General features: G+C 63.5%; 46 protein-coding genes and 2 pseudogenes (1 of these 48 only partly in view). 22 read left to right on the top strand and 26 right to left on the bottom strand.

The features are described 5' to 3' along the window. Nucleotides 1-53 precede the first annotated feature (53 nt). Nucleotides 54-1628: a tryptophan halogenase family protein gene (locus tag HH213_RS08435; RefSeq protein ID WP_169111959.1), complete on the bottom strand. Its 1575-nt coding sequence runs from the start codon at nucleotides 1626-1628 to the stop codon at nucleotides 54-56. A 233-nt stretch (nucleotides 1629-1861) separates the two neighbouring features. Here HH213_RS08435 and HH213_RS08430 point away from each other — a divergent pair, with 233 nt between their 5' ends. The 5 genes from HH213_RS08430 to HH213_RS08410 all read left to right on the top strand — a co-directional run bounded on the left by HH213_RS08430 (nucleotide 1862) and on the right by HH213_RS08410 (nucleotide 7754). After that, nucleotides 1862-4339 carry a TonB-dependent receptor gene (locus HH213_RS08430; protein WP_110845469.1) on the top strand — a complete coding sequence of 826 codons (2478 nt, stop codon included), beginning with the start codon at nucleotides 1862-1864 and terminating at the stop codon, nucleotides 4337-4339. Nucleotides 4340-4534: 195 nt separating this feature from the next. Next, nucleotides 4535-5455, top strand: a complete 921-nt coding sequence (locus HH213_RS08425; RefSeq protein ID WP_169111958.1) for an alpha/beta hydrolase — start codon at nucleotides 4535-4537, stop codon at nucleotides 5453-5455. Between the two features lie 22 nt (nucleotides 5456-5477). Continuing rightward, nucleotides 5478-6281, top strand: a complete 804-nt coding sequence (locus tag HH213_RS08420; protein WP_169111957.1) for a substrate-binding periplasmic protein — start codon at nucleotides 5478-5480, stop codon at nucleotides 6279-6281. A gap of 31 nt (nucleotides 6282-6312) precedes the next feature. Beyond that, on the top strand, nucleotides 6313-7452 hold the full coding sequence (torT, locus tag HH213_RS08415; RefSeq protein ID WP_229263356.1) for a TMAO reductase system periplasmic protein TorT: 1140 nt from the start codon (nucleotides 6313-6315) through the stop codon (nucleotides 7450-7452). A gap of 68 nt (nucleotides 7453-7520) precedes the next feature. Next, nucleotides 7521-7754, top strand: coding sequence for a hypothetical protein (locus tag HH213_RS08410; protein WP_110845465.1), 234 nt, complete (start codon nucleotides 7521-7523; stop codon nucleotides 7752-7754). On the opposite strand, the gene HH213_RS08405 is transcribed toward HH213_RS08410, so the two are convergent. Together HH213_RS08405 and HH213_RS08400 are read right to left on the bottom strand one after the other, a co-directional pair. Next, on the bottom strand, nucleotides 7734-8498 hold the full coding sequence (locus HH213_RS08405) for a LytR/AlgR family response regulator transcription factor (RefSeq protein ID WP_229263355.1): 765 nt from the start codon (nucleotides 8496-8498) through the stop codon (nucleotides 7734-7736). The genes HH213_RS08410 and HH213_RS08405 overlap by 21 nt on opposite strands. Then, nucleotides 8495-9652, bottom strand: a complete 1158-nt coding sequence (locus HH213_RS08400; protein ID WP_169111955.1) for a sensor histidine kinase — start codon at nucleotides 9650-9652, stop codon at nucleotides 8495-8497. Before HH213_RS08400 ends, HH213_RS08405 begins: the two co-directional genes overlap by 4 nt. Nucleotides 9653-9784: 132 nt before the next feature. Between HH213_RS08400 and HH213_RS08395 the strand changes: the two genes are divergently transcribed. Continuing rightward, complete coding sequence (locus HH213_RS08395; protein WP_169111954.1) at nucleotides 9785-10840, top strand: acyltransferase family protein; 1056 nt, start codon at nucleotides 9785-9787, stop codon at nucleotides 10838-10840. Here HH213_RS08395 and HH213_RS08390 read toward each other — a convergent pair. Both HH213_RS08390 and HH213_RS08385 read right to left on the bottom strand, forming a co-directional pair. Continuing rightward, nucleotides 10806-12182, bottom strand: a complete 1377-nt coding sequence (locus HH213_RS08390) for an MFS transporter (RefSeq protein ID WP_217363500.1) — start codon at nucleotides 12180-12182, stop codon at nucleotides 10806-10808. The genes HH213_RS08395 and HH213_RS08390 overlap by 35 nt on opposite strands. Nucleotides 12183-12300: 118 nt before the next feature. Further along, nucleotides 12301-13638 carry a GH1 family beta-glucosidase gene (locus tag HH213_RS08385; RefSeq protein WP_169111953.1) on the bottom strand — a complete coding sequence of 446 codons (1338 nt, stop codon included), beginning with the start codon at nucleotides 13636-13638 and terminating at the stop codon, nucleotides 12301-12303. Between the two features lie 222 nt (nucleotides 13639-13860). Between HH213_RS08385 and trmB the strand changes: the two genes are divergently transcribed. Continuing rightward, nucleotides 13861-14541 carry a tRNA (guanosine(46)-N7)-methyltransferase TrmB gene (gene trmB / locus HH213_RS08380; RefSeq protein ID WP_110845695.1) on the top strand — a complete coding sequence of 227 codons (681 nt, stop codon included), beginning with the start codon at nucleotides 13861-13863 and terminating at the stop codon, nucleotides 14539-14541. A gap of 1 nt (nucleotide 14542) precedes the next feature. Here the strand turns inward: trmB and HH213_RS08375 are convergent, their stop codons facing one another. From HH213_RS08375 to HH213_RS08365, 3 genes are read right to left on the bottom strand one after another with little or no spacing between them, the layout of a single operon-like run. After that, nucleotides 14543-14923, bottom strand: a complete 381-nt coding sequence (locus tag HH213_RS08375) for a hypothetical protein (protein WP_169111952.1) — start codon at nucleotides 14921-14923, stop codon at nucleotides 14543-14545. Next, nucleotides 14920-15429 carry a hypothetical protein gene (locus HH213_RS08370; protein WP_169111951.1) on the bottom strand — a complete coding sequence of 170 codons (510 nt, stop codon included), beginning with the start codon at nucleotides 15427-15429 and terminating at the stop codon, nucleotides 14920-14922. The genes HH213_RS08375 and HH213_RS08370 overlap by 4 nt, the downstream gene beginning before the upstream one ends. Before the next feature lie 30 nt (nucleotides 15430-15459). Continuing rightward, nucleotides 15460-17241: an amidohydrolase gene (locus tag HH213_RS08365; RefSeq protein WP_169111950.1), complete on the bottom strand. Its 1782-nt coding sequence runs from the start codon at nucleotides 17239-17241 to the stop codon at nucleotides 15460-15462. 152 nt (nucleotides 17242-17393) lie between these two features. On the opposite strand from HH213_RS08365, the gene HH213_RS30100 reads away from it, so the two are divergent. Then, complete coding sequence (locus tag HH213_RS30100) at nucleotides 17394-18173, top strand: FKBP-type peptidyl-prolyl cis-trans isomerase (RefSeq protein WP_169111949.1); 780 nt, start codon at nucleotides 17394-17396, stop codon at nucleotides 18171-18173. Here HH213_RS30100 and HH213_RS08355 read toward each other — a convergent pair. Further along, nucleotides 18167-19069, bottom strand: a complete 903-nt coding sequence (locus HH213_RS08355; protein ID WP_169111948.1) for a DMT family transporter — start codon at nucleotides 19067-19069, stop codon at nucleotides 18167-18169. The genes HH213_RS30100 and HH213_RS08355 overlap by 7 nt on opposite strands. A gap of 111 nt (nucleotides 19070-19180) precedes the next feature. On the opposite strand from HH213_RS08355, the gene HH213_RS08350 reads away from it, so the two are divergent. Next, nucleotides 19181-20107, top strand: coding sequence for a helix-turn-helix domain-containing protein (locus tag HH213_RS08350; RefSeq protein ID WP_169111947.1), 927 nt, complete (start codon nucleotides 19181-19183; stop codon nucleotides 20105-20107). Between the two features lie 3 nt (nucleotides 20108-20110). Here HH213_RS08350 and recQ read toward each other — a convergent pair whose 3' ends face one another. The 5 genes from recQ to HH213_RS08325 form a co-directional block, all read right to left on the bottom strand. Beyond that, nucleotides 20111-21931 (bottom strand): DNA helicase RecQ, encoded by a 1821-nt coding sequence (gene recQ, locus HH213_RS08345; protein ID WP_161044476.1) that lies wholly within the window; start codon nucleotides 21929-21931, stop codon nucleotides 20111-20113. 28 nt (nucleotides 21932-21959) lie between these two features. After that, nucleotides 21960-22796, bottom strand: a complete 837-nt coding sequence (locus HH213_RS08340; RefSeq protein ID WP_169111946.1) for an undecaprenyl-diphosphate phosphatase — start codon at nucleotides 22794-22796, stop codon at nucleotides 21960-21962. Nucleotides 22797-23002: 206 nt separating this feature from the next. Continuing rightward, nucleotides 23003-25402, bottom strand: coding sequence for a TonB-dependent receptor (locus tag HH213_RS08335; protein ID WP_169111945.1), 2400 nt, complete (start codon nucleotides 25400-25402; stop codon nucleotides 23003-23005). 109 nt (nucleotides 25403-25511) lie between these two features. Continuing rightward, nucleotides 25512-27704 (bottom strand): glycoside hydrolase family 88 protein, encoded by a 2193-nt coding sequence (locus HH213_RS08330; RefSeq protein WP_169111944.1) that lies wholly within the window; start codon nucleotides 27702-27704, stop codon nucleotides 25512-25514. Nucleotides 27705-27725: 21 nt separating this feature from the next. Further along, complete coding sequence (locus HH213_RS08325) at nucleotides 27726-28547, bottom strand: NAD-dependent epimerase/dehydratase family protein (protein WP_169111943.1); 822 nt, start codon at nucleotides 28545-28547, stop codon at nucleotides 27726-27728. Nucleotides 28548-28693: 146 nt separating this feature from the next. Here HH213_RS08325 and HH213_RS08320 point away from each other — a divergent pair, with 146 nt between their 5' ends. From HH213_RS08320 to HH213_RS08305, 4 genes are read left to right on the top strand one after another with little or no spacing between them, the layout of a single operon-like run. Beyond that, entirely contained in the window at nucleotides 28694-30577 is a 1884-nt protein-coding gene (locus HH213_RS08320; protein ID WP_174864400.1) for a hypothetical protein, read from the top strand. A 12-nt stretch (nucleotides 30578-30589) separates the two neighbouring features. Next, the gene (locus HH213_RS08315) at nucleotides 30590-30970 is read left to right on the top strand and encodes a 5-carboxymethyl-2-hydroxymuconate isomerase (protein WP_169111942.1); all 381 of its coding nucleotides are present in this window, start codon (nucleotides 30590-30592) and stop codon (nucleotides 30968-30970) included. A 22-nt stretch (nucleotides 30971-30992) separates the two neighbouring features. Next, nucleotides 30993-32891, top strand: coding sequence for a glycoside hydrolase family 2 protein (locus HH213_RS08310; protein ID WP_169111941.1), 1899 nt, complete (start codon nucleotides 30993-30995; stop codon nucleotides 32889-32891). Continuing rightward, entirely contained in the window at nucleotides 32888-35104 is a 2217-nt protein-coding gene (locus tag HH213_RS08305) for a glycoside hydrolase family 3 N-terminal domain-containing protein (RefSeq protein ID WP_169111940.1), read from the top strand. The genes HH213_RS08310 and HH213_RS08305 overlap by 4 nt, the downstream gene beginning before the upstream one ends. Here HH213_RS08305 and HH213_RS08300 read toward each other — a convergent pair. Beyond that, nucleotides 35101-35805, bottom strand: a complete 705-nt coding sequence (locus HH213_RS08300) for a substrate-binding periplasmic protein (RefSeq protein WP_169111939.1) — start codon at nucleotides 35803-35805, stop codon at nucleotides 35101-35103. The two genes, HH213_RS08305 and HH213_RS08300, sit on opposite strands and share 4 nt — an antisense overlap. Beyond that, complete coding sequence (locus HH213_RS08295) at nucleotides 35799-36701, bottom strand: LysR substrate-binding domain-containing protein (RefSeq protein WP_169111938.1); 903 nt, start codon at nucleotides 36699-36701, stop codon at nucleotides 35799-35801. Before HH213_RS08295 ends, HH213_RS08300 begins: the two co-directional genes overlap by 7 nt. A 273-nt stretch (nucleotides 36702-36974) precedes the next feature. On the opposite strand from HH213_RS08295, the gene HH213_RS08290 reads away from it, so the two are divergent. After that, the gene (locus HH213_RS08290; protein WP_169111937.1) at nucleotides 36975-37505 is read left to right on the top strand and encodes a GNAT family N-acetyltransferase; all 531 of its coding nucleotides are present in this window, start codon (nucleotides 36975-36977) and stop codon (nucleotides 37503-37505) included. Here HH213_RS08290 and HH213_RS08285 read toward each other — a convergent pair. The 3 genes from HH213_RS08285 to HH213_RS08275 are packed head-to-tail and all read right to left on the bottom strand — an operon-like array spanning nucleotide 37502 to nucleotide 39262. Continuing rightward, a complete protein-coding gene (locus tag HH213_RS08285) occupies nucleotides 37502-37786 on the bottom strand; it encodes a YkgJ family cysteine cluster protein (protein ID WP_110845446.1) in 285 nt (94 codons plus the stop codon). The genes HH213_RS08290 and HH213_RS08285 overlap by 4 nt on opposite strands. 12 nt (nucleotides 37787-37798) lie before the next feature. Beyond that, on the bottom strand, nucleotides 37799-38509 hold the full coding sequence (locus HH213_RS08280) for a pirin family protein (RefSeq protein ID WP_169111936.1): 711 nt from the start codon (nucleotides 38507-38509) through the stop codon (nucleotides 37799-37801). A gap of 3 nt (nucleotides 38510-38512) precedes the next feature. Then, nucleotides 38513-39262: an SDR family oxidoreductase gene (locus HH213_RS08275; protein WP_169111935.1), complete on the bottom strand. Its 750-nt coding sequence runs from the start codon at nucleotides 39260-39262 to the stop codon at nucleotides 38513-38515. 111 nt (nucleotides 39263-39373) lie between these two features. Here HH213_RS08275 and HH213_RS08270 point away from each other — a divergent pair. After that, a pseudogene (locus tag HH213_RS08270) lies at nucleotides 39374-40296 on the top strand (LysR family transcriptional regulator). On the opposite strand, the gene HH213_RS08265 reads toward HH213_RS08270, so the two are convergent. From HH213_RS08265 to HH213_RS08255, 3 genes are read right to left on the bottom strand one after another with little or no spacing between them, the layout of a single operon-like run. Beyond that, the gene (locus HH213_RS08265) at nucleotides 40238-41053 is read right to left on the bottom strand and encodes an alpha/beta fold hydrolase (protein WP_169111933.1); all 816 of its coding nucleotides are present in this window, start codon (nucleotides 41051-41053) and stop codon (nucleotides 40238-40240) included. The pseudogene HH213_RS08270 and the gene HH213_RS08265 overlap by 59 nt on opposite strands. Beyond that, a complete protein-coding gene (locus tag HH213_RS08260) occupies nucleotides 41050-42066 on the bottom strand; it encodes a M14 family zinc carboxypeptidase (protein ID WP_169111932.1) in 1017 nt (338 codons plus the stop codon). Before HH213_RS08260 ends, HH213_RS08265 begins: the two co-directional genes overlap by 4 nt. 46 nt (nucleotides 42067-42112) lie before the next feature. Further along, nucleotides 42113-43012, bottom strand: coding sequence for a LysR family transcriptional regulator (locus HH213_RS08255; protein ID WP_169111931.1), 900 nt, complete (start codon nucleotides 43010-43012; stop codon nucleotides 42113-42115). A 114-nt stretch (nucleotides 43013-43126) separates the two neighbouring features. On the opposite strand from HH213_RS08255, the gene HH213_RS08250 reads away from it, so the two are divergent. The 5 genes and pseudogenes from HH213_RS08250 to HH213_RS08230 all read left to right on the top strand — a co-directional run bounded on the left by HH213_RS08250 (nucleotide 43127) and on the right by HH213_RS08230 (nucleotide 49262). Beyond that, nucleotides 43127-44143 (top strand): aldo/keto reductase, encoded by a 1017-nt coding sequence (locus HH213_RS08250; protein ID WP_169111930.1) that lies wholly within the window; start codon nucleotides 43127-43129, stop codon nucleotides 44141-44143. 2 nt (nucleotides 44144-44145) lie between these two features. Further along, nucleotides 44146-44553: pseudogene (locus HH213_RS08245) on the top strand (SRPBCC family protein). Next, nucleotides 44550-45353, top strand: coding sequence for a 2,5-didehydrogluconate reductase DkgB (gene dkgB, locus HH213_RS08240; protein WP_169111929.1), 804 nt, complete (start codon nucleotides 44550-44552; stop codon nucleotides 45351-45353). Before HH213_RS08245 ends, dkgB begins: the two are co-directional and overlap by 4 nt. 120 nt (nucleotides 45354-45473) lie before the next feature. Then, on the top strand, nucleotides 45474-47078 hold the full coding sequence (locus tag HH213_RS08235; RefSeq protein WP_169111928.1) for an ABC-F family ATP-binding cassette domain-containing protein: 1605 nt from the start codon (nucleotides 45474-45476) through the stop codon (nucleotides 47076-47078). A gap of 93 nt (nucleotides 47079-47171) precedes the next feature. Further along, a complete protein-coding gene (locus HH213_RS08230; RefSeq protein WP_169111927.1) occupies nucleotides 47172-49262 on the top strand; it encodes a putative bifunctional diguanylate cyclase/phosphodiesterase in 2091 nt (696 codons plus the stop codon). On the opposite strand, the gene HH213_RS08225 is transcribed toward HH213_RS08230, so the two are convergent. After that, the gene (locus tag HH213_RS08225; protein ID WP_169111926.1) at nucleotides 49252-51234 is read right to left on the bottom strand and encodes a glycoside hydrolase family 97 protein; all 1983 of its coding nucleotides are present in this window, start codon (nucleotides 51232-51234) and stop codon (nucleotides 49252-49254) included. The genes HH213_RS08230 and HH213_RS08225 overlap by 11 nt on opposite strands. A gap of 180 nt (nucleotides 51235-51414) precedes the next feature. Between HH213_RS08225 and HH213_RS08220 the strand changes: the two genes are divergently transcribed. Together HH213_RS08220 and HH213_RS30530 are read left to right on the top strand one after the other, a co-directional pair. Continuing rightward, nucleotides 51415-52536, top strand: a complete 1122-nt coding sequence (locus HH213_RS08220) for a serine hydrolase domain-containing protein (RefSeq protein WP_158288037.1) — start codon at nucleotides 51415-51417, stop codon at nucleotides 52534-52536. 277 nt (nucleotides 52537-52813) lie between these two features. Continuing rightward, nucleotides 52814-54430, top strand: a complete 1617-nt coding sequence (locus HH213_RS30530) for a methyl-accepting chemotaxis protein (RefSeq protein ID WP_169111925.1) — start codon at nucleotides 52814-52816, stop codon at nucleotides 54428-54430. Here the strand turns inward: HH213_RS30530 and HH213_RS08210 are convergent, their stop codons facing one another. The 3 genes from HH213_RS08210 to gcvA form a co-directional block, all read right to left on the bottom strand. Then, a complete protein-coding gene (locus HH213_RS08210) occupies nucleotides 54431-54826 on the bottom strand; it encodes a VOC family protein (protein ID WP_169111924.1) in 396 nt (131 codons plus the stop codon). It lies immediately after the preceding gene. A 105-nt stretch (nucleotides 54827-54931) separates the two neighbouring features. Further along, nucleotides 54932-56695 (bottom strand): hybrid sensor histidine kinase/response regulator, encoded by a 1764-nt coding sequence (locus tag HH213_RS08205; protein WP_169111923.1) that lies wholly within the window; start codon nucleotides 56693-56695, stop codon nucleotides 54932-54934. A gap of 128 nt (nucleotides 56696-56823) precedes the next feature. After that, on the bottom strand, nucleotides 56824-57671 hold the 3' portion of the coding sequence (gcvA, locus tag HH213_RS08200; protein WP_169115038.1) for a transcriptional regulator GcvA. The gene runs 73 nt beyond the window's last position; the window shows 848 of its 921 coding nt (coding positions 74-921); its start codon lies beyond the right edge, outside the window — the gene reads right to left on this strand; its stop codon occupies nucleotides 56824-56826.

Genomic DNA, 57671 nt, shown 5'->3' with positions numbered 1-57671 from the left:
AGGCGGGAACCCATAGTCAGCATGGATTCCCGCCTGCGCGGGAATGACCGTTCTCAGGCAATTTTTCGTTCGCCGCGTTGCAGCAGGTGTTCCACCATGGCGCGGTGGTCGGGCAGGTCGGCCAGCGCGCGGTGTGACACCTGCTCGATCATGGCGAACTCCTTGCGGGCTTCCTCCATGCGCGGCAGTGTTTTGGCGTTGGCGTACAAGTCGGTCGGATACTCCATCCCATACAACACATACTGCCAGCTCGATGGCGGATACATCTCGTAGTCCACCACGAAGTCCATGCGGTGCGGCGCGCGCTTGCGCCACATGGCCAGCTTGTCCCGCAATGAATCCGGAATGCTGGCCGCATCGGCGTTATCGGTCCAGAAAGCGTTGTCCTTGCGCTGCGTGAGGCAGTAGTGCAGCTTGACGAAATCGACGATGCGCTCGTAGCGCGCCTTCATCATCTCGTTGTACACCTTGGCCACCGGTTCAAAGTCGCCGTCATGCGGGAACAGGTAGCTGACCAGATAAGCAGCCGTTTCAATCAGGCCGATGCCGGACGATTCCAGCGGCTCCAGGAAGCCGCCCGACAAACCGACCGCCACGCAGTTCTTCACCCAGTGCTGTTCGCGGTAGCCGACGTTCAGCTTGAGCTGGCGCGGATTCAGGCCGTCGGCGGCCTTGCCGATATAGCCGCGCAGGACTTCTTCGGCGCGGCTGTCATCGGTATGGCGGCTGGAATACACATAGCCGATGCCGCGCCGCTGGTGCAGGCCGATGTCCCAGGTCCATCCCGCTTCGTGCGCGGTGGCGATGGTGTAGGACGGAATCGGCGCATCCGGACGCTCGTACGGCACTTGCATCGCCAGCGCGCGGTCGACAAACAGCACGTCGTTAATGTTGCGGAAGCTGGTACCCAGCGCCTCGCCGATCAGCGCCGCGCGGAAGCCGGTGCAGTCGATGTACAGGTCGGCCGTCAGCACGCCGGCTTCCTTGGTGTGGATCGCGCCGATGGCGCCATCGGCGTCCAGCCCCACCCGTTCCACCGTGGCCTGCACATGTTGTACACCCAGCGACTGCGCATGGGTGCACAGAAGGGCGGCGAATTTGCCGGCGTCGAAGTGATAGGCATAATTCAGCGGGCCGTTGAAGTCGGGATCGGCCGGACGCTTGGGTGCGCGCGACGCATCGGCCACGCGCTTTTGCATGGTGGCCGCAGCGGCGAACGCCACGCCGGGGCCTGCTGCGCCCTGCAGCCAGTACGGCAGCAGTTCCGGACCGCCGGGGCGCTGGCTCGGCAGGCTGAAGGGGTGGAAATAGTGGTCGGCGCCGGCCGCACCCGGTTCGCGCACCCAGTGGTTGAAGCGGATGCCCTGTTTGAACGTGCCGTTGCACTCGCGGATGAAGCGGGCTTCATCGATGCCGATGGTGGCTAGCGTGCCGCGAATCGACGGGAAAGTGCCTTCGCCGACGCCGATGATGCCGATTTCCCTGGACTCCACCAGCGTAATGCGCACGCTGCCGGCGTCCGCGCCGGTGCCCAGTTGCTTGGCTAAAAAGCACGCCGTCAGCCAGCCGGCAGTCCCGCCGCCGACGATCAACACTTGTTTGATGCCATCTTTTGGTAACGTTTTCATAGCACGTTTGTCTCCGTAGTGCAGCAAAGTAACCCTATCAAAAGCAAGGGGATACAACGTTGCTACAATTTTTAAATTGACATGTCCAAACAGGATTATGTACCATGAAATCGATTTCAAAAATTAAGAAAACGATTTCAGTTCGACAGAAAACGTTTTCAAGCCGCTTGAAATCGTTTTCCACGATAAATGGTAGCACCGCCGCCCGGCGCTCGCACCGCAAAAGGAGACTTATGAACCTGCACGTACCGCAATCCGGGAAGCGTTTGCTCACCCCTATTTCCTTGGCCATCTTCGCCCTGATGACCAACGCCCACGTTTATGCCGCCGATGCCGCTCCAGCCGCCGCCGATGCGCAGGCCGGCCAGGCCGCACCCGCCGCTGAACAATCTGCACCTCAGGCCGCACCAGCCGATAGCGGCAAAATTACGGAAGTCTACGTTACCGCTACCAAACGCACGACCTCGCTGCAAAAGACCCCGGTGGCGGTGACCGCGCTCAACGCGGCTGCGCTGGACGACAACCACGTCCAGACCATTCAGGACGTGGTCAACCTGGTGCCGGGCTTCTCGGCCACCGGCCAGGGCGACCACGGCGTGATCACCATGACCATGCGCGGCATCGGCAACGATTCGGCCAAGACCGAATACGCCGACCCGGAAGTGGCCTCGTTCGTTGACGGCGTCTACTCGCCGCGTCCGGAAGGCGCCACCGCGCTGCTGTTCGACCTGGACGCGATCGAAGTGCTGCGCGGCCCGCAAGGCACGCTGTGGGGCCGTAACTCCACCGTCGGCGCGGTCAACATGCAGACCGTCAAACCGGAAATCGGCAGCAATGCCGGCAACTTCGAACTGGGCTACGGCAACTACGCCCGTATCGGCGCGCGCGGCGCGCTGAACATCCCGATCAACAGCACCATGGCGATGCGCGTGTCGGTGGTGCATGAGCAGCACGACGGCTATGTCGACTACCAGGCGCCGAACATCCCGTCGCTGGCGTCGCAGCAGGCTGCCGCCGCACCGGTGATCGCCGCGTGGAACACCGCGCACCCGACCAATCCGATCGCCTTCCAGCCGATCAACCCGAACAACTACGTTCGCATGGGCAAGAAGTACAGCGCCCAGGACCAGAGCGCGGCGCGCCTGAGCTTCCTGTGGCAGCCGTCTGCCGACCTGAAGTGGAACATCTCGTACGAGCACTACGTTGACCGCGGCACCCCGAGCATCAACCTGCTGCAACAGCAGCGCCCGGGCCAGGACTTCTGGTCGGCGCTGGTGGACACCGCGCCGAGCGTGGACCGCGAGTCGAACTCGGTGCGCAGCCGCGTCGACTGGCAGATCAACCCCGACATCGCAATGGCCTACATCGCCGGCTACTCGCGCTTCAACGGTTCGTCGACCTTCGACCAGGACGGCGGCGCCAATCCGGCCACCAGCTTCACCACCGCCACGAGCAGCGCCAGCGCCGGCTACCAGGCCAACAACACCGTCGGTTCCAAGTACAAGAACTACAGCCACGAGCTGGAATTCATGTCGACCGGCAAGCGTGAAGTCGATTGGCTGCTGGGCCTGTACTACGCCAACGAAGACAACAGCATCCGCTTCGACATCCCGATCATGAACGGCACCGAGCAGGGCACCATCAGCTGGCAGGGTTCCTTCGTGCAGCCGAAGGAAACGGTCGATTCGACCGCCGCCTTCGGCCAGGCCACCTGGAACATCGCCGACGCCTGGCACCTGACCGGCGGCTTCCGCTACACCTCGGACAAGCGCAAGAACATCGGCGGCACCAACAATAACTTCTCGGACTACGATTCGCCGCTGGTGCCGATCAGCCCGTCATCCGATCCGCTGTCGCCATCGTCCGGCTTCACCACCTACCAGCGCAACGACGGCGTGTACAAGGACCACAAGCTGACCGGCCTGGGCCGTATCAGCTATGACATCGACAAGAACAATATGGTGTTCGCGTCGGTCTCGACCGGCTACAAGTCGGGCGGTCTGCAGGATGGCGGCCGTCCCTACGGTTCGGAAACGCTGACCAACTACGAAGTCGGTTCCAAGTCGACCTTCCTGGGCGGCAAAGTGCGGATGAACAATTCGGCCTACTACGAGAAATTCAAGGGCTTCCAGTTCAGCGCGCCGGTCACCAATCCTGACGGCACCCGCGGCCTGGCCACCAACAACGCCGAAGGCGCCAATGTCTGGGGCCTGGAAACCGAGATCGCCGCCAAGATCACGCCGGTGGACCGCGTGCAGTTCACCGCCGCCTACACCCATGCCAAGCTGAAGAAACTGATCGGCGGCAGCAACGATTACGTGCTGCCGAAGTGCTCGATCCCTGACATCAGCACCTGCTTGGACGTGACCGGCAACGACATGCCGCACGCGCCGAAGTTCGCCATGCAGCTGCAATACCAGCACAGCTTCGAACTGGCCGACGGCACGCTGATTCCGCGCATCAGCACCCACTACGAAACCGCCAGCTGGCTGAGCGTGTTCAACCTGGGTGATCCGGATCGTCAGAAAGCCTACAACCGTACCGACATCGGCCTGCGTTACGACGCCCAGGCGAAATGGTACTTCGACGCCTTCGTCCGCAACGTCGAAGACGGCAAGATCAAGACCAGCGCCATGAACGCCAATGGTCCGTGGCAAGCGCAGTACCTGCCGCCACGCACCTTCGGCATCAACGTGGGCCGCTCGTTCTAAGTAAAGTGTTTTTCATGTAGTCCAGTGTTGTCTGTGGTTTTAACCCCTCGCGCCGTCCCCGGCCGAGGGGTTTTTTTTTAACCCCAAACGAAAGGGTCCGACCCCGTACGGGGTCGGACCCTGGCCGCAGTGGTTTGCGGGTTTAGCTGGTGCCGCACGCTATACTGGGGGCCTGTGTATTTCGCTGGGGTCTTGATGCCTGTCCTGAGTGCCGTTCTTGCCGCCGCTTTGCTGGCCGCGCCGCCGTGCGTGGAGCCGCCGCCTGATCCGTCCAATACCTACGATGCGCCGCACACCTACGACAAGCTGGTGCGCGACTATCCCGACATCCATATCGCCAGCGATGCGCTGCCGCCCGGCGTGCGCAAGGTCGCCGATCAGGTCTACGCCCAATACGGCGCCCGCTGCCTCAAGCTGGACCTGTACCGCCCGCCCGGCGATAAGCTGCCGGTGGTGCTGTTCGTCCACGGCGGCGGCTGGAAGTCCGGCTACCGTTCCGAATTCGTGCCGATGGCGCTGCGGCTGACCCAGCACGGCTACGCGGCGGTCACGCTCAGCTATCGACTGTCCGGCGAAGCACGCTATCCGGCTGCGGTGCAGGACGTGCAGGACGCGGTGCGCTGGGTGCGCGCGCATGCGGTGGAATTCGGCCTCGATGCGCAGCGCATCGCCTTGGCCGGTGGCTCGGCCGGCGGCCAGATCGCCAGTCTGGCCGGCGTCACGGCCGGCGGCGACGTCAAGGGCATCGTCAATATCGACGGCCTGTCCGACTTCACTACCGAACTGGCGCTGAAGTACGAGAACGATCCGAAGAAAAATCCGTCCTCGGCCGGCGCCTGGTTCGGCGGCCGGTACGAAGAGCAGCCGGTGCTGTGGCGCGAAGCCTCGCCGATCCGGTACGTCCACGCCGGCATGCCGCCGATTTTATTTATCGGCAGCGCGCAGCCGCGTTTTTCCGCCGGCCGCGAAGCGATGCGGGAGCAAATGACGGCGCTCGGCGTCGCCAGCGACGAGCTGATCTTGCCCGGCACGCCCCATTCATTCTGGCTGTTCGACCCCTGGCTCCAGCCAACGGTGGACAAGACCGTCACATTCTTGCAGCAATACTTGCAGTAGCTCATGCTAGTATTCAGACACGATGCGAAAGACGACCTCTCTTCTGCTGGCCTTGGCGATCGGTGCGATGGCGCCGCTGCCGGCATATGCAGTCGAGCGCCTGGCGGTAGGCACTACCTTCAGCAATATCTTTGAGCAGGGCAGGGACGGCCAGTGGCGTGGCCTGGGCGTGGACGTGTTGCGGCTGCTGGCCGCGCGCGCCGGCGATACGATTCGCTTCCAGCTCTACCCGTGGCCGCGCGCGCAGGCGATGGTGGAACGGGCCCAGGCCGACATCCTGGTCGGCCCCTACAAATCGCCAGAGCGGCTGCTGCGCTTCGCCTTTCTCGATCAAGCTTTTTATCGCGACCGTATGGTGTTTTACGTGCGCCGCGACAGCGCGCCGCCGTGGCAAGGCGACCTGGCCGCGCTGAAGAACCATCGTCTGGCCGCCGTGCGCGGCTGGCACTACGGCGCCCAGTTCGACCAGACCCGCAAGCTGCTCGACATCAGCGAGGTGCCGCAGCTGGAAAACGGCCTGCAGATGCTGGCCCATGGCCGCGTCGAACTGCTGGCCAGTAATCAACGCAACAGCACCGCACTGATCAACAGCCTGCATCTGGATGGTGCGCTGACGGTGCTGTGTCCCGACATCACGCAACTGGATGGCTATCTCGCCTTCCCGCGTGATCCCACATTCTCTGCCGTGCGCGCGCGTTATAACGTGCTGTTCACGGAAATGGTACGCTCCGGTGAACTGGCGCGGCTGGGTGCGCGCAATGGCGTGCTGGTGCCCGCTGCCGACACCGCCCGTCCCGCCGCCAACTGTGCGGATAAACGCGGATAACGATAATGAAGATAGGTTTGTTCCCCTGGGCTTGCTCTCCCTCTCGCTGTTGGCGACAGCCGGTGTATGCCTCGCGGCCGGGCCGACGCAGCAGGCGTCCAGCAAGTCCGCGCAGACGTTCGCACCGATACCCGTCAATTCCATCTTCCGCCCGGTGCAGGCCAACGGCACTGCCGACGATGCGCTGGCCAGCGGCCGCGTGGTGGCGGGTGTGTATCCGCCGGCCGCGCATGCCGGCAAGCACTGGCGCATCGCCTTCCTGTTCCCGCACATGAAAGATCCGTACTGGGCCGGCGTGGCTTACGGCGTCATCAGCGAGGCCAGGCGGCTGGGCGTGGCGGTCGATATCCTGCCCGCCACCGGCTACGACGACCTGCATGGACAGTTGCAGAAAATGGATGAAGCCATCGCCGCCAGGTATGACGCCATCGTGGTGTCGCCGATCAGCATGACGGCCAATAACCTGTCCATTGCCAAGGCGCGCGCGGCCGGCATTCCGGTGCTGGAGCTGGCCAACGACAGCCGTAGCGACGAGCTGGCGCTGAAGGTCACCACCTCGCTGCGTAGCATGGGCATGGAAGCGACCCGCTGGGCCATCCGCGACGCCCAGCAGCGCGGCCTGAAAACCATCAATATTGCCTTGCTGCCGGGGCCGATGGGCGCCGGCTGGGTCAAGGGCGAGGTGGATGGCGCGCGCATCGCCGCGCAGGAGGCGCCGATCGAGGTCAATATCCTGGACATCCGCTACGGCGACAGTGAGCGCGGCTTGCAGGCGCAGCTGACCGGACGCATTCTCAACAAGCACGGCGCGCGGCTCGACTATATTCTGGGCTGCACCGGCTGCGCGCCGGCGGCGCTGGGGCCGATCAAGGCAGCCAAGCTGGACGACAAGATCCGTGTGGTGGCGTTCGACCTCACCGGCGAAATCGCGCAGTTGATTCGCAGCAAGGAAATCTCGGCGGCGGCCGATACCAAGGGCGTCAGCCAGGCGCGGGTGGCGATCAACGCCGCCGTCAACCTGCTGGAAGGCCGTACCAGGGAGCAGCCGCACACCATCCTGGTCAAGCTGGGGATGCTGGACCAGCAAAACCTGGCTAACTATCCGTTTGATACCTCGATTGCACCGGAAGGTTACCGGCCACAGCTGTCTTACGACCCGGCCAAGGAATAAGCGTACCGGACGCGCACGCGGCCCCATCTTGCGTTAATCTATGCGGATGCAAAGGGGAGGACGCCATCATGACACCGGAACACGACAGGCGCCAACGGCCGCAGACGTCCGATACCGCGGGTTGGCATTCGTTTGATTTCATCGTGCGGCAGGCATTGCAGGTGCAGCGCGATATCGGCACGCCCGGCGCGGTAGAGATGCTGCAGAATATGGGCCTCAATGCGCAAGTCATCGCCCGCGTGCTGTCCCCCGAACGCCGCGTGCGCGAGGAAGATTTGCGGTCACTGACCGGCGACGCCTAGACAGGTTTTCAGTTCCGGCAGATGACGCGCACTCACCGCCAGTTGCGCGCCGCAGGCCAGCGTCAGTTGATAGCGGCCGTCGCCCACCACCGACAAGCGTCGTACCTGATCGCGCCGCACGATGGCGGTGCGGTGCACGCGGAGGAAATCCTCTGTCCGCAGCAGTTGCTCGACGCGGCTGAGCGGTACGCGGTGCAGCACCGTGCGCGCCGCCAGATGCAACTCCACATAATTTCCCGCCGCCTGTAGCCACAGCACATCCCGCACGGGGATCTGCTCGATGCTGCCCACCGAGCGCACGCTGAAGCTTTCCATTTGCTGCGTGTGGGTGGCGGCGGTGTAGCCTTGCAGCGCGGCGCGGTAGGCGTCGTGCTGGCGCAGGCCGAGCATGGCGTTGGCGCGCTCGATGGCTTGCGCCAGCCGGCGGTCGTCGATGGGCTTGAGCAGGTAGTCCAGCGCGTGGACTTCAAACGCGTCCACCGCGTGGGTGTTGTAGGCGGTGACGAAGACGATCAACGGCGGCGCCGGCACGCGACTGAGTTCACGCGCCAGTTCCAGGCCGCTTTCGCGCGGCATCTGGATGTCGAGGAAAATCACGTCGGCCGGCGTGCGCGCCATGGCCTCGCGGGCGGCGGCGGCGCTGTCGCATTCGGCCAGCAGCTGCCAGCCGGCTTGCGCCTCCATGGCCAGGCGCAGGTTGGCGCGGCCGGGCGCTTCGTCGTCAACGATGATATAGCGGATCAATCCCAGTCTCCCAGCGGCAGGCGGATTGCGGCGTAGAAGCGGTCGCCGCGCGTTTCAGTGTGCAGCGAAGCGGCTGGGTTAAACATCATCAGCCGCTCGCGCGTGTTTTTCAATCCGAGGCCGGTGCCGGGATTGGCCGGCGCTTGTGCGCTGAGGGGATTGGAGACGGTCATCAGCAGTTCGGAGTTGTGGCGCGTGATGTGGACGCGAATGTCGCTGCGGCCGTCGTGGCCATCAAGGTCGTGACGCAACGCGTTTTCAATCAGCGGTTGCAGCAACAGCGGCGGGCACTGGGCTTCGTGCAGCGCGGCGTCGTCGCAGTGGATATCGATGTGCAGGCGGTCGCCGTAGCGCAGCCTTTGCAGGTCGGTGTAATCGTGGATGAATTGCAGTTCTTCGCCGAGGCGGACGGTGTCGCGCAGGCTGGCAGATAGTGCGTAGCGCAGCAAGTCGCTCAGGCGGCTGATGCCTTGCAGGGATACGGCCTTGTCGCCATCCCGCACCAGGGCGCTGATGGCGTTCAGGGCGTTGAAGATGAAGTGCGGTTCCAGCTGCGCGCGCAGGGACAGCATGCGCTGCTGCTCCAGTGCCAGCGACAGTTCGAGGTTGTGCGTGTGCGTGCGTTGCAAGGCTCGTTCCCGTGCGCGCGCCAGTCGCCAGTTGCCAATGCCGACGATGATGGCGAAGGTGGCGCCGGTGACGAACCAGCTGAAACGGCGCATGCGCAGGCGCGCCTGGTAGATGTTTTCCAGGTTGATGCCGGCGACGTCGCCGCCGTGGCGGACCCAGTCTACATAAAGCCATTGCAGCGGCTGGAACACGACCATCACCACGATGAAGAAGCCGACGATGTTGCGCCATGGTTCAAACAGCGTGGGCCAGCGCAGCAGCGCGAGACACAGCGCTGCGCTCATCAGCAGCATCGGCAGGTAGTCGATGCACCACTGCTGCCAGAGCCGCAGGAAGCTGGTGGCGCTGGCCGCACCGTAAGCGCCGGCAGCGCTGATCACGGCCCATGCCAGCACGTTCAGCACCACCGCTTGCAGCACGGCGGTCCAGCGCGGACGCGGCGTCCCATGCGCGTCGGCGGTCGGCGACACGTTGCCTGGCATGGCGCGCGCGGTTGCGAGTTTGGCGTTGGGCGGGGAGGTCATCGGCGCGAGTATAGCAGGGCGTTTTGCGCTGCCGGGCAGCTGCGTCACATGGAACCGGGCTTTCGTCCCACGCCTTGCGCAAGGCCGCGCGGCGGCGGCAGAATCGCCTTTTGCAAATCTCAAAGGAACACAATGAAGGGCAGGATACACGGGCTGGATACCTTGCGCGCCGCGGCGATTGTGCTGGTGCTGATGTACCACTACGGCGTGGTGGCCGGTGGCCGCGACTTTGGCGAGGCGGGACGCATCGGCTGGGCCGGCGTGGACCTGTTCTTTGTATTGAGCGGATACCTGATCGGCAATCAACTGCTGGTGCAGCGCATGCCGCTATCGACTTTCTTCGGCCGCCGCCTGCTGCGCACCGTGCCGAACTACTACGTGGTGCTGGCCGCGTACTTCCTGCTGCCGTCAACGCTCGGCGGCAGCGCCACCGCGCCGCTATGGCGCTTCCTTACCTTCACGCAGAACATCGGCCTGCAATACGGCCAGACCTTCACCCATTCGTGGTCGCTGTGTATCGAGGAACAGTTCTACCTGATCCTGCCGCTGGCGCTCCTGCTGCTGCGCCGTCCGCGCTGGATCTGGGCCGGCATGGCGCTGGCCGTGGCGGGCGCCACCGCCTTTCGTATCAACGGCTGGTCGCACGGCATGCAGCCGTTTTCGCAGGAGCTGTATTACTCCACCTTCGCGCGCTTCGACGAACTGCTGCCCGGCGTGGCGATCGCCCTGCTGAAGAACCATCACGCTGCACTGTACGAGCGTATTCTGCGGCACGGCAATCTGCTGCTGGTCGCGGGACTGGCGATGGCCGGCATACTGCTGGCGCACTTCGACGACGAATCGTTCTTCATGACGGCGTTCGGCTTTACGTTGCTGGCGCTGAGTTTCAGCCTGCTGCTGATGGCGGCCCTCAGTCCTTCATCGCTGCTGACGCGCGTGCGGGTGCCGGGGGCGGAGAGTCTGGCCCTGTGGTCGTACGCGATCTACCTGGCGCACAAGCCGCTGTTCAAAGTGGTGGGGGAGGGGCTGCCGCTGGACCGTCATGCGGCGCCCGGTATTGCGGTGGTGATGCTGGCCGGCGTGGGCGGCGGATGGCTGCTGTATCAATTGATCGAGCAGCCCTTCATGCGCCTGCGCGCGGCCTGGTTCCCGCTTACTCCTTATTATGGAACGGCGCGAACCACGTAACCAGGAACGACGGAATGGTCGCCGCCATCACCAGCCAGAAGTAGTGCACATAGCCCAGCATCTGCTGCAGGTGGCCGCTGACCACACCGGTCACCATCATGCACAGGCCCATCAGGCCGGTGCCGAAGGCGTAGTGGGTGGTGGTGTATTTGCCCGGCGCCAGTTGCTGCATCAGGTAGATCATGAAACCCACCGAGCCGAAGCCGTAGAAGAACTTCTCGACCGCCACGCCGGCGCTGATGATCATCAGGTTATCCGGCTGGTAAATGCTCATCAACAGAAAGGTGACGTTGGGGATATTGACCGCGCAGCACAGGGTGAACAGGGTGTTCTGCAAGCCGCGACGGGCCACGAAGATCCCGCCCAGCAGCGAACCAACCAGCACCGCGATCAGGCCATAGGTGCCGTAGATCAGACCCAGCATCTCGTTCGACAGGCCAAGGCCACCCTGCGCCACCGGATCGACCATGAAGAAGGGACCGATTTTTTCCAGCAGGCCGATACTGAGGCGGAACACAAACGCAAAGCCAACCATCAGCCAGACGTCGCGCTTCTGGAAGAAGGTGACGAAGGAATCCTTGAGGATGAAGGCCGCTTCGGCCGCCGACTTCGGCGCGTTTTCGGCCTTGGCGCCATCCGGCATCACGCGCATATGCCACAGCGCGGTGAGGATGGTGATGCCGGCGACGATGAAGAAGATCACGCGCCACGATTCGATCCACTCCGGACCGAACACGCCGGCCTGGTGGTGGAAGTAATGGGTGTGCAGCCAGCCGCTCAGGTACACCATGCCGCCCGAGGCGACGATGGGCCCGATGTTCCAGCTCAGGCTCTGGATGCCGCAGAACAGCGACTGGGTCTTGCCATCGAGCGCGGTGACGTAGACACCGTCCGAGGCGATATCCTGCGTGGCGCCGACCAGCGACAGTATGCCGAACAGGAACACCATGATGACCATGTAGTCCGGCAGCGACATCGCCAGCGCCACGCCGGCAAAGCCGACGCCGACGATCAGTTGCGCGCACAGCACGAAGAACTTCTTGGTGCGGTACATTTCCACGAACGGCGCAAACAGCGGCTTGATGGTGTAGGCCAGGATCAGGTAGCTGGCGTATTGCGCGGCCTGGCCGTTGTCCATGCCCAGGTTCTTGAACATGATGGAGGTGACGCTGGTCAGCATCACGTAGGTCAGCGCCATGGCGAAGTAGCCGCTCGGCACCCACAGCATCGGCGTATTGCGCGCGAACATGGCGCGCAGCAGCGATGGCGGCGGTGTCGGCGTCGATGGCGCAGCGGCGGCGGCCGGCGATTCTTGCGGCAGGGCGGAAGGGGCGGTGCTCATAGTGTCGTCCTCGTTGTTCTCGGTGGAGTGTAGCACTGGCTCTGCGGCCATTTTTGGTAAAACGTTCAAACGGGAACCGCCGGCCCGAAGGCCGGCGGCGGTACTACGGTTGCGTTGCTCAGGCAGCGTGCTGTTTCTCTGCGCGCTGTTGGATCAGGTAATCGCGGTACCACAGCGCGCTATGCTTCGGCGTGCGCTTCTGGGTTTCGTAGTCGACGTGGACGATGCCGAAACGCTTGGCATAGCCGGAGTTCCATTCAAAATTGTCCAGCAGCGACCACAGGAAGTAACCCTGGATGTTCACGCCTTGCAGACGGGCGTCGTTCAGGGCCTTCAGGTGGCGCTGGACGAAATCGATGCGCGCTTCGTCCGGTACTTCGCCGTTGACGATGGTGTCCGGATTGGCCATGCCGTTTTCGGTGATGTAGATCGGCGGCAGGTCGTAATCGGCGTTCAGCTTGAGCAGTAGTTCGGTCAGGCCGTCCGGGTAGATTTCCCAGCCCATGTCGGTCTTGCCCAGTTTGCACTCCGGCTGGCGCGGCGGCGTTTCGGTCGAGCAGAAGGCGCGGAAGTAGTAGTTCACGCCCAGGAAGTCGATCTTCTGGTGTGCGGCTTCCAAGTCGCCGGGCTGCACCACCGGCGCGTTGTCGCCGTGGACCTTGAGCGCCAGTTCCGGATATTTGCCTTTGAAGATAGGGTCCATGAACCATTCCACCGAGCGCGAATATTCAAATTCGGCGGCGGCCTTGTCGGCGTCGCTGTCGGTGGCCGGATCGGCGGTCCACTGGTTCAGCACAATGCCCAGCTGGGCCGAGCTGCCGACCTTGCGCATGGCGGTCATCGCCAGGCCGTGCGACAGCACTAGATGGTGCGATACCTGGATCGATTGCTTCAGGTCCGTCACGCCCGGCGCGAATTGCGCGTTGCCGTAGCCCAGATTGGCCGTGCACCATGGCTCATTGTGCGTTGCAATCGTTTTCACCCGGTTGCCGAAGCGGCGCGCCACTTCCGCCGCGTATTCGGCGAAGTGATACGCGGTGTCGCGATTCAGCCAGCCGCCGTCTTCCTGCAGGCCTTGCGGCAGATCCCAGTGGTACAGCGTGATGTGGGCGGCGATGTTTTTGCTTTCCAGTTCCTTCAGCAAGCGGTCGTAGAAATCCCAGCCAGCTTCGTTCCACGCGCCTTTGCCCTGCGGCTGCACGCGCGCCCAGGCCATCGAGAAGCGGTAGGCGTCCACGCCCAGGCTGGCCATGATGGCCACGTCTTCCGGGTAGCGGTTGTAGTGGTCGCAGGCGACGTCGCCGTTGGTGCCGTCAATGACTTTGCCCGGCGTGTGGCTGAAGGTATCCCAGATCGACGGGCCTTTGCCGTCGGCGGTCGCGCCGCCTTCAATCTGGAAAGCACTGGTGGCAACGCCCCAGGTAAACGAAGGTGGGAATTGCGTGAAATCGGTCATGTGTCTTTATCGTTTTAATAGGATTAACGGGTGCGGAGGGGAGGACATAGCTACGTTTGAAAACGATTTCACGCCTCAGATGATGATTAGACCTCAACTACTTGTGAGTGTCAATCGATTTGAAAAAGCGCGCAGGCAAGCCTGATATAATGCCGCCTCAATAAATTTTTGCTGAATCCGACCATGTCTTCCGATACGCCTAAAGACGCCCCAGCGCGCGCCATGCTGTACGACCCGACCGAACACCGCATCCGCAGTTTCGTCACCCGTGCCGGCCGCCTGTCGACGGCGCAGGCGCGTTCGCTGGAAGAACTGGGTCCGCAGTTCCTGATCCCTTACGAAAAAGCGCCGCTGGATTACGAGCAGACCTTTGGCCGCAAGGCGCCGGTGGTGCTGGAGATCGGCTTCGGCATGGGCGGCACCACGGCGCACATCGCCGGCGTGATGCCGGAGAAGGACTTCATCGGCGTGGAAGTGCACACGCCGGGCGTGGGCAGTTTGCTGAAGCTGATCGGCGAGCAGAATCTGACCAACCTGAAAGCCATCCAGCACGATGCGGTGGAAGTGTTGAACTTCATGATTCCGGATGGTTCGCTGCACGGCGTGCATATCTACTTCCCGGACCCTTGGCACAAGGCGCGCCACAACAAGCGCCGTCTGATCCAGTCGCCGTTCGTCAAGCATCTGGTGCAGAAGCTGGAAGTGGGCGGCTATCTCCATCTGGCGACCGACTGGGAAGACTACGCGGTGCAGATGCTGGAAGTATTGAGTGCGGAAGAGGGCTTGCAGAATACCGCTGAAGGCTATGCGCCGCAGCCGGCGTATCGTCCGCTGACCAAGTTTGAAAACCGCGGCCTGAAGCTGGGCCATGGGGTGTGGGATCTGGTGTTCACCAAGAAGTAAATTATTTGCGCAGCGCTTGGTTCAGGCGCTGCATCACGTCATCCGGCGTCGTCTGGGTACACCACAGGCGGCGGTCGGCATAGACTATCTCCGAGAGTTTTCCGGCGCGTTCGCGGCCCGGCAGGCCGACCCAGGCCAGCATGCAGGCTGGCTGCACATTCGCTTTCAACAGGATCAACTGCTGTTTGGCCGGTGTGCTGCGCAACTGGTAGGGGATGTTCGCGGCCCTCAGCGCAGCGAGCAGCTTGTCGATGCCTTCGCCTTGCGCCATGCCGCTCATGGTGTAGTGATACGGCGGACGCTCGTTGTAGTGGATCGCCAGCGGCTCGGCGGCCAGCGCCGGCGCGGCGAGCACCATCAACGTGGCCGCAAGCCTGTTCATTTCTCCAGCGGCTCCACGTCCAGCACCACGATGTACTGCAAGCGCTTACCCTGCCACAGCGCGCCGCCGCGTACCTGCGCATCGACGGTGCTCAACTGGCCGACGGCTTCCTTCTTGCGCAGCAGTTCGCGGAACTTGATCGACGCCTTCTGCGACAGATAGCCGACCATGCGACCTTCGATGAACACCGCCACCGCTTCGTTCTCGTAGGCGTTGCGGTCATCCGGCATTAGCGTCGCCACATACGGCGCCGCAGCAGCGCTGTCGCCATGCGCGCCGGCCAGCGCCTGCAGCGTAGGCTGATAGCGCGACTCGTTCATCAGCTCCACCATGAAGCGGCCGCCGTCGGACCAGTGCAGCGCTGGCGCGCTATCCGGCAGAGTGGGCTCATACGGCACGCCGCTCGGCAGCGGCAATGGCTGCGGCTTGACCGGATTGCTCTTGATGATGGCGTAGACCACCAACCCCGTGGCGAGGATGATCAACAGGGAGATTATGGATGTCATAGCGTGTTTACTTAAACAAAGGCCGCCATCTTAACGCATGAATTTGGACTGGTAGACGATTTTGCCGCCCACCACCGTCAGCAGCACCTTGATGTTGGCGATGTCCTCGGCCGGTATCGTGAAGAAGTTACGGTCGAGGACAATCATGTCGGCCAGCTTGCCCACTTCCAGCGATCCACTCTCCTTTTCCTGGCGCAGCGTGTAGGCCGCATTCAGCGTAATCGCCCGCAGCACTTCGGCGCGTGGCATGCCCGGTTGCGCGGTCAGCCGGCCGGCGTACTCCTTGCCGGCATCCGGCGCGGCGGTGCGGGTCACGCCGACTTTCAGCGCGAACCATTCGTCCAGCGGGTCGACCGGCCAATCGCTGCCATAGGCGATGCGCGCGCCGGCGTTCAGCAGCAGCGCCTGCGGTTCAACGGTGGCGTAGCGCTTTGGCCCCATATAGTCCTTCAGCGCGCCCAGCGTATCCGGCGCCGGCTTGGCCCACTGGAAGGACAGCACCGGCGTCACGTCCAGCTGCGCAAAGCGCGGGTAATCGGCAGGGTCGACGATTTCATCATGCGCCCGTACCGGCCGTACGCGCTTGCCTTCCGGCGTGGCGCGCAGGTCTTCGATGGCGTCCAGCGATTCGCGCACGGCGCGGTCGCCATCGACGTGAATGTGCGGATCGATGTGCGCGCGCGCCAGTTCCTTCAGCGTGGTGCGCAGCGCTTCCGGCGTGAAGTAGCTCGGCGGACCGTTGTGCGGGCCGGGCTGCCAGTCCGGCTTCTCCGGCGTGCCTTTGTTGGTCAGGTATGGTTCGATCATCGCGCCGGTAAAGGCGGGCGCCGAGATCACGCCATCCATGAACAGCTTGGCGTGGCGTACCTGCATCGATGGCGCGACCTTGGTCGGTCCCTGGTCGAACTGCTTTTGCTGCTTGAGCAGTTCCGCTACTGCGCTTTGCGGCGTCGCGCCTTTATCGAGATCGATCAATACGGCGAAGTGCGCGCGCGCCGTCAGCTTGCCCTGCTTTTGCAGGTCGGTGAAGGCGGTCATGGTTTCGGGATCGGTGTAGGCGTCGAGGAAGCTGGTGATGCCTTGCTGGCGCATCGCCGCGAGGGCGGCCTTGGATGCGGCCAGGTTTTCGGCCACCGTCAGCGGCGGCAGCAGGTTCATGGCCAGATCCTGCGCGGCGTCTTCCAGCAGACCGGTAGCGTTGCCCTTGGCGTCGCGGGTGATCTTGCCGCCCGCCGGATCGGGCGTTTCGCGTGTGATCTTCGCGGTCTGCAGGCCCTTGGTGTTGAGCAGCGCCGAGTGGCCGAAGGACGAGCGCACGATGATCGGGCGGTCGGTCTTCAGTGCGTCGAGCGTGGCGGCGGTGGTGTCGACGCCGTCCGGCAGCATCCCTTGCTGGAACCAGTTCACCACGATCATCCAGCGCTCCGGCCCGGTTTTCTTGTCGCGGTCCAGGCAGGTTTGGATGCGCGACTGGAATTGCGCCACCGTCAGCGGCTCGTAATTCAGGCTGCAATTGAGCAGGCGGCTGCCACCCGATTGCGGATGCATATGGCCGTCGATCAGGCCGGGCATCAGCATGCGGCCTTGCAGGTCGATCACTTCGGTCTTCTTGCCGGTGAGGGCTTGGGCGCCGTCGTTATCGCCGACGTAGACAATGCGGCCGCCGCGCACGGCCAGCGCCTGCTGCACGCTGTCCTTGGCGTCCACCGTGTAGACATAGCCGTTGCGGTAGACCGTGTCGGCCGGTTTATCTGCCGCGTGGGCGGCCGACAGCATCAGAGTTAAAGCGACAAAACAGCCAATTCGGGTCATGCGATCCTCGCGTTGGTGATACAAACGATTACAAATTTACAGCGCACTGGTAGTTTCCATAAGGTATTGTCTGGCGTCTTGACATTTTGCCACCCTATAAGGATAAACGCGCCATGAAGTTGAAGTCGTCTTTGATCGCAGCCTGTGTTGTTTTGTCGACTCTCACCGCTTGCGGTGGTGGCGGCGGCTCCAGTTCCAGTGCCGGCGGCAGCACGACCACGCCGGCGGACAATCCGGGCAGTTTCAGCCAGACCGACACCGTGCTCGGTACCGGCACGCTGGCCAGCAGCACCGATATCGTTGGCATCCGTTATTCCTACTGGCTGTATAGCGCCTCGGCGGCCGATCATAAAGGCACCAAGATCGATTCCAATCTGACCAGCGCGACGCCGTATGTGTTTACGCTGGGTGCGAGCGGCAATTTGAAAGGCCTGGACCAGGGCGTGACCGGCATGAAGATCGGCGGCCAGCGCACCTTGATCATCCCGGCCAGCCTGGCGTTTGGCGCGACCGCGTCGGCCTCGATACCGGCCAATTCGGGTCTGGTATTCGATGTGCAGCTGACGGACGTGCAGGCGCTGGCCGAAGCGCCGGCCTTCGGCACTGTTGATACGGTGGTCGGCACCGGCACTACCGCGATTGCCGGCAGCACCGCCAACGTCAAATACAGCGCTTACCTGTACAGCAGCGTCGCCGCTGACCACAAGGGCATTCTGGTTGACACCAACACCACGTCGACCACCAACTTCTCGTTCGTGTTGGGCGGCGGTGGCGTGATCAAGGGCTTTGACCAAGGTGTGACCGGCATGAAGGTGGGCGGCAAACGCACCATCACCATGCCGTCCACGCTGGCTTACGGCACGAGCGGCTCGGGTTCGATCCCTGGCAACTCGGGGATGATCTTTACCATCGAGCTGATCTCGGTTCAGTAAGTCTTGAGCGGCGTGGCGCGGCGCAGCGGCGGCAGGAAGGCCAGCAGGTTGCCCGCCAAAACCAGCGCCAGGCCCACCAGCGCTGGCGCTGTCCAATGATAGCCTTCGTAGAAGGTGGAAACGGTCAGCGCCACGATGGGAAACAATACCGTCGAATAGGCTGCGCGGTCAGGACCGATGCGGCCCACCAGCATCAGGTAGGCGGTAAAGCCGATCACCGAGCCGGGAATCGCCAGATACAGCAGCGCGCCGAGATAGCGCGGTGACGGATCGAGCGCAAACGGCATGCCCAATGCCAGCGCCGCCACGCCCAGCGTGGTGGAGCCGATCAGCATCGCCCAGGTGTTGGTCAGCCACGGCGTGAGCCCCAACCCCATCGACTGCATGCGGCTCGACAGCAGATTCCCGCAGGAGAAGCACAAGGTGCCGCCCAGCGTCAGCGCCAGGCCCCACAGCGTATAGCTGTCGTGCCAGTGGCCGGCCATCTGCGGCGCGAACAGCATCACGATGCCGCACAGGCCGAGCAGTGCGCCGACCATCACCTGCGGCTTGATCGGTTTGCCGAGGAAGATGCGGCCATTGATGGCGTTCCACAGCGGCGCGGTGGAGAACACCACCGCTTCCAGCCCGCTGGTGATCCATTGGCTGGCGTAGTAAAAGCACAAAAAGTTGACGCAAAATAGCGCGATCCCTTGCGCGAAGAGGTAGGGCCACGCCTGGCGCGGCGGCCACCATGGCTTGCGGCTAATGAGCAAAAATGCCATCAGTACGGCGGCGGCGATCCAGAAGCGGTAGGCGATCGATACCGGCGCGGGCACCACGCCGAGTTGAAAGGAAATGGCGATCCAGGTGGTACCCCAGATCAGGACTGTGAGGGCGTAGAGTAGTGTATTCATGCCGCCAGCATGCCTTCCGCGCGCGCCGCCGACTTGTCTGAAATTGCGCATATCGCGCTGCGACCGGCGCCACGGCCGGCGGCGCGGCTGGCGCCGTGCTAGACTTTCTTCATGTCGCCACGTCCCGCCATCGCCAACGCGCTTGAATCGCAATCCATGCCGGAAGGCGCGCTGTCGCGCTCTGTTTTCAAGACCATGTCGGAGACCGACGCCAAGCTGGAGCGCTTTGCCTGGCTGGGGGATGAACTGGCGGTCGCCATCTGGCGGCGCGATACGCTGGTGGCCGAAACCAGTTATGACAAGCCGGGCCACCACACGCTGTCGCTGTACCTGGAAGGCGGCCACCGCACCGAGCGGTCGGAGCTGCCGGGCATTTACGGCGCGCCGCAGCGGCTATGCACCTTGCCGGATTGGCACGAGTCCAGCTGGACGGTGCGCGGCCATATGCACTTCGTGCACCTGTACTTCCTGCCCGAGCATTTCACGCGGCGCGCGGTGGTGGAGCTGGACCGCGAACCGCGCGAGCTGACGCTCAGCGACCGCACGTATTTCGAACACCAGCGTATCGCCCACCTGTGCGCAACGTTGGCAGCCATGCCATGGGAAGGGCCGGATGCGCAGCTGCGCGCCAACGAGGTGGCGCATGAAACCTTGAGCCATCTACTGCTGGCGCAGTCGGTGCCGCAGCATCAGCAGCGCGTGCGGGGTGGACTGGCGCCGGTGGTGCGCCGGCGGCTGGCGGAGTTCATCGAAGCGCACCTGGCGCAGAACATCACGCTGGGGATGCTGGCGTCATTGGCCTCGCTGTCGGAATATCACCTGGTGCGAATGTTCAGGGTGTCGTTCGGCATGCCGCCATCGGCATGGATCGCCGCGCGCCGCATCGACCATGCGCGCGCGCTGCTAAAGAGCAGCGACCAGCCATTGCAGCAGATCGCTGACGCCTGCGGCTACGCAGACCTGAGCCACTTCAGCCACCGCTTCCGCGCCGCGATCGGCGCTCCGCCCAGCCGTTACCGCCACATCATTCACACTTGACGCTTAATCCATCTCGCTGATCAGGTTGACGATTTCGTCGCCGTAGGAGGCGAGCTTTTTCTCGCCGACGCCGGAAATGCCGCGCAGGTCGTCCAGCGCGGTCGGACGGGCCTTGGCGATTTCGCGCAGGGTGGCGTCGTTGAAGATGATGTAGGCGGCGACATTGTGCTCGCGCGCGGTGCCCATGCGCCACGAGCGCAGGCGGTCGAACAGCCGCTGTTCGTGCTCCGACAGGTCGCTCTCGACATAGCCCTTGGCGGCGCGGCTAGGCTTGGCCTTGACCGGTTTCTGGTACTGGCGCAGTTGCACCTTCTGGCCGCCCTTGAGCACCGGACGCGCGGCGTCGGTCAGTTTCAAGGAGCTGTATTGTTCATGGTCGACCGTCAGCAGGCCGAGCGCGATCACCTGGCGCAGGATGGCGCGCCATTCCTGTTCGCTGCGGTCGGCGCCGATGCCGAACACCGACAGCGAGTCGTGATGCCAGGTCTTGATGCGCTCCGTCTCCTGGCCGCGCAGCACGTCGATCACGTGGCCGGCGGCGAAGCGCTGGTCGACCCGGTACACGGTCGATAAAATCTTCTGCACCGGCACCGTGCCGTCGAACGACACCGGCGGAATCAAACAGGTATCGCAATTGCCGCACGGGCCGGCCTGTTCGCCGAAGTAGTCCAGCAGGCGCACGCGCCGGCAGCTCAGGGTCTCGCACAGGCCGAGCATCGCATCGAGCTTGTTGCCCAATACGCGCTTGAAGGTTTCGTCGGCCTCGGATTCGTCGATCATCCGCCGTTGCAACACCACGTCCTGCAGGCCGTAGGCCATCCAGGCGTCGGCCGGGCCGCCGTCACGGCCGGCGCGGCCGGTCTCCTGGTAGTAGCCTTCGATACTTTTCGGCAGATCCAGGTGGCAGACGAAGCGCACGTCCGGTTTGTCGATGCCCATGCCGAAGGCGATGGTGGCGCACATGACGATGTTCTCTTCGCGCAGGAACTTGGCCTGGTTGGCGGCGCGCTTGGCGTGGTCCATGCCGGCGTGATAGGCCAGCGCGCGCACGCCGTTCTCGTTGAGGAATTCGGCGGTCTCCTCGACCTTCTTGCGCGACAGGCAGTAGACGATGCCGCAGTCGCCGCCATGTTCGGCGGTGATGAAGTCCAGCAGCTGCTTGCGGCCATTGCCCTTTTCCACGATCGAATAGCGGATGTTGGGGCGGTCGAAGGAGGAGACGAATTGCGCCGCGTCCTCCAGTTGCAGGCGGTGGACGATTTCGGCGCGGGTCTGCGGATCGGCGGTGGCGGTCAGCGCGATGCGCGGCACGTTGGGGAACTGCTCGTGCAGGATCGACAGCTTGATGTACTCGGGCCGGAAATCGTGGCCCCATTGCGAGACGCAGTGCGCCTCGTCAATCGCAAACAGCGCGATGTTCGAGTTCTGGAACAGGTTCAGACAGCGTTCCGTCATCAGCCGCTCGGGCGCGACGTAGACCAGATCGATCTCGCCGGTGCGCACCAGGCGCTCGATGCGGCTGGCCTCTTCGTAGGTTTGCGTGGAATTGAGGAAGGCCGCACGCACGCCGACTTCCTCCAGCGCGTCGACCTGGTCCTGCATCAGCGCGATCAGCGGCGACACCACCACGCCGACGCCGTCGCGCAGCAGCGCAGGAATCTGATAACACAGCGACTTGCCGCCGCCGGTGGGCATCAGGACCAGCGCGTCGCCGCCGCCGGCCACATGGCCGACAATCTCCCCCTGCTGTCCGCGGAAGGCCGGATAGCCAAACACAGTTTGCAGCAAATGGAGCGCGCGTTCGTTGTTGTCCTGATGAATCATGTTACTGCGACTGCTTTACGGAAAAGTGTTATTCGGCCCAGACGATGGCGCCAGTATACGCGGTCACGAGCACCAGCAGGCCAAAAGCGATGCGATACCACGCAAAAACCGTAAAGGTATGCGAGCTGATATAGCGCAGCAGCCAGCGCACGCACAGGAAGGCCGAGATAAACGCCGACACGGTGCCGATGGTAAACAGCGGCAGGTCGGCGGCCGACAGCAGCGCGCGTTCCTTGTACAGCGAGTAGATGGTGGCGCCCATCAGGGTCGGAATTGCCAGGAAGAACGAAAATTCGGTGGCGACCTGGCGCGACAGGCCGAAGATCATGCTGCCCATGATGGTGGCGCCGGAGCGGCTGGTGCCGGGAATCAGCGCAAACGCCTGGGCGATGCCGATTTTCAGCGCGTCCAGCGGCTTGATATCGTCGACCGAGGTGATGCGAGCCGAGGTCGGCTTGTCCTTGGCGCGTTTTTCCACCCACAGGATGACGAAGCCGCCGATGATGAAGGCCAGCGCCACCGGCACCGGCGCGAACAGCACCTGCTTGATGGCCTTGTCGAACAGCACGCCCAGCACGGCGGCCGGGATGAAGGCGATCAGCACATTGGTGGCGAAGCGTTGTTGTTTTGGATCGCCGAGACCGGTCAGCACGGCGATGATGCGGGCGCGGAACTCCCAGATCACGGCCAGCATGGCGCCGGCCTGGATGACGATCTCGAACACTTTCATTTTCTCTTCCATGCCGTGGAAACCCAGCAGGTGCTCAGTCAGGATCAGGTGACCAGTAGAGGAAATCGGCAAGAATTCCGTAAAACCTTCTACCAGGCCCATGATGAGGGCTTTCAGCGCGAGTACGATATCCATGAATTAAGTATTTACACGTGGAGGATTGAGAAAAAGGAACGGCCAGCAGGGCGCCGGGGTCGAAGCTTACCATGCCGGACACGCAATTTTGCCAATGTGACTCAAGCGTAATCGAGCCTCTGTTAAGGCTGAATGAAAAAAAAGCCCCCGCAGCAAGCTGCGAGGGCGAAATTGCGACAAATACAACGGCGTCGCGAGGGAGATGTTTAGAAGGTCACGTCGAGGCGGGCGCCGAAGTAGCGTTGGAAGTCGCGCGGCGGCATCCATTCGGTGGTGTTGACCGCCACCGGCGTGTTCGGCGCTTTCGGGCTCCAGGTGCCGTTGGCGATGGCGTTGTTGAGGCCGGTCGCGTAGCGCTTGTCGAACAGGTTGTTGACCAGCAAGGTGACCTTGTAGCGGTCCTGCTTGTCCTTGACGCCAAAACTCAGGTTGGTGATGCTGTAGGCGCCCTGGATGGTGCCCGGGTCCTGGTTCAGCGAGAATTGCGTGCGGCTCTGGTAGCGCGTGGAGCCGGACACAAAACCGTTGAAGCTGTACGACGGCAGCATCAGGTCGTACTGGCCGCCGAGGTTGACCTTGACCTTGGGCGCGTTCGGCAAGGTCTTGCCGGCCAGGTTTTGCACGAAGGTGTTGTTGAACTTGGGATTCTGCGCGCAGCCCGGTCCCGGCACGCCGGCGGTGCCGGCAGCGTTGATGACGTTGTAGCACGGACCGTTTTCAAACGACTGGATGGTGGCTTCGGTGTAGGCAAAGCTGCCGTTCAGTTGCAGTTCGCGCGTCACGCGGACGTTGCCTTCCACTTCCAGCCCTTGCGTGCGCAGGCCGCCAATGCTGTTCAGGCCGGTGCGGAAGGTGCCGTCGTCGTCAAAGAAGCTGGACGATTGCTGGAAGTGCTTGAAGTTGGTGCGGAACAGCGCCACGCTGAACATCGCGCGGTTGTCCCACAGGCTTTGCTTCCAGCCCAGCTCGTAGCTCTTGGCGGTTTCCGGCGCGACCGCAGGCAAGGCGGCGGTAGCGGCCGTGAAGCCGGAGGTCAGGTCGTAGGCCTTGCCCTTGTGGCCGGTCGAGGCCATGGCGTACAGCATGCTGTCCTTGTTCAACCGGTGTTCCAGGCCCAGCTTGTAGGTGCTGCTCTTGTCGGTGTCGGACTTGGTGTAGAACTCGGTGGTGGCCTTGACCTGCGGCGGCACCGTGTAGCGGCGGAAGTTGTAGCCGGTGTCTTCGTCGTTGTAGCGGGCGCCGACGATCAGGCTGGTGTCCGGGCGGAAGTCCCACGAGCCCTGGCCGTAGATGGCCTTACTGACGTTCCACGCATCGGCGCCGTAGGCGGTGCCGTAGGCCTGGATCAGCGGCGCCTTGGTCAGCTCGCGCGTCAGGTCGTTCTTGCCGTACCACAGGCCGCCGACGTAGCGCAGCGCACCCTTGTCTGGCGACGTCAGGCGGAATTCCTGGGTGGTCGAGGTGACGTCGAACGAGCCGTACTGGTACAGGCCGCCGTGCATGCCGGTCGGCTGGCCGTTCGGTAACAACAGGAACGGCAGGATGTCGACATCGGTGTTGTCGTTGTCCTGGTAGTCGTCCATGTGGTATTTGCCGTAGGACGAGATCGAGCTCAGCGTGTGGCCGGCCAGCGGGCCGTTGTCGTCGAACGCCCAGTCCAGCTTGACGCCGGTGCCGGCGTCGTGGAACTTGCCGCCGGTCGGATAATCGTTGCGCACGTCGCGGTTGTCCGGGCTGATGGTGATACCCGACAGCACCACCGACGGCGGCAGCTGCGGCGCATTGCGGTACAGCGCGCCCGGCGACATCGACGTGAAGGCGGTCGAGCAGCAGAATTTTTCGGTGCGGTTGTAGTGCGGCGTCAGCGTCAGGGTCAGCTGGTCGAGCGGTTGCCATTCCAGCTTGCCGCTGATGTTGTCGCCCTTGCTGCCGTTGAGTTTTTTGCCGGTGGTCAGGTTGTTGAGCGTGCCATCGAAATTGGTTTTGCTGGCGGCCACGCGCAGGCGCAGCGTGTCGGACACGGCGCCGCCGGTGCTGACGCCGACGCGCCATTCATCGTCGTTGGTGACGTAGGTGGTGGCGGTGGTTTTCCACGGGCCGCCCAGCGGCTTGGTGGTGATGTTGATCGCGCCGGCAATCGAGCTCTTGCCGAACAGCGTGCTCTGCGGGCCTTTCAGCACTTCGATGCGGCCGACGTCGGCCAGGTCCTTGAAGGCGCCGGCCTGCATGCCGAGCGGTACGTCGTCGACGATCACGGCCACGTCCGCCTCGACGCCGATGCCCAGCGAGAAGGTGCCGATGCCGCGCATATTGATGCTGAAGTTGCCCGGCTGGGTGCCGTAGGACAGCGTCAGCGCTGGCGACAGCGAGGGGATGTCTTCCAGGTCGCGCACGTTGGCGCGTTGCAGCACGGCGTCGTTGAGCACGGTGATCGAGGCGGGGACGTCTTGCAAGTTCTGTGCGCGCTTGTTGGCGGTGACGATCACCGATTCCAGCTTGCCATTGTCGGGTGACTGGGCTGCTTGTTGCGCGGCCGCGCCGCCGGCCAGCAGCGCGAGGGACACAGCGGCCGTGATGAGCCGCAGTTTGGGTTGTTTCGATTGCATTGTGGTATCTCCTGTATTTTTTGATTTTGGTACTGAAACTAGGTTGTGGTACCGTTTCCACTTTGGATGAAAAAAATCCGCCGGCGTATTTTGAACGGCCGGCGGGGCGTTACTGCGTACTGACTTTGAGCGGTGCTTTCAGCTTTTGTGCGTAGTTGCGGACATAGGCGTCCCAGGCAGCGGCGTCGGCAAAGTCGCCGCTCTTGCTCCAGCCGGCGCCGAAGTAGTAGACGAAGGGCTGGCCCGGTTGCGCCGTGCCCAGCGCGAACTGCTGCTTGTCGATTAATTGGTAGCCGCTGGTGCCGGCTGGCAGCACCACGCCGCAGCCGATGCTGCCATCGTCGCCGTGCGGCGGCTGCCAGTAGGCGGCCCAATTGTCTGACGCGCCGTTGACGTAGTGGCCATCGCCGTCGCGTTGGACGATGCCCACGCCAACGGTCAGCGGCCCTTTGCCGCTGGCCTTGAAGCGGGTTTCAACGCGCGTCATGTTGGAGCCGGCGTCGATCGAGTAGCGTTTCACTTCGGAGACCACGCGGCCGTTGCCCGCATCCCAGTCGCCGTAAGCCAGTTCGAAGATGGCGCGCAGCGGGCCATCGGCCAGCACCTTCCACGTCTTGAAGTTGGACGAGTTATGCAGCTTGCCGTCAGCGAGGATGGTGGTGCCGCCGCAGCCGCGGCTCTGGCCTACATCGTAGAAATCCAGGCCTTCGCCGATGTCGTGGTGATACTCGCCACGCTTGTACCATTTGTCGACCACCGGCGTGCGCACCTTCTTGACCCACACGTCCACGCCGCTGCTGATCAGGTGTTCTTTCGGATCGTTGATGATGGCCGGGCCGTACACGCGGTGCGCGGTGCGGTCGCTCTCCCAGGCGAAATCGTCCAGCCGTTCCGGCACGAAGCGCGCATGGGTCTTGACGTCGGCCGGCGGCACGGCGGCCAGGCGTTCTGCCGGCAGCACCAGGTAGCGGCGCGTTTCGCCCGCAGCCAGGTTGACCGGGAAGATGATCTGCTTGCCAATCACCTGGGAATTGACGATGGCCGAGGTGGCGCCATCCATCACCACCGGCTTGCGGATGCCCTTGCCGATGGTCGCTTCGGCCAGTTCGTCGCCGCGCACGCCGCTGGTCGGATTGGCGACGCTGACGGTTTGCGGTTTCGTTTTCTCCAGCACCGCCATGCGATAGACCTCGCTGCCGGCCAGCAGGAAACCGCCGACGCCATACACCTCGGTCAGATTGTCATCGAAGACTTTCGGCGCCAGTCCAATCGGCTGCACGTGCGTCAGTTTGCCGTCCGGCTGCACGTTGGCCACCAGCGCGGTCCACGCCTTCTGCACTGCAGGCTTGTACGCTTTCGCATCCAGCAGTCCCTGGTTGACGCCCCACGCAAACGCATACGCATACAGCGCCGAACCGCTCGACTCCTTCATCGGGTAGGTGTCGGGATCGAGCAGGCTCGCGCGCCACAGGCCATCTGGCTGCTGCAGTGTGAGCAGCTTGGCGGCCATGTCCTTGTACTGCTGGACGAAGCGCGGACGCTCGGGATGATTCTCCGGCAGGTATTGCAGCATGCGCACCAGGCCACCCATCACCCAGCCGTTGCCGCGTCCCCAGTAGACCTTCTTGCCATTGGCTTCGCGCTTGTCGAAGTAGTTGGAGTCGCGGAAGTACAGGTGTTCTTCCTTGTCGTACAGGTAGTCGGAGGTCACCCACCATTCGCTGATGGCGAAGTCGATATAGCGCCGGTCGCCGGTGATGGCCCACAGACGCAGCCAGGCCGGCGACGCCATGTACAGCGCGTCGCACCACGACCAGCGGTCCTGGTTACCCTTGACGGTGAACTCCAGCGTGCCGCTGCGGCGGTTGGCCAGGATGTCGTCAAAGCTGGCGCGCATCGGCGCGATCATTTTCGGGTCGTGCGTTTGCAGATACAGCTCGGCGTAGGTCTGGCCGACAATGTGGTCATCCGCGTGGTAGTGATTGGGACCGAGATTCCAGTTGTTCTTCTCGCCCATGGCGATCATCGCATCGCGGTATTTGCTGCTGCCGGAGATATTCGCCAGCGCCATGATGCCGTTGTAGCCGACTGCCTGGGTCCAGTCGTCCGGACGGTGCTTGCTAGGATTGGCCAGCTGCCAGTCGGCCACGCGCTCCATGGTGGACAGCACGGCTTTCGGATTGATGGCGGCCGATGGCGCGGCCGCCTGCACGGCAGGGGTATCGGCGGCGATGGCGGGAACGGCGTGGCACATGGCCGCCACGGCGGCCAGTACTGCTATGCGAAGATGCGGTGATGTCATGTGTCTCCTTTGTGTTTTATTTTATTTGTACATCGGTCCTGCTACGACGAACGGGCCGCCCTGGTAGATGGTCGGCGCGTCGCCCGATTCTGGATAGTCGGCGCTATCGGGGAAATTGCCGGCGTAGTCCTTGGCGCTATGCTGCGGCACGTAGCCCAGGTGCGAGGCGTGCTTGTTGTCCCACCACTTGACCGGGTTGTCCGAGGTGCCGAAGGTGATGGTGTGGCCGACGCGCGGCGTGAACAGCGAGCAGCGGATCAGCTCCACCAGGTCGTCGTAGGCCAGGTAGGTGACCATCATGCGCGGGTTCTTCGGCTCCGGGAACGAGGAGCCGATGCGCAGGCATACGGTCTCGGTGCCGAAGCGGTCGTAGTAGTAGCGCGACAGGGCTTCGCCGAACGCCTTGGAGACGCCGTAAAAACCATCGGGACGCAGCGGCATGCTGGCGTCCACCAGATCGGTGGTCTTGTAGAAGCCCACCACGTGGCTGGAGCTGGCGTAGATCACGCGCTTGACGCCGCACTTGTGAATCGCTTCGTACAGATGGTGCAGGCCGAGGATGTTGGCGTTCATGATCGGCTCAAACTTGTCTTCAACCGAAATGCCGCCAAAGTGCAGCACGGCGTCCACGCCTTCCATCATGGCCATGACCTTGTCTCGGTCGGCCAGGTCGCCGATAACGATTTCCTCGCCGTCGCGTGCGGGGCCGAGATCCTTGACGTCGTTCAGGCGGACGACATCCGCCCACGCTTTGGCGCGTTCGCGCAGCACGGTTCCCAGGCCGCCGCCGGCGCCGGTCAGAAGGATGCGTTTGAAAGGTTTCTGAGTGGTGGTATTGGTCATTTTTAGGTGTGTTTGGTTAAACGTTTAATCGCAAGTATAACCATTTTGCTCTGCGGGTCAATGGAATAGTTGGTGACGTGGCTTTACCTGCACAGAAAAATCACATACCATCCGTAAAACGTTTTCCATAATAATTGAGACACCACATGACATCCTTGAATTCCATCGCGCTGGCGGTGCTGCTGGCCTTCGCTCCCGCCTCCGCTGTTGTTGCCCAAATTCCCGCCCAAGTCACCCCCGCCAACTACGTGCCGCCGCTGGCCACGACGCCGATGAACCGCATCGTGCAGGACAACGCGTACACCCAACTGGATTACTTCTTCAAGAAGCTGGCAACGGAAAAAGAGGGCATCGTCATGGACGGCACCTCGCCGTTCAAGAGCGGCGACAAGTTCCTGCCGGGGAAAGTGGCGGCGGGCCTGGGGCATGTGCTGCTCAATACGGCCAAGGACGATCCGTCGCTGGACCAGAAGCTGAAGGACTACCGCGCGATCGCCGATATGACGGTTGGCATGGACAACCATACGTGGGGCATCTACTACTACATCGGCACGCTGGTGAAGCTGAAGCAGGCTGGCTTGCTGGAGCGCGCCGTCAGTCCGGCCACGCTGGAGAAGCTGCGCAAGCAGCTGGACTGGCGCACCTTCGTCACGCCGCAATGGGATCTGATTTCGCTGCCGACCAACTATTACGGCGTCGCCTTCAGCATCGCGCGCCTGCGCATGTTGATGGGCTGGGAGGACGACAGCGCCGGCAAGGTGCTGCTGGAGAAAATGCTCACGCATTACAAGAAGTACTCCGGCCAGTACGGCTTCTCCGACGAGACGGATGGCGAAGGGCGCTTCGATCGGTACAGCATTCTGCTGATCGCCGAAATTTGCGAACGCTTCCTGGAAACCGGCTTGCAACCGACCGACGAACTGAAAGGACTGCTGCGCAAGGCGGCCGACATCGCGCTGAACGTGTCCAACACCGCCGGCGATGGCTTCAGCTTTGGCCGCAGCCTTGGCCCATATGGCGAGACCGCGCTGGTGGAGATCCTGTCCGTGTCGGCCTTCCTGAACGTGCTGACGCCGGAGGAGAAGCAGTACGCCTACGCCTTCTCGTCGCGCGTGGCGGCGCGCTACATGGACTTCTGGTATGACCCGTCCATGCATTCGCTGGATATGTGGGGCAAGGGGCGCCGCACCGATACCTATCGCGGCAAGCATCGCATCCTTGGCGAGAACTTCTCGCTGCTACACCAGCTGCTGTCCACCAACGAGATGTGGAACGAGGCCGGCTTCAAGGATGTGCAGCCGAAGGCCGACTTGCAGGCGTGGCTGGACAGGAACCGTCCGCAGTTCAGCGTGACCACCTTTGCACACGGCGACTATGACCGCGCGCTGGCGATTTTCCGCGATGGTAAGCACGTGGTCAGCCTGAACATGATCAACGGCGGCATCAGCCAGCATGACAACAGCCCTTACTACCCGCTGCCGTTCGCGCAGGGGATTGTCTCCGGTGTGGCAGACAGCGGCGCCGCGCACCCGCAGCTGCTGCCGAAGTTCACCATGGCCGACGGCTCGCAGCTGATCGGCGCCGTCTGGATCAAGGACATCAAGACGGTCAAGGATGGTCAGCGCTACACGGTCACCTATCGCCAGGATGAACTGGATAAACTGGGCAAGCGTTCGCCGGTCAAGGATGGCCGCATCAAGCTGCAAACCACCTATCAGCTGGAGCACGGCCTGATGACCCGCACCGACGTCTACACCCCGGTCGGCGCGCAGGAAGTGGAGAAGGTGTCACTGGAATTCGCCTCTTTCTCGGATCAGGCTACCATGAAGGGTAATACCGTCACCTTCGCGCAGGGCGATGTGACGGAATACAGTGTCAGCGGCTTGCAGCAATGCCAGTCTGCGCCGACCAATGGCAGCAAGGACTTCATGGCGCCATACGGTGCGATGAAGACGCTGGTCACCTGCAGCACCGGCAAGCTGACGTTGAAAGAGCCGCTGACGATCAAGTGGAGCATCAAGTATCAATAAAGGGGGAACCGTATGCCGCATCTGACAATCGAATACACCGCCAACCTGGATGCGCATACTGACATCGGCGAATTGTGCAAGACGCTGTCGCACACGCTGGTCACGTTGCAGGACGCGACCGGCACGCTGGTGTTCCCGCTGTACGGCACGCGCGTGCTAGCCTATCCGGCCGCGCAATTTGCGGTGGCGGATGGAGAGCAGGGCAGGGCTTTCGTCTATCTGAACATGCGCATCACGCCGGGCCGCAGTCCGGAACTGGTGCAGACGATAGGCGATACGCTGCTGGCGGCGGCGCGCGCGCATCTGGCGCCGATGCTGGACAAGCTGCCGCTGCGGCTCACGCTGCACATAGACGCCACGCCGCCTGGCTACGAAGGCAAGTTCACCAACTAAAAAAATACTTCAGGAGACATGAATGCGTAAAGTGTGGAAGCTGCTGTTATCAAGCTGTCTTGCCGTCGCGCTGACGGCGGGCGCGCAGGACGATCAGGCGCCGGGACAGGCGCAGGCCAACAAGGGCAGCGGCGCGCGCGCCGAACTGGCCAAGCAGCCGCCCACGCTGCAGAACATCTACGGCCGCCAGCACCTTCTGCTGGATGGCCGCTGGAGCTACATCATCGATCCGTACGAGACGGGCTTTTACAACTATCGCCGTCAGCCGTTCGACCAGTCGCCCAGCGGCGCCGGTGGCTTCTACGACGACCGCAAGCCTAAGGACAAGGATGACGCAGTCGAATATAACTTCGACAGCTCGCCGACACTGGCGGTGCCGGGCGACTGGAATTCGCAGAACGCCAAGCTGGAATTCTATGAAGGCACCTTGTGGATGCGCCAGAAGTTCGTCGCCGCGCCGAAGGACGGCAAGCGCTACTTTCTCTACTTTGGCGCCGTCAATTACGAAGCGCACGTCTACCTGAACGGCAAAAAGATCGGCAGCCACAAGGGCGGCTTTACGCCGTTCCAGTTCGAGGTGACCGGGCGTCTGCTGAAAGGCGAGAACAACGTCATCGTCAAGGCCGACAATACGCGCCACCAGGATGATATCCCGACCGTGAACACCGACTGGTGGAATTACGGCGGCATCACGCGCGACGTGATTCTCGCCGAGACGCCGGACACTTATATCGAGGACTATCAGATTCAGTTAGCCAAGGGCGATATGGGTCGCATCGAAGGCCATGTGCAACTGGCAGGAACGCAGCGCGCGCAGGACGTGACGATCTCGATCGTTGAACTGGGCCTCAAGACCGTGGTGCGCACCGACGCCAACGGCCGCGCCGCCGTCAGCATCGCGCTGCCGAAGAACAAGGTGCGCTACTGGTCGCCGGAAGATCCCAAGCTGTACACGGTGACCATCGCCGGCGTCACCGATACGCTGAACGACCGCATCGGCCTGCGCACCATTGAAACGCGCGGCCACGATATTCTGCTGAACGGGAAGTCCATCTTCCTGCGCGGGATTTCGCTGCATGACGAGAATCCGCTGATCCCCGGCCGCCTGCGCGGCGAAGGCGATATGCGCATGATGCTGCAATGGGCCAAGGACATGAATTGCAATTACGTCCGCCTGGCGCATTATCCGCACAGCGAAGAGATGATCAAGCTGGCAGACGAAATGGGCATCCTGGTGTGGGCCGAGGTGCCGGTGTACTGGACCATTTCGTGGGAGAAGCCGGAAGTCTACGCCAACGCGCAACAGCAGCTGACTGACCTTGTGGTGCGCGACAAGAACCGCGCCAGCGTCATTATCTGGTCGATCGGTAACGAGACGCCGGTCAGCCCGGTGCGCACGCAGTTCATGGGCAAGCTGGCCGATACCGTGCGGTCGCTGGACCATACCCGTTTGGTCGGCGCGGCACTGGAAGTGCATCGCAGCGGCGACGTGGTGACGGTGGAAGATCCGCTGGCCGAGAAGATCGATCTGGCCAGCTTTAACCAGTACGCTGGCTGGTACTGGTCCAACAACAAGGAGATGATGAAGTTCTCCTTCAAGGTCAATTACAACAAGCCGGTGATCGTGACCGAGTTCGGCGCCGATGCGCTGGGCGGCTACCACGCCGACAGCGACACCAAGTGGAGCGAGGAGTATCAGGACCAGTTGTACAAGAATACCTTCAAGCTGCTGGATGCGATTCCCGGCCTGCGCGGCATGACGCCATGGGTACTGGCGGACTTCCGTTCGCCACGCCGTCCGCATCCTTACTATCAGGACTACTGGAACCGCAAGGGCCTGATCTCGGAGACCGGCAAGAAGAAGCAAGCCTTCTACACGCTGAAGTCCTATTACGACCAGAAGCAACAACAATACAAATGAAGACAAAATACATTGCTGCCGCCATCAGCGCGGCCCTGGCTTTCTCCGCCCACGCGCAGGACGCGCAAATCGACCGCAAGGTCGCAGACCTGATGAAACAGATGACGGTGGCCGAGAAGGTCGGCCAGCTGCATCAGCTGTCCGGCCGCCAGTTCACCGGCCCCACTAGCAGCGAGTACGCCGCCAAGCTGGCCGATATCCGCGCCGGCAAGGTCGGCTCGATGCTGAACGTGATCGGCGTGGCCGACACGCGCGAGATCCAGGCGCTGGCGCTGCAATCGCGTCTGAAGATCCCGCTGTTGTTCAGTCTTGACGTCATTCACGGTTACAAGACCGTGTTCCCGGTGCCGCTGGGCGAAGCCGCATCATGGGATCTGGATGCGATCGAGCTGTCCGCCCACATCGCCGCCACGGAAGCCGCCGCCGCCGGCATCCACTGGACCTTCGCACCGATGGTGGACGTGGCCCGCGATCCGCGCTGGGGACGCGTGATGGAAGGCGCCGGCGAAGACACTTATCTCGGCTCGCAGATCGCCACCGCGCGCGTGCACGGCTTCCAGGGCAAGAAGCTGGGCGCCACCGATTCCGTCATGGCGACCGCCAAGCACTTCGCCGCCTATGGCGCGGCGATTGCGGGCCGCGACTACAACGCGGTCGATATGAGTCCGCAGCAGCTATACGAAGTCTATCTGCCGCCCTTCAAGGCTGCCGCCGATGCCGGCGCGGCGACCTTCATGAACTCCTTCAATACGCTGAATGGCGTGCCGGCCACCGGCAACAGCATGCTTCAGCGCGATATCCTGAAGGGCGCCTGGAAATACAAGGGCTTCGTGGTCAGTGACTGGGGTTCGGTGCGCGAGATGGTGCCGCATGGTTATGCAGCCGATTTGTCCGACGCCGCCGTCAAAGCCATCAACGCCGGCAGCGATATGGACATGGAAGGCTATGCCTACAGCCAGCATCTGGAAGCCGCCGTCAAAGCCGGCAAGGTGAAGATGGCGACGCTGGACGATGCGGTGCGCCGTGTGCTGGTCAAGAAGTTTGAACTGGGCCTGTTCGACGATCCCTATCGCTACTCCGACGCCGCGCGTGAGAAGTCGGTACTGGGTATTGCTTCACACCGCGCCGCCGCGCTGGATGTGGCGCAGAAGTCCATCGTGCTGCTGAAGAATGAAGGCAAGCTGCTGCCGCTGTCGCGCGACGCCAAACGCATTGCGGTGATTGGCCCGCTGGCCGATGCGCAGCGCGATCTGGAAGGCGGCTGGGTGGTGCAGGGCGAACGCGCCAAGGTGGTCAGCATCCTGGAAGGCATGCGCGGCCACGCCGGCAAGGCGGAGATCAGTTACGCGCAGGCTTGCGCGCCTGGCTGCGCGTCGGCCGAGGGCTTTGCAGCCGCTGTCGCCACGGCGTCGCAATCGGACGTCATCGTACTGGCGGTTGGCGAAACCTGGGACATGAGCGGCGAAGCCAAGTCGCGCACCGACATCTCGCTGCCCGGTCAGCAGGAAGCGCTGTTCAATGCGCTCAAGGCCACCGGCAAGCCGGTGGTGGTGGTGATGCTGGCGGGCCGTCCGCTGGTGTTCAATACCATCGCGGACAAGGCCGAGGCCATCGTCTACGCCTGGTTCCCCGGCAGCGAAGGCGGCAACGCGGTGGCCAATGTGCTGTTCGGCGACTACAACCCGTCCGCCAAGCTGCCGATCACCTTCCCGCGCAGCGTGGGTCAGATCCCGCTGTCGTACGCGCAGTACAGCACGGGGCGCCCGGTCACCGATGAAAAGAATGTGGTCTACAAATCGGCTTACATCGATTCCGTCAACACACCGCGCTATGCGTTCGGCCATGGCCTGAGCTACACCGACTTCAAATATTCCGGCATGGCGCTGAGCAGCCCGGCCATGGGCGGCAAGGACAAGGTGACGCTATCGTTCGACCTGGCCAACAGCGGCAAGGTGGAAGGTACGGAGATCGTGCAGCTTTACCTGCGCGATATGGTGTCGTCGGTGGTGCGTCCGCTGAAGGAATTGAAGGGCTTCCAGAAAGTGCACCTGAAGCCGGGCGAGACGCGCCGCATCAGCTTCACCATCGACCGCGATACGCTGTCTTTCTTCAACAGCCAGCTGGCGTGGGGTGCGGAAGCGGGCGACTTCAAGCTGATGGTGGGTAGCGCCTCGGACGACATTCGCCTCGAAAGCACGCTGACCCTGCGCTAGCGCAGCTTCAGGATGCCGGCCATTTCGCCGCTCCTCTCCATGGCGTTGATTACCGCATTGACTTCGTCGACGGTAATCTGGCTCTTGCGAGAGACGGCGCACTTGGCTTTCACTTCGTAGATCACCAGCACGTGATAGCCGGGCGGCAGTCCGCCCTCGGCGAGCTGGCGGTTGACGGCGCTGCGCTGCGTGACCAGATAGTCGACGCGGCCGGCGCGCCATTTGCGGATCGACATCACGCTGGTTGGCGCATCGTCGCGGATATAGTCATTGCCGATGATTTTTTCCAGTTCGGGATACTGGTAGCCGACCACCGTCCCGAGACGCAGGCCGCGCAGGTCCGCCACAGTCGCCGGCGGTTTGACGTGCGGCGACGACACCACCACTTCGCTGGTGGGAATGAAGGCGCGGGTCCAATCGACCGCCCCGGGCAGCCATTCAGGCAGATAGCTGCACAGGATATCGCCTTCGCCGTGTTCCAACGCTGCCATCAGGCGCCGGCGCGGCAGCGCGATGTATTTCACCTGACGTCCCAATTGGTGCGCCAATGCGGCGCCCAGCTTGTCCTGGAACAGGGTGGTCTGCTGCTGGTCCGGCGTCATCATGCCATCGACTTTTTGCAGATAGCGCAGCGGTGGTTTTTCGGCGGCGTGCAGCGGCGCTGCCGCCAGCAGCGTGACCAATATCAGTCGCTTTAACATTGATAGAACCCTTTCTGCATCACGGCTACTTCTTCGCGCAGCCAGTCGCAAAAATGTGTGATCTTTTCCATGCCATCCTTGCCGCGGCCGACGATGATGCGGTAACCGCGCCGGTACTCGGCATGTGAGCAGCGTACCATTTTCAGTGAACCATTACATAGATCTTCGTTGGCGATGGCGTGCGACACCAGCGCCACGCCTTGTCCGGCCAGCGCCGACTGTACCATCACCGCGAAATTGGTGTAGCTGCGCGAGAAGTTGTAATTGCCGTTGAGCGCATTGTTATGCCGCAGTAGCTTGATCCAGGTGTCGGTGGTTTGCTCGTGCAGCAGTGGATAGCGGTTCAGCGTCTGCAGCGTGATCTCGGTTTCGCCGGGCGCCAGCAGCGACGGACTGTAGACCGCCACCAGCTCGTCCTGGAACAGCAGGTCGGGATCGCCGGGAATGGCGTCGTAGGTGCGCACCGCGATGTCGGTGCCGCCGTCGTTCATATCGGCCAGCAGGTCGCTGGAATCGATGCGGATGTCGAGCTCCGGATGGCGCATGGTGAAGCGCGGGATGCGCGGCACCAGCCATTTGATTGCCAGCGAATGGGTGGTCGAGATACGCAGGACTTTTTCTTCACCGCCGCCCTGTAGCGCGGACACCTTGGTATTCAACTCTCCCAGCATGCGGCGCACCGTGGCGGCCAGCTCCTGGCCTTTTTCGGTCAGCGCGATGTGGCGCGGATGGCGCGTGAACAGCTCAAACCCCAGCGTTTCCTCCAGTTGCTTGACTTGCAGGCTGATGGCGGCCGGCGTCTTGTGCAGTTCCTGCGCGGCCAGCTTGAAGCTGCCCCAGCGCGCGGCGCAATCGAAATCAAGCAACCCGGACAAGGAGCGCAGTGGTTTGGTCATGACTAAGTTTTTCTTATGTGATCGGCGAGAATAACTCGTTTGATAACGGTTTAATGCCAGCGCAGAATATAACGCATACGCAGACAAAATTCCATGAACAAGTTTTTCTTGTAGGAGATAGCCATGACACAACCCGAATTACTGATGCGCTTCAAGCGCGAGCTGGTTAGCCTGCTGTCGCAAATGGCGCTGCGCCAGTGACGTTTCTCTTGTATGGTGGATGGCATTTCCAGTATAGTGGAAATTCATCCTTCCACCACCGAGAGCTATTTCATGAGCAAGCACATCGTCGTGCAGTGCAGTTTCGAGCGGCACGCAGACGCCATCCTGGACATCTTCAACGACGCTATCCTGAACTCCACCGCGCTGTACGAATACAAGCCGCGCACGCCGGCGGTGATGGCCACCTGGTTTGACACCAAGCGCAATGGCGGATTCCCGGTGATCGGCATCGAGGATGAACACGGCGTGCTGGCCGGTTTCGGCAGCTACGGCACCTTCCGCGCCTTCCCGGCGTTTAAGTACACGGTGGAGCATTCGGTGTACATCCACAAGGACCATCGCGGCAAGGGGCTGGGCAAGCAGCTGATGCAGGAACTGATCGCCGTCGCGCGCGCTGCCAACCTGCACGCCATGATGGGCGGCATCGACGCCGCCAACGCCGGCAGCATCAAGCTGCACGAAGGGCTCGGTTTCAGGCACGTCGGCACCCTGCCGCAAGTCGGCTTCAAATTCGGCAACTGGCTGGACCTGGCTTTCTACCAACTGATCCTGGATACGCCGGCGCAGCCGGTTGATGGTTAATCAGCCAGCGCTGGCGCGGTAGCGCGTTCCAGTTCGTCCAGCCACAGGATGGCATGCTCGCGGCTGGCGCCGCACATGTCGGCGGCGGGTTGCAGGCCGGCGCAGAAGGCCGGCCGTTCGGGACGGCCGAACACCAGACAGCGGTTATCGTCCGCCAGTTGCACGCAGCGCACGCCTGCCGGTTTACCATTCGGCATGCCGGGCAGAGGGCTGGTGATGGAGGGGGCGGTGCAGCAGGCGCCGCAATTGGGCCGGCACTCCAGGGCGGACGTGATTTGCATAGGGCCGCTATTTTACGCGGTTTTGCGCGGCGCCTCGATCAACAGCACTTCCGTGTCCTCCAGCGCATGCAGGTACAACATGGTTTCGCCGGTAATCGCGGCGCCGTCGCGCGCCGCCAGTTGCTCCTCGTTGACCTGCAAACTGCCATCCACCGCCACCAGATAAGCATCGCCGTCCACTGCGTGCGTGAGGCGATCGCCGGCGCGCAGGCTGGCCACCAGCAGACGGGCATCGGCCTTCAGCGGCAGCGCGCCTTGCTGCTGATCTTCCGCATCGCCGCTGGCCAGCACGATCAGCTTGCCGTTGCGGTCGGCCGGCGGAAAGCGCCGGGTTTGCCATGACGGCGCGCCGCCGGTGGTGCGCGGTGTCAGCCAGATCTGGTATAGCAAGGTCGGATCGGCCTCGTGGTTATGTTCCGAATGGACGATGCCGTCGCCGGCGCTCATCACCTGCACGTCACCGGCGGCGATGCGGCTCCGATTGCCCAGGCTGTCCGCATGCGTGATGGCGCCACGCCGCACATAGGTGATGATTTCGACGTCGCGGTGCCCGTGCATCGGAAAACCCGAATCCGGCGCGAATTGGTCGTCGTTCCAGACGTGCAGCGGACCGACCGGGCCGTATTCGGGCTTGCCCATGCCGGCAAAGCGGAAGTGCAGCCGGGCCTTGAGCCAGCCGGCGTCGCGGCCGGCCAGCGTAGCGTAGGGACGCGGTGTGATCATGGCTTACACCTGCGCCTGGCCACCGTCGACAAACAGCTCGCTGCCGTTGACGAAGCTGGCGTCGTCGGAGGCGAGGAAGGTGACGGCGCTGGCGATTTCGCTGGCCTCGCCCACGCGACCGATCGGGACCTGCGTCGCCAGGTAGTCCAGCAGGCCTTGCTGCTGTGCCGCGTCGGGACCTGCCAGCTCTACCAGGCCGGGCGTGCGCACCGGACCGGGAACGATGGTGTTGACGCGCACGCCGCGGTCTTTCAGGTCGAGGATCCAGTTGCGGGCGAACGAGCGCACCGCAGCTTTCGACGCGGCATACACGCTGAAGGCCGGCGTGCCCATGTTGGCGGCGGTGGAGCCGGTCAGGATCACCGACGCGCCTTGCGACAGCAGCGGGATGGCTTTCTGCACCGTGAACAGCAAACCCTTGACGTTACGGTCGAAGGTATCGTCATAGTGTTCCTCGGTGATGGCGCCCAGCGGCAGCATCGAACCGCCGCCGGCGTTGGCGAACAGCACGTCCAGGCGGCCGTGGCGTTGCTGGATGGTGGCGTACAGGCGGTCCAGGTCGGCCAGGTTGGTGGAGTCGATGCGCAGGCCGCTGGCGCCGTGGCCGATCGCTTCGGCAGCGGCGGCCAGTTCCGCTTCGCGGCGGCCGGTGATGATCACGGTGGCGCCTTCGGCGGCGAAACGTTGCGCGGTGGCGAAGCCGATGCCAGTGGTGCCGCCGGTAACCAGTGCGATTTTGTTTGCGAGTTTCATGATGTCGTTTCCTTGTCTTGGTTGAGAAATGCTGCTCGATGTTGACATGGTACGCAGGGTCGGATTGTTTTAAAATAGAAGCAATCGCAAACTATCTTTGCAAAAATGGTGATGTCAAAAATTCCAGATTTTGAAGGACTGGCGATGTTCGCCAAGGTGGCCGAGGAGGGCTCGTTCGCGGCGGCGGCGCGCACGCTGGGGTGTCGGTGGCCACCGTGTCGCGCGGCGTCACCCGGCTGGAGGAGCGGCTCGGCGCGCGCCTGCTCAACCGCAGTTCGCGCCAGCTGGCGCTGACCGGGTTCGGGCAGACGGTGGCGGAGAGCGCCACGCGCATTTATCGCGATGCCGAGGCGACCGAAGGTGCGGCACGCGAGCTGTCCGTGCAGCCACGTGGCCTGATCAAGTTCGCCGCGCCGATGTCGTTCGGCCTGCGCTGGGTGGCGCCGCTGTTGCCGGAGTTTTTTGCGCTGTATCCGGAAGTGTCGGTGGACTTGCACCTGTCCGACGCGGCGGTCGATCTGGTCGGCGAAGGCTTCGACGCCGCGCTCCGCATCGCCGTGCTGCCGGATTCCGCGCTGGTGGCGCGTAAGCTGTGTTCCGTGTCGCAGGTGCTGCTGGCGGCGCCTTCCTACCTGGCGCGGCACGGCGAGCCGGCGCACCCGTCGGAACTTGGCGCGCATGCCTGCATGGCCTATACCTACCGCGCGCGCAGCGCGTCCTGGCGCTTCACCAGCAAGGATGGCGAGGAAGTCAGTATCGTCCCAAACGGTCCGCTGCGGGTGAACAATGCGGATGCGCTGGTGCCGGCGGCACTGGCGGGACTGGCCATCTGCGAACTGCCGGAATTTATGGCGGCCGACCATGTGCGCAGCGGCCAGCTGCAGCCGTTGTTGACCGATTGGGCGATGGCCACCGGCGGCGTGTATTTCGTGCGGCCATCGGCGCGCGCCAAGCCGGCCAAGGTGGAGGCGCTGGCTAACTTTCTCGCCGACCGGCTGTCGGCGCCGGATTGGCAGCTGACGGAGCGTCGCTAGCTTGAGCGGCTTTGAGCCAGTTCGCAACGGTCTGCGCCACCCACTCGCCGGCGTCCAGCGGCAGGTCGTGACCGGCGGTAGGGTGGATGGCGTGGGCGGCTTGCCAGGCATTGGCCAGGTTGGCCGAGCAGCGCGGATCGACCAGTTGATCGCCGCCGCTGCTTAACACCAGCAGCGGCGCCGTCGGCCGCGTGGCCGGCGCGCGGAAGCGGGCGGCGGACCACAGCTGGCGCAGGGCGTTGGCGCGCGTGACGGGATATTCGCGCTGGTATTCCAGCCAGCGTTTCAGCAAGCCGTCGCGCTGTTCGCTGTCGCCTTCGCGGCTGGTCAGGCGCAGGATCAGGCGTTCCTGGTTTTCCACGCCGCCCTTCAGCATCAGCTTCAGAATCGACGGATAGTTCTGCCAGCGCAGGCGCTGGTGGAAGCGGCTGTACGGACGCATGCTGGTGTTGATCAGCACACAGCGCGCGATTTCCTGCGGGTAGCGGCTGGCCCACTCCACCGCCACCATGCCGCCCAGCGACAGCGCCAGCAGCGACCACGGCGCCGGCACGCCGCGCGCGTGCAGGTCGGCGCGGCAGAATTCCACCATCTCGGCCACGCTGGTGGCGCTGTGCCGGGCGTGATGCTTGCCATTGCCCGGCAGATCGGGCGTGGTGATGCTGGCGTCCGGCAGCACCTGCGCCAGCTGGCCGGGAAAGCGTCCCCAGTGGCGCTGTTCGCGCATCAGGCCGCGCAGCAGAACCCAGTGGCTCATGTGTGATACCACTGGGTCAGCGCGCGGCGGTGCTGGATGGTGCGCGCCATGCCTTCGGGCAGCCAGCGTCCGTGGCTGTTCGCCGCGCGCATCAGGAAGTCGAACAGGATCAGGTGACGCCGCAGCACGCGCTGCAGGCGGTGCCGCGCGGTGGGGTTGAACATGGCGATGCGGTCGAAGATCTGGCGCGGATTTTTTTTCACCCACAGCCACGAGCCCATCTCCAGCGTGAGCGGCAGGAATACGCGCTCGCTGTAGCTGGTGCCGTTGAGGTACAGGTAGTCCCACAGGTCGCCGTGGGTGCGGTACTGGCGGCTCTGCGGTTCGAACACGTAGTTGTGATTCGGGTAGCTCTGGCTGAACAGCTGTTCCAGCGCGCCGATGTCGGCCAGGTGAGGAATCGGCGTGGCGGTGTGCGCATGTGGGAACCACACGCGGTCGCGCAGGCCGAAGCCGGAGTGGCAATCGAGCGCCATGCTGAACTGGCGGGTCAGCAGTTCGCGTTCCACCAGGTCGCACACGGCCTGGCTTTCCGGCTCCATCGGCGCGCCCTCGGCGCCGCGGTACCACGGCAGGTGGTGGCTGTAGCGCTGCCCGCCCAGCATGAACGGCACTTTCTCGACCGCGCTCAAGGGCGCGTTGCGCATCAGGTCCACACCTTGCGGATTGCAGCGCGTGGCCTGCCACATGCCGCCTGGATTCACCAGCGGCATGAACACCAGCCGCATCGATTCCAGTTGCTGGTGCAGCGTGCTGTCCCAGCGCAGCCGCGCCAGCAGGCTTTCGAGGAACGACAGCACCACCTGGGTGCCGATCCGTTCCAGTCCGTGGATGCCGCCGAAGAAGCCCAGCGCCGGCACGTCCGGACTGGGATTGCCGATCGCGATGGTGTAGACCGGGAACTGGCGGCCGTCCATCGCCACGGTGCACGAGGTAGCGACTTCCAGATGCTTCCCGCCTTCGTCGATCAGACGTTTCAGGGTGATCAGTTCGGGCAGGTTCTTCTCAGGCATACGGGACGGCGCAAAAAAGATATGACTGCCAGTGTAGCCGATATTGCTAGCCTTTCGTCGCCAGTGCCAGCAGTGTTTCGCGGAAGGTGGCGACCAGCGGCCGCAGGTTGATGCGGTGCCACGCCGCCCACACCGCCGCGTGGTAGGTGAACCATGGCAGCTCGCGCATCACCACGCCGGGCGGCGCCTGGTGGCGCATGCCTTGCTGCACCAGCGCGATGCCCAGTCCCGCCGCCACCAGACCGAGCGCGGTGGTCGGTTCGCTGGCTTCCATCTTGATGTTGGGCGTGAAGCCGGAGCGCACGCAGGCGGCCACAAACTGGTGGTGATGGTCGCCGGTTTCCTGATGGCGCACCACGATGAATTCCTGGCCGGCCAGGTCGGCCGGCTGCAAGGCGGCGATGTCGCACAGCGGATGGCCTTCGGGCAGGGCCAGCATCATCGGGTCGCTCAGCACCTTCACGCTTTCCAGATCGGGGTCGTCGATGGCCGGCGGATCGCAGATCAGCGCGATGTCCAGGCTTCGCTGGCGCAGGCCTTCCAGCTGCTCCGACGAGTGCAGGCTATATAGCGCCACGTGCACGTGCGGACGCGAGGCGCGCAGGTCGCGCAGGCCGGCGGGTAGCACGCCAGCGTGCATGGCGTTTTCGATGTAGCCGATGCACAGGCCACCTTCGTCGCCGCGCCCGAGGCGCCTGGCCAGTCCCTCCAGTCGCGAGGCGTGGGTCAGGAAAGCCTGGGTCTCGGCCAGGAAGGTGCGGCCGTCGCGTGTCAGGCGGATGCGCTGCTGGCTGCGCTCGAACAGCGTCAGGCCCAGCTTTTCTTCCAGCTGGGCGATCTGCCGGCTCAGCGGCGATTGCGAGATGTGCAGCTTTTCAGCGGCGCGCCCCACGTGCTCTTCCTCGGCCACAGTGACGAAGTATTGGAGTTGGCGAATGTCTAACATATCAGACCTTTGGAGACTTAACTTGTGCAAATTATGTCTTGGACAGTCTGATGTAGTCAATCTAAACTTGCTTCACTTTCTTCATCACTGTCTTCATCACCTCAAGGAATCAAGATGAGTATCCGTCAAAAACTGAATGGCAAACTGGGCTTCGGCACCGCGCCGCTGGGTAATATGTTCCGCAACATTCCAGAGGCCGAGGCGCTGGCCACGGTGGATGCGGCCTGGGAACAGGGCATCCGCCATTTCGATACCGCGCCGCTGTACGGCGCCGGCCTGGCTGAGCTGCGTCTGGGCGAGGCGCTGGCCAAGCGTAATCGCGACGACTATGTATTGGCCACCAAGGTGGGCCGCCTGATCCTCGATGAAATCGAAGATCCGTCGCAGCGCGACATGGGCGAAAAAGGCGGCGTGTTCGAGTTTGGCCGTCCGAACAAAATCGTCAACGACTACAGCGCCGACGCCACGCTGCGCTCGATCGAAGACAGCCTGAAACGCCTGAAGACCGATCACCTGGACATCGTCTACGTCCACGACGTGGCGCAAGACTTCTACGGCGATGAATGGATCGGTCAATTCGAGATCGCTCGCACCGGCGCCTTCCGTGTGCTGGACCGCCTGCGCAACGAAGGTGTGATCAAGGCCTGGGGCCTGGGCGTCAACCGCGTGGAAGCGCTGGAACTGCTGCTGGACCTGAACGAGCCGCAGCCCAACGCCACGCTGCTGGCCGGCCGCTATACGCTGCTGGATCACGAACGCGCGCTGCAACGCGCCTTGCCGGCGGCGCTCAAACGCGGCGTCGACATCGTGGTCGGCGGCCCATACAGCTCGGGCATCCTGGCCGGCGGCGCGCACTTTGAATACCAGAAGGCGCCGGCCGACATCATCGCCAAGGTGGAACGCATCAAGGCCATCGCGCAGAAGCATGGCGTCAGCGTGAAAGCGGCGGCGTTGCAGTTCTCACTGGCCCATCCTGCGGTGGCGGCGGTGATTCCCGGCGCCAGCCGTCCGGAACGCATCACTGAAGATCACGCGGCGCTGAACGAAGTCATTCCAGCGGCGTTCTGGCAGGAGATGCGCGCGCAAAACCTGGTGGCCGCCGACGCGCCGCTGCCTGGCGAGAAGGCGTAATCATGGCCAGCACCATCGCCAGTATCACGCTTCCTGTGGCTGCGGACCGTGTGTGGCAACTGATCGGCGGCTTCAATGCGCTGCCCGATTGGCTGCCGTACATCCCGCACAGCGAATTGAGCGAGGGTGGCCGCGTGCGCACCCTGGCCAATCCGGCAGGTGAAGCGATTGTCGAACGTCTTGAGACGTTCAACGACAAGGAACGCTACTACAGCTATTCGATCCTGAAGGCGCCGTTCCCGGCCACGGATTACCTGGCGACGCTGCGTGTAACGCCGTAGGGCGATGCCGCCTCGGTGGTCGAGTGGTCCGGCAGCTTTACGCCGGTGGGCGTCAGCGAACAAGAAATCACGCAGCTGTTCCACGGTATTTATACCGATGGTCTGCAAGCACTCAAGGAGCAAGTATGAGCATTCCACAATTAGGTATTGGTACTTTCCGTCTGCAGGGCGAGGTGGTGATCGATTCGGTGCGCAACGGCCTGGAAGCCGGCTACCGCGTCATCGATACCGCGCAAATCTACGGTAACGAGGCGGAAGTCGGCGCGGCGATTGCGGCCAGCGGCGTGCCGCGTTCGGAGCTGTTCATCACCACCAAGATCTGGATCGCCAACCTGTCGAAGGAGAAGCTGATTCCAAGCCTGAAAGAGAGCCTGGCCAAGCTGCGCACCGACTACGTTGACCTGACCCTGATCCACTGGCCATCGCCGGGCGGCGAGGTGCCGGTGGCGGAATTCATGGCGGCGCTGGCGGAAGCCAGGGCGCTAGGGTTGACGCGCCAGATCGGCGTCTCCAACTTTACGGTGGCGCTGATGCATCAGGCGATTGATGCAGTCGGCGCGCCGGCGATTGCCACCAACCAGGTCGAGCTGCATCCGTATCTGCAAAACCGCAAGGTAGTGGAGTTCGCGCGCGAGCATGGAATTCACATCACGTCCTACATGACGCTAGCCTACGGCAAAGTGCTGGGCGACGCGGTGATCCAGCAGATCGCTGCGCGTCACAACGCCACGCCGGCGCAGGTGGTGCTGGCCTGGGCGATGCAGCTGGGTTATGCGGTGATTCCATCGTCGACCAAGCGCGCCAATTTGGACAGCAACCTGAAAGCGCTGGACCTGAAACTGAGCGGCGACGATATGGCGCAGATCGCGGCGCTGGAGCGCAACGAACGCCTGACCAGCCCTCAAGGCCTGGCGCCAGCCTGGGACTGAGCATGCTATAGTAGGCGCTCTTCACTGATGAGGTATTCGTACGATGAATAAATGATGCAGCTATCTGATTAACCATGTGTCCCGCAACGGGACGGTTTTCACGCATCATTAAAGATCATCATGACGAATACCTGCCTGACGCTGGAAAGCGTCTCCTACATGCTGGCCGACGGCCGCATCCTGTTCCAGAACCTGAACGAAGTATTCGACCAGCGCCGCACTGGCCTGGTGGGCCGCAATGGCGCCGGCAAGAGCGTGCTGGCGCGCCTGCTGGCCGGCGAGTTGATGCCGTCGGCGGGCCGCATCGCGCGCAGCGGCGCGGTGCATTATCTGTCGCAGCAGATTGCGCAGCATGGCACGGTGGCGACGCTGGCCGGCGCCGACGCCACACTGGCGGCATTGCAGCGCATCGAAAACGGCAGCGCCGATCCGGCCGATTTCGACGCCGTCGGCGAACGCTGGGATCTGCGCGATCGCTTGCAGTCCGAACTTGATCGCAGCGGCTTGCCGCACCTGCGGCCGGAGACGCCGGCTGCCTCCCTGAGCGGCGGCGAGGCGATGCGGGTGTCGCTGATCGCCGCCTGGCTATCCGACGCCGCTTTCCTGATCCTCGATGAACCCAGCAATCACCTCGACCGCGCCAACCGACTGGCGCTGATGGCGCAGTTGCAGCGCTGGCCCAATGGCCTGCTGGTGGTGAGCCACGACCGCGAACTACTGGAGCAGATGACGCGCATCGTCGAACTGTCGCCACTGGGCTTGCGCAGCTACGGCGGCGGTTATACCTTCTACGCTGAATGCAAGGAAGCGGAACGCGAGGCCGCGCAACGCCAGCTGGACCAACGCAAGCTGGAACGCAAGCGTGACACGCAGGCCATGCGCGAACAGCAGGAGAAGCAGGAGCGCCGGCTGGCCAAAGGCGCCAGCGATGGACGCGACGCCAATCAGGCCAAGATCCTGCTGGGCGGGCAGAAGAACCGCGCGCAAGGCACGGCCGGCAAGCTGCGGCAGCAGCACGCAGCGCAGCAGGAGGCTTTGTCGCAGCTGGTGAAGGATGCTGCGCAGCAGATCGCGCCCAACGCCGCCATCGCCATGCATGCACTGGCCGCACCGCAGGCTGCCCGTTTGCGGCTGGCGGAACTGAAGGACGTGGTGCTGCCCTATGCGCCCCCGGCCACGCGCCACATCAGCTTGACCATCAGCGGCCAGCAGCGCATCGGCGTGGTGGGGCCGAACGGTTGCGGCAAATCGACCTTGCTCAAGCTGTTGGCGGGCCAGCTGCAAGCTTTGGCCGGCCGCTGCGAGGTGCGGGCGCGCGCCGCCTATCTCGATCAGCAATTGACGCAACTGGCGCCGCAGCGTTCGGCGATCGACTATCTGCTGGACGCCAACCGCGAGGCCGGCGCGTCGGCGCTGCGCACCCATCTTGCGCAAATGGGTTTGGATGCGCAACTGGCGGCAGCGCCGGTCGGCCTGCTCAGCGGCGGCGAACGGTTGAAGGTGGCGCTGGCCTGCGCACTGTACGCGCATCCGCCGGCACAGCTGTTGCTGCTGGATGAGCCAAGCAACCATCTGGACCTCGATTCGCTGGCCGCGCTGGAAGCCATGCTGCGCCAATACCAGGGCGCGCTGCTGGTGGTGTCGCATGACGAGGTGTTCATGCAGGCGCTGAATCTGACGCATCGTTTGCAGGCCGGCGCCGACGGTTGGCGGGTCAGTGAGTAGGCGCTTACTGCCGGTTCGTTTCATTAGCGTACAGCGGCTTTGGCCGCCGCTTATGGTACTGTCGTTCGGTAGTGGCAGCACGCGAGGAAAACGATGGATATGCATATACTGGCGGTGACGTCCGACCCAGCCGAGCGCCAGCAGCTGGAACGGATGCGGGGCAGTTCGCCAACCGATGATGCCGTCATCACGCTGCGCTTTGCCGGCGACCTGGCCGACCTCTGCCGCGCTGCCGCGCTGGCGCCCGACCTTATCCTGGTCAATCCCCTGTTGCAAGACACGCCGGTGAGCGACGTCTGGCATGCGCTGTCGGTCGCCTGCGACCGTATCCCGGTGGTGATCCTGGCGCCCGACACCGGCCTGCCTCAGGCGCAGCAGGCGGTGCGGCTGGGCGCGGTGACCTACATCGTCACCGCCTCCACCTCGCGCGAACTGTTGCGCCGGATCTTGCAGTCGGTGGTGGTGGCCACGCGCTTCAGCCAGTCGCCGGCAACCGCCCACGGCCAGGATGGACTGGTGCTGGAGTCGATTGCCGACGCCGTCATCAGCACCGATGAATGGGGCCGGGTCAGCTATTGCAACCTGGCCGGACGCCGTCTGCTGGGGCTGGAGATGGCGCAGCTGATGGGCCAGCCCATCAACGAACTGATGCGGCTGCAAGACCCCAAGTCGCGCACCGACATGCAGCACCCGGCCTTACAGACGCTGGCCAGCGGCGCGGTAGTGCGGATCGCGCCCGGCAGCATTTTGATCCGTCCGGATGGTAGCGAGTTGATGATCGAGGACGCCACCGCGCCGATCCACGACCGCGGCGGCCGCGTGTGCGGCGTGGTAATGGTGTTCCACGACATCACCAATGCGCGCGAGCTGCAAGCCCAGGTCGATCACCTGGCCTGGCACGATTTCCTGACCGGGTTGCCGAACCGCTTTGCCGCCCAGCGCCACCTGAACCGCATCCTCAAGGAAGCCGAGGCGGACCGTCTGCCGCTGGCGGTCATGTATCTGGACCTGGACAAGTTCAAGCTGGTCAACGATACGCTGGGCCATGCCGCCGGCGACGCCTTGCTGGTGTCGGTGGCGGCGCGGCTGCGCGGCTGCTTCCGCGTGGTGGACCTGATCAGCCGCCAGGGCGGCGACGAATTCGTGGTGCTGATGGCGCCCGGCAGCGACCGCGCCGACGCCACCCAGGCGGCGCAGCGCATCAGCGCCGCCGTGGCGCTGCCGCACCAGTTGGACGGTGAGCCGATCCACATCGGCTGCAGCATCGGCATCGCCGTCTATCCCGGCGACGGCGACAGCGGCGACGTGCTGCTGCGGCATGCCGACACCGCGCTGCACGCCGCCAAGGCGGCCGGCCGCAATGTCTGGCGCTTCTTCAATCAGGATTTGCTGAGCACCGCCATCGAGCGGCGGCAGATGGAAAACGGTCTGCGGCAGGCGCTCGGCACCACGCAGTTCGAGCTGTTCTACCAGCCCAAGGTCCAGCTCAGCGACGGCGCCCTGTGCGGCTGCGAAGCGCTGCTGCGCTGGCAGCATCCGGTGTGGGGCTGGGTCGATCCGGCGCGCTTTATCCGCAGCGCCGAGGAGTCGGGGTTGATCGTGCCGCTGGGCCGCTGGGTACTGACGCAGGCGCTCAGCCAGGCCAAGCGCTGGCAGCGCGAGGGCCGCACGCCGGGTGCGATGGCGGTCAATGTGTCGGCGCTGGAAATGCGGCAGGGCGACTTTGCCGGCTACATCGGCGACCATCTGGCCGAAGCCGGCCTCGACCCCGGCTGCCTGCAGCTGGAGCTGACCGAGTCGGCGCTGGTGCGCGACGTAAACGGCGCCAGCGCGCTGTTGCAGCGCCTGAAGAGCATCGGCGTGTCCCTGGCGATCGACGACTTCGGCACCGGCTATTCCAGCCTGAGCTACCTGGCGGATTTGCCGATCGACCTGCTCAAGGTCGATCGCAGCTTTGTGCACGGCATCGACCATGCCGCGCCGCGCCGCCAGACCCTGTTGCGGGCGGTGCTGGCGCTGGCAGACAACCTGGCCATCGCGGCGGTGGCCGAGGGCGTGGAAACCGGACGCGAGGCCGATTTCCTGACCGATGCGGGGTGCGTGCAGGGCCAGGGTTATTACTACAGCCGGGCGGTGGATGCACACACCTTCGAGCAGATGTTCCTTGCGCCGCCTAGGGTTTGATCACCGCCACCGCGCCGCCGGATGGCGCCAGCTTCAGCGTGATGGTTTGTGTGGCCGTCACCGTGCTGTCGCTGGCCGCCAGGTGGCTGGCGTCGGCGCCGTCCTGCAGCAGCTGCGCTTTATGCGTGCCCTTGCCGAGGAAGGACAGCGGCACCTTCAGCGTCCGTTCGGATTCGTTGGTCATGGCGCCGAGATACCAGACATCGCCCTTGCGGCGGGCCGAGACGATGTACTCGCCAATGTCGCCGGCGATAATGCGGGTCTCGTCCCAGCTGGTCGGCACGTTCTGGATGAATTCGGCGCCATCGGCCCAGCTGCCGTCGGCATTGCGGTAGGCGGCCGGGCTGTCGGACACCATCTGGAACGGGCTGTCGTACACCACGTACATGGCGATGGCCTGGCCGCGCGTGGTCATCACCAGCGGCTCGTGGTTGCGCGAAGCGAAGCTGGACGGCGTGGCGTGGTGGAAGCCGCCGGGCGTGTAATCCATCGGCCCCAGGATCATGCGCGTGAACGGCAGCGTGACGTTGTGGGTGGCGGTGATGCGCGCGCTCCACTTGTTGTTTTCCGCCCCCAGCACGCCTTCCTGCGTGATGTAGTTGGGCCAGGTGCGGTTAAGGCCATTCGGTGGATAGGCGCCGTGCAGGTCGACCATCAGCTTATGCTCGGCGGCCTTGCTCAGCACCTTGTGGTACCAGTCCACCATCTCCTGGTCGTTGCGGTTCATGAAGTCGACCTTGATGCCCTTGATGCCCCACGCGGCGTACTGCCGGAAGGCGGCGTCCATCTGGTTGTCCAGCTGCTGCCATTGCACCCACAGCCACACGCCCACGCCTTGCGACTGCGCGTATTCCAGCAGCGCCGGCATGTCCAGCGACGGCTTGGCGCGGGTGACGTCGGCCTGCGGATTGGGCTCGACGTCGCTGCCCACCGACCAGCCTTCGTCGATCAGGATATCGTCCAGCTTCATCGCCTTGGAAAAGTCGACGAAGGCTTTGTAGGTGTCGGTGTTGACCCCGGCGTTGGGTACGTTGACGGCCCAGTCGTTCCACCAGTCCCACGAGGTCTTGGCTGGCTTGATCCAGCTGGTGTCCTGGATCTGCGACGGCGCCGCCAGCGTTGGAATCAGCGACGATGCGGTGAGGTCGCCCGGCGTATCGCCCAGCATCACCACGCGCCATGGCGTCTGGAATCCCTGGCCCTTCAGCTGCACGCTGGCGGAGACGGTCTTGCGGAAGCGGTAGTCGCGGTTGTTGTCGAAGCGCGGCGGCAGCGTCACCATCACGCCCAGGCCCGCATCGCCACGGCCGGACAGGTAGAAGCCGGGATAGTCCTTGACGTCCGATTCGGCGATGGCAAAAGTGGTGGCGCCGGCGCCGGTCTTGCACACCAGCGGCGCCATGTAGTTGTGGAAGTTGCGGATGCCGGAGGCCTTGGTGCGGTCGTATTCCGCCTCGAAACTGGTGTCGAAGCGGCCCATGTTGGCGCCCCAGCAGTCGTAATCTTTGGCGAAGTTGAACTGGGTGGCTTCGTTCATCACCTTGAAGCCCGCTACGCCGGCCTGCTCCGGCACCACGTAGCGCACGGCGACGCCATCGTCGTAGGCGCGCACGATCAGCTGAAATTGCGGCTTGCCGGCGAAGCTCAGCGTCGATTGATGGTAATGGTCCGGCGCGCTGCGCGCCTTGCCCAGCACGATCTCGTAGGTGTCGTTGACGCTGGTCTCGGCGTGGCCGCGCAATTTGGCGCCGGGGCCGATGGCGCCGATGTCGAGGTTGAGGCCGAGCGGCGACGGCTCGATGAGGCGCTTGCCGTCGCGGCTGACGCTCCAGGTCAGCTTGTCGCTGTCGATGCTGACCGCGTTGCGGCCATTGGGCGACTTGACCGTCACGGTATCTGCCCAGGCGGGTGCGCCTGCGGTGGCCAAGGCCGCCAGCGCCAGCAGGCTGGCGGCGCGGATGGAATCTGTCATGGGAATGTCTCCTTGTCGTTTTACCCCATTCTGCAAGCAGCGCGGTTGTGATGCAATTATGAAATTCACCAACCGTTCGACTGTTTATTCATCCGTCGCGTAACACAGCCTGGCGGCCGCCGCCAGGTGTCGCCGTCATTGTGGTACGCTGCTGCGATCGATTTTAAGGAGAAGCTTGCTGTGGATCGTCGTCAATGTCTTGCGTTGGCCGGGGCGGTGGCCCTGGGCCGGGTGGTGCCCGCTGTTGCCTCGGACCAGGGAGCGCGCTATGACGCGGTGCTGGCCGATTACTATGACTTCAACGGCACGGTGGCGGTCAGCCTGGGGCCGGAGGTGTGGTACACCAATGCCGTCGGCAGCGCCAATCCCCAGACCAATACGCCGATGGCGTTGAATACGCGCTTTGAAACCGGCTCGGTGTCGAAGTGGGTGGCCGCCATGGTGGTGATGAAGCTGGTCGACATGGGCAAGCTGGCGCTGGACGAGCCGATCACGCGGTATCTGCCGGACTATCGCGCCGACACCGGCGCCCGCCTCACGCTGCGCCATCTGATGAGCCATACCAGCGGCGTGCCGAACGAGATCCTGGCGGCGCGCCAGGCGCACCCGGAAATGCGCGACCAGCCGCTGGAGCAGATGGAAGCGGTGCGCCGCTACGCCAGCGGCGAGTTGCGCTTCAAGCCCGGCACCGAGTGGGACTATTCGCATTCCAACTGGCTGATCGTCAAGGCGATCGTCGAGCACGTCAGTGGCCAGTCGTACCGCGAGTGTGTGTCGGCTTGGCTGCTGGCGCCGCTCCAGCTGCACAACAGCGGCATCTTCAGCGGCGACTCCGACAAGGTGGCCGGCATGGCGCTGGGCTACACGCCGGGCGCTCAAACGCCGCCGTGGACCCGCAACGTCAGCCCGGTGCCGGATTACATGGCCATGGCCGGCGGCTTCTACAGCAGCGCCACCGATATGCTGTTCCTGATGAACGGCGTGCTGGGCGGCAGCATCCTGACGCCGGCCTCGCGCGCCACGCTGCTGCGGGTCAACCGCCAGGAGCAGCACTACGCGCTGGGCGGCCGCACGCAACTGGCGGGCATCGCCGGCCAGCCGCGCGAGTGCGCGTGGGAAGACGGCTCGAATGGCGGCTTCCGCCTGGTGGCGCGCCGCGTGCTGGCCGACGACGTCAACGTGGTGGTGTTCAACAACAGCAGCTACGACCATCGCAAGCTGGGCCTGCTGGCCAGCGCGCTGACCGAAGCCGCTTATGCCGGCTTTAATCCGATGCGTTACCGCAAGGCGCCGGGCGCGTAGTGCTGCGGCCGGCGTGGGCGGTCGGTGGGCGTCTCTGTGGCGCGCTGCCGACGCCCGCCGGCACATGCAAATTGCTAGTCAAGAAATTCTTTCCAATTGTCACCTAATAGGCGTAGAATTAATTCCATACGGAAATTCATCCGCCGCTGTCGAAACCAGATCCTCGTTTCCTCTCTTCTAACGCAGCCACTACGCTGCCGTCCTGTCCGCCCGAGTCCAGCGCCTTCGCGCACTCCCCACACTGCGGTTACAGCTGGCATAGGTATGGAGCGTTATCATGAAAGTCACCATCAAATTCCGACTCATCGCAACCATGGCCCTGTTGGGGCTGTTGATTGTGATCACCGGTCTCAGCGGCCTGTATGGCATGCAGAAAGTCAACATCAGCCTGCAGGACGCCAACGACAACACCATGCCGTCGGCCATCGCCATCGGCGAAGCGCAACTGGCGATGGCCCGCGCGCGGCTGGCGCTGGACCGCGTGACCATGCATCCGGAATTGCCGGATTCGGGCAAAACGCTGGCGCGCGCCGAAACTTTCATGACGGCGTCCGACAAGGCCTGGGCACGCTACCTGGCGCTGCCGCAGAACGATGAAGAGAAGCTCCTGTCCGACCAGATGGACAAGGACCGCAAGGCCTTCGCCGACCAGGGCTTTATGCCGCTGGTGCGCGCGCTCAACGCCAAGGATGCGGTGCTGGCCGACAAGATCACCATGACGGTGATGCAGCCGCTGTTTGCCAAACTGTCCGACAGCGCGCAGGCGCTGAGCGAATTCCAGAGCAAATCCAACACCAGGCAATATGACGCTAGCCAGTCGCTGTATGCCAGCCAGCGCTGGCTGACCGGCGGCGCGATCGTCGGCGGCCTGGTGCTGATGCTGGCGGCGGGCGTATCGCTGCTGCGTTCGATCCTGGTGCCGATCCGCGCATCGGTGACGCACTTTGCGCGCATGGCCGACGGCGACCTGTCCAACCGTATCGACGTGCGCGGCAATGACGAGATGACCGAACTGATGCGCGCACTGGAGGGCATGCAGACCAAGTTGGCCGCCACCGTGCTGTCGGTGCGCAACGGCGCGGCCAGCATCGCCACCGCCACCGCCGAAATCGCCACCGGTAATCTCGACCTGTCTGGCCGTACCGAAGAGCAGGCGGCCAGCCTGGAAGAAACCGCGTCTTCGCTGGAAGAGCTGACCTCGACCGTGCGCCAGAATTCCGAAAACGCCCGCCAGTCTAACGAGCTGGCGCAGGAAGCGTCGCGGGTGGCGGCGCGTGGCGGTGAAGTGGTGGGCAACGTCATCAACACCATGGAGTCGATCCGCGCGGCGTCGACCCGGATTGCCGACATCATCGGCGTGATCGACGGCATCGCGTTCCAGACCAATATCTTGGCATTGAACGCGGCGGTGGAAGCCGCCCGTGCCGGCGAACAGGGCCGCGGCTTTGCCGTGGTCGCGTCCGAAGTGCGCAGCCTGGCGCATCGCAGCGCCGATGCCGCCAAGGACATCAAGGCGCTGATCGGCGCCTCGGTCACGCAGGTGGATGGCGGCGTGGCGCAGGTGCGCGAAGCCGGCGCCACCATGGGCGAGATCGTCGCCAGCATCGAGCGCGTGACCGGCATCATGGTGGAAATCAGCGCCGCCGGTCACGAGCAGGAACTGGGCATCAGCCAGATCAATCAGGCGGTCGCCACGCTGGACGCGACCACGCAGCAGAATGCCGCGCTGGTGGAAGAGGCGGCTGCCGCGTCGGCCTCGCTGTCGGAGCAGGCCGCGCGCCTGTCCGAATCGGTGGCCGCATTCAAGCTGGACGGTGGCGGTGCGCAACGCAGCGCCGCACCCCGCAGCGGCGCATCACGCACGGTTAGCCGTCCGCTGCTGGCACACGCGTAATCAGTCCTGCGGCGCGGTCCAGACCAGGTTCCACAGGTGGCCGTCGAGGTCTTCGAAGCCCTGGTCGTACATGAAGCCATGGTCTTCCGGCGGATGCGGGATGCGGGCGCCGCCGGCGCTGGCCTTGGCGATCAGGCTGTCGATTTCCTCGCGGCTGTCGCACATCAGGCAGATGATGACTTCGTTGCCCTCGGCGGCGTTGACCACCGGCTTGTTGATCAGGGACTGGAAAAAGCCCTCGGTCATCAGCATGATGTGCACGCCGCCGACGATGTCCATGAACGCCGCCTGCTCGTTGCTGTATTGCGGATTGGTGCTGAAGCCGAGCGCGGTAAAGAAGGCCTTGGACTTCTCCAGGTTCTTGACCGGCAGGTTGAAGATGATCTCTTGTTTCATGACGTCTCCTCGTAGAAAGTTGCGGGACAATCGTCCCTCCATCTGATGACGAATCATGCCGCAAGAAATCGACACGCGGAGAATAATTTTTTTCTGGGCTTGCGTTTAGCGTCGTTGCACCAGCTGCGCCAGCAGCTCCTCGACTTCGTTCAGCTTGACCGGCTTGGTGAGGTGGCGGTCGACGCCGGCCTCCAGGCTGCGCGCGCGGTCGTCGTCCGAGCCCCAGCCGCTCAACGCGGCGAGATAGGTGCGGTTCAGCGCCGCTTCGCCGCGCATTTGCCGGGCCAGGTCGAATCCGTTCAGGTGAGGCATGCCCAAGTCGAGGAACACCACATCCGGCTCGAATTCCAGCGCTGTCGCCATCGCCTTGCGGGCATCCACCACCACGCTGGTGGTGTGACCCAGGACGCCGAGGACGAGTGCCAGCGTTTCGGCGGCATCGACATTGTCGTCAATAATCAGCACGCGCAGCGCGTTGCCCACCGGGTGGGACGCAGGGTGCTGGCCTGGATTGCGGTCCAGTGCGACGGCGTGGTCTACCGGCAGGGACAAGGTAAACACCGATCCGGCTTTGTCGCCCGGGCTGGTGACTTCAATGCTGCCATCGTGCATTTCCGCCAGGCGCCTGGCCAACGCCAGTCCTACGCCTAAACCGCCCTGGGCGTTCTCTGCCGTGCCGTCCACCTGGGTAAATAACTCAAAAATCTTGGGCAGCATGGTCTGCGCGATGCCGATGCCGGTATCGCGGACTTTCACCAGCACGGTCGAGCCGGTCACTTCGCCGACCAGTTCAATCTCGCCGCCGGAGGGGGTGTACTTGGCGGCGTTATTCAGCAGATTGCTGATGATCTGCGCCACCCGCGTCAGGTCCACATGCAACCAGACGTTGTCGCCGGGAATGGTGACGGTGAATTTATGCTGGGCAGCATTGATCATCGGCCGGCTGGTCTCGACTGCGCTGTCGACGATGGTTTTCAGGGTGACGCGATCGCGCTTGAGGGTAATCATGCCGCGGCTGATCCGCGACACATCCAGCAAATCATCGATCAGGCGCACCATATGGCCCAACTGGCGCTCCATCATCGGCAGCACGCGCGGCACTTGCTCGGACTTGCCGATCTTGAGCAGCGCCAGGCCGTTCTGGATCGGCGCCAGCGGATTGCGCAGCTCGTGCGCCAGCGTGGCCAGAAATTCATCCTTGTAGCGGTCGGCCTCAATCAGGCGCTGCGACTGCAAGCGCAGCGCTTCGGCGGAGGCGTTGCGTTCAATCAGGTCGGCCGCCTGGCGGGCGATAATATCCAGCAGTTGCAGGTCGCGTTCGCGCGGCTGGCAGACGCGCGTCCAGTGGGTGGTAATCATCCCGACCAGGCGGCCGTTGCGGGTCAGCAGTGGCGTCGATTGCGCGGAGCGGACGCCTGCTTGCCGGAAGGCGATCAGATCGGCACTGCCTTCAATAAATTCGCACACTTCGAAATCCGGCACCACCACGCGCTGGCCAAGCTGAAGCGCTTTGCCGCAGGTGGTGGCACGGCCGGCGTGGACCCATTGCCAGAACTCCACCGCCGACTCATCGAGGCCGCGATGCGCGATCAATTGCAGCTTGCCTTCTTCCTCGTCGAAGCGCTGCATGCTGCCGAAATCGGAACGCATCACCAGGGTGGCGGCATCGACCAGTTTTTGATACAGCTCGCCGACCGAGTTCTCATCGACCAGCATGGCGCTGATGGTATGCAGCAGCTGGGCGTCTTTAAGCTCGTCTTGAAGCTGGTTCTGGATCTCCTCTTTTTGTCGCAGCGCGCTTTCCAGTTCCTGCTTTTGCGCTTCCACGGCGGCCAAAGCCTGGCTTAATTCGGCGGTGCGCTGCTCCACCAGCTGTTCCAGCAGTATGCTCGGGTGAGGGGCTTCGCGGCGAGGGCGACAGGATTATCGAGCATGGCGGATCTCTCAGAAGTGACCTGATCAAAGTAAATAATATGGAACCACAGTATACATTGGCCTTATGCACGGTCGCTTTGCACTTCCTGCATTAGCCAGTCGCGGAAGGTGCGAATTCTGGGCAAGCCGGAACAGTCGGCGCGATACACGACGTAATAGGCCAGCGGCGAGGCGAAACTGATCTCGCCGAACAGACGCACCAGCCGGCCGGAAAGCAGGTCATCGCGCGCCATGATGCTGCGTGCGAGTGCGATCCCGTGCCCTTCGGCAGCGGCCTGCAGAACAGCCGCAGAATTGTTGATTTTCATTCCTCGCGAGCCGCTTGGATTCGCGACCCCGGCCTTGTGCAGCCATGCGGCCCAAGTCGGGAACTCCGCGTGGCCATCCATGGACAGGTCATGGATCAGGGTTTCGTGCGCCAGGTCAGCCGGATTTTTCAGGCGGCCGGTCTCGCGCAGCAGTTCTGGTGAGCAGACCGGATACACCTCTTCGTCCATCAGTTTTTCAGCCGTGAGGCCCGGCCAGCTACCCATGCCATAGCGCACGCCGATGTCGATGCGTTGCGATAGAAAATCTACTGCTTTGAGATTGGTATCGAGCCGCACGTCGGTATCTGGACAGGCCGTCTGGAAACGGTCGATACGCGGCAATAGCCATTTGGCGGCAAAGGCCGGACTAACGGTGACGGTCAGCAAGCCGTTCAGCGAGCCTTCCCGCAGCCGCTCAAGTCCCAAACCAAGCCGGTCGAATCCGGCGCGGATATCAGGCAGGGCGTGCTCCGCCGCTTCGGTTGGCGTCAGTCGCGCGCGGCCGCCGGCCGTACGGTGAAACAGCGGCGTGCCGAGCCAATCCTCCAGCGTCCGCACCAGTTGGCCGACCGCCGCCGGCGTCACGTTCAATTCGGCTGCCG

This window comes from Duganella dendranthematis (genome assembly GCF_012849375.1).
GTDB lineage: Bacteria > Pseudomonadota > Gammaproteobacteria > Burkholderiales > Burkholderiaceae_D > Rugamonas > Rugamonas dendranthematis.
This window is presented reverse-complemented; position numbering and strand designations above follow the sequence as displayed.

What these genes read in the sequence shown, in the direction of transcription:
- HH213_RS08310 (WP_169111941.1), top strand. Translation starts at nt 30,993, where the DNA reads ATGCGTAAAGTGTGGAAGCTGCTGTTATCAAGCTGTCTTGCCGTCGCG.
- HH213_RS08430 (WP_110845469.1), top strand. Translation starts at nt 1,862, where the DNA reads ATGAACCTGCACGTACCGCAATCCGGGAAGCGTTTGCTCACCCCTATT.
- HH213_RS08365 (WP_169111950.1), bottom strand. Translation starts at nt 17,241, where the DNA reads ATGACCCGAATTGGCTGTTTTGTCGCTTTAACTCTGATGCTGTCGGCC.
- HH213_RS08330 (WP_169111944.1), bottom strand. Translation starts at nt 27,704, where the DNA reads ATGACATCACCGCATCTTCGCATAGCAGTACTGGCCGCCGTGGCGGCC.
- HH213_RS08395 (WP_169111954.1), top strand. Translation starts at nt 9,785, where the DNA reads ATGAAGGGCAGGATACACGGGCTGGATACCTTGCGCGCCGCGGCGATT.
- HH213_RS08370 (WP_169111951.1), bottom strand. Translation starts at nt 15,429, where the DNA reads ATGACATCCATAATCTCCCTGTTGATCATCCTCGCCACGGGGTTGGTG.
- HH213_RS08235 (WP_169111928.1), top strand. Translation starts at nt 45,474, where the DNA reads ATGACGAATACCTGCCTGACGCTGGAAAGCGTCTCCTACATGCTGGCC.
- HH213_RS08340 (WP_169111946.1), bottom strand. Translation starts at nt 22,796, where the DNA reads ATGGATATCGTACTCGCGCTGAAAGCCCTCATCATGGGCCTGGTAGAA.
- HH213_RS08290 (WP_169111937.1), top strand. Translation starts at nt 36,975, where the DNA reads ATGAGCAAGCACATCGTCGTGCAGTGCAGTTTCGAGCGGCACGCAGAC.
- HH213_RS08280 (WP_169111936.1), bottom strand. Translation starts at nt 38,509, where the DNA reads ATGATCACACCGCGTCCCTACGCTACGCTGGCCGGCCGCGACGCCGGC.
- HH213_RS08230 (WP_169111927.1), top strand. Translation starts at nt 47,172, where the DNA reads ATGGATATGCATATACTGGCGGTGACGTCCGACCCAGCCGAGCGCCAG.
- HH213_RS08435 (WP_169111959.1), bottom strand. Translation starts at nt 1,628, where the DNA reads ATGAAAACGTTACCAAAAGATGGCATCAAACAAGTGTTGATCGTCGGC.
- HH213_RS08400 (WP_169111955.1), bottom strand. Translation starts at nt 9,652, where the DNA reads ATGACCTCCCCGCCCAACGCCAAACTCGCAACCGCGCGCGCCATGCCA.
- HH213_RS08255 (WP_169111931.1), bottom strand. Translation starts at nt 43,012, where the DNA reads ATGTTAGACATTCGCCAACTCCAATACTTCGTCACTGTGGCCGAGGAA.
- HH213_RS08355 (WP_169111948.1), bottom strand. Translation starts at nt 19,069, where the DNA reads ATGAATACACTACTCTACGCCCTCACAGTCCTGATCTGGGGTACCACC.
- HH213_RS08285 (WP_110845446.1), bottom strand. Translation starts at nt 37,786, where the DNA reads ATGCAAATCACGTCCGCCCTGGAGTGCCGGCCCAATTGCGGCGCCTGC.
- HH213_RS08260 (WP_169111932.1), bottom strand. Translation starts at nt 42,066, where the DNA reads ATGCCTGAGAAGAACCTGCCCGAACTGATCACCCTGAAACGTCTGATC.
- recQ (WP_161044476.1), bottom strand. Translation starts at nt 21,931, where the DNA reads ATGATTCATCAGGACAACAACGAACGCGCGCTCCATTTGCTGCAAACT.
- HH213_RS08385 (WP_169111953.1), bottom strand. Translation starts at nt 13,638, where the DNA reads ATGACCGATTTCACGCAATTCCCACCTTCGTTTACCTGGGGCGTTGCC.
- HH213_RS08265 (WP_169111933.1), bottom strand. Translation starts at nt 41,053, where the DNA reads ATGAGCCACTGGGTTCTGCTGCGCGGCCTGATGCGCGAACAGCGCCAC.
- HH213_RS08300 (WP_169111939.1), bottom strand. Translation starts at nt 35,805, where the DNA reads ATGTTAAAGCGACTGATATTGGTCACGCTGCTGGCGGCAGCGCCGCTG.
- HH213_RS08335 (WP_169111945.1), bottom strand. Translation starts at nt 25,402, where the DNA reads ATGCAATCGAAACAACCCAAACTGCGGCTCATCACGGCCGCTGTGTCC.
- HH213_RS08390 (WP_217363500.1), bottom strand. Translation starts at nt 12,182, where the DNA reads ATGAGCACCGCCCCTTCCGCCCTGCCGCAAGAATCGCCGGCCGCCGCC.
- HH213_RS08295 (WP_169111938.1), bottom strand. Translation starts at nt 36,701, where the DNA reads ATGACCAAACCACTGCGCTCCTTGTCCGGGTTGCTTGATTTCGATTGC.
- HH213_RS08210 (WP_169111924.1), bottom strand. Translation starts at nt 54,826, where the DNA reads ATGAAACAAGAGATCATCTTCAACCTGCCGGTCAAGAACCTGGAGAAG.
- trmB (WP_110845695.1), top strand. Translation starts at nt 13,861, where the DNA reads ATGCTGTACGACCCGACCGAACACCGCATCCGCAGTTTCGTCACCCGT.
- HH213_RS08425 (WP_169111958.1), top strand. Translation starts at nt 4,535, where the DNA reads ATGCCTGTCCTGAGTGCCGTTCTTGCCGCCGCTTTGCTGGCCGCGCCG.
- HH213_RS08305 (WP_169111940.1), top strand. Translation starts at nt 32,888, where the DNA reads ATGAAGACAAAATACATTGCTGCCGCCATCAGCGCGGCCCTGGCTTTC.
- HH213_RS08325 (WP_169111943.1), bottom strand. Translation starts at nt 28,547, where the DNA reads ATGACCAATACCACCACTCAGAAACCTTTCAAACGCATCCTTCTGACC.
- HH213_RS08420 (WP_169111957.1), top strand. Translation starts at nt 5,478, where the DNA reads ATGCGAAAGACGACCTCTCTTCTGCTGGCCTTGGCGATCGGTGCGATG.
- HH213_RS08375 (WP_169111952.1), bottom strand. Translation starts at nt 14,923, where the DNA reads ATGAACAGGCTTGCGGCCACGTTGATGGTGCTCGCCGCGCCGGCGCTG.
- HH213_RS08320 (WP_174864400.1), top strand. Translation starts at nt 28,694, where the DNA reads ATGACATCCTTGAATTCCATCGCGCTGGCGGTGCTGCTGGCCTTCGCT.
- HH213_RS08350 (WP_169111947.1), top strand. Translation starts at nt 19,181, where the DNA reads ATGTCGCCACGTCCCGCCATCGCCAACGCGCTTGAATCGCAATCCATG.
- HH213_RS08225 (WP_169111926.1), bottom strand. Translation starts at nt 51,234, where the DNA reads ATGACAGATTCCATCCGCGCCGCCAGCCTGCTGGCGCTGGCGGCCTTG.
- HH213_RS08315 (WP_169111942.1), top strand. Translation starts at nt 30,590, where the DNA reads ATGCCGCATCTGACAATCGAATACACCGCCAACCTGGATGCGCATACT.
- HH213_RS30530 (WP_169111925.1), top strand. Translation starts at nt 52,814, where the DNA reads ATGAAAGTCACCATCAAATTCCGACTCATCGCAACCATGGCCCTGTTG.
- dkgB (WP_169111929.1), top strand. Translation starts at nt 44,550, where the DNA reads ATGAGCATTCCACAATTAGGTATTGGTACTTTCCGTCTGCAGGGCGAG.
- HH213_RS08410 (WP_110845465.1), top strand. Translation starts at nt 7,521, where the DNA reads ATGACACCGGAACACGACAGGCGCCAACGGCCGCAGACGTCCGATACC.
- HH213_RS08275 (WP_169111935.1), bottom strand. Translation starts at nt 39,262, where the DNA reads ATGAAACTCGCAAACAAAATCGCACTGGTTACCGGCGGCACCACTGGC.
- HH213_RS08250 (WP_169111930.1), top strand. Translation starts at nt 43,127, where the DNA reads ATGAGTATCCGTCAAAAACTGAATGGCAAACTGGGCTTCGGCACCGCG.